Source organism: Reyranella sp. (assembly GCF_965249915.1).
GTDB lineage: Bacteria > Pseudomonadota > Alphaproteobacteria > Reyranellales > Reyranellaceae > Reyranella.
In genome coordinates this window covers 2056064-2113531 of the sequence record NZ_OZ252257.1, presented here as the reverse complement: position 1 = coordinate 2113531, position 57468 = coordinate 2056064, and the positions used below count along the sequence as shown (strand labels likewise).

The following is a 57468-nucleotide window of genomic DNA, read 5'->3' as shown; positions in this document are numbered from 1 at the left end:
GATGGCGTGGCTGGCATGAACATCGGCGTGCTCGAGGGGCAGGGCATTGCGACGACGGGCATCACCAATATGCTCATTTCAAACCCGAAGGACATATTCGCCCCGTGGAGCATGAAGGGCGGGCAGCGAATCCTGACCGTGGACGAAACCCGGGAACTCCTAGCACTGCTGGAGGAGAGCCGCGCCTTTGGTCCTCCGCGGGACGGAATGCGCCTGCCCGACAACGACTTCTGGTGGACAGTCGCCTCGTGCCGGAATGGCGTGTGGGGCTTCCAGGCCTATCACTATCCGACGGACGGCTTCGCAAACGTGAAATTCGCGGCCAGGCTGTTCTCATGGGACAAGGTGCCGATACCGGTCAATCCGCCCCGCAAGCTCGAGCCTGCGGAACTGCGGCGCGACTGGAACGCTCCGCTCGACCGCGCCCGCGCCGATCGCTGGATGCTGGTGGTCGGAAAGGATGGTCTGCGGCCGAGGTAGCGGAATCCGTAACGCTACCTATATAATTCAGGAGCGTCTTGGTTTGGGAGCGTGACGACTACGATGGACTTTCCGCGAAACGCAGGCGAATGGCGGCTCGGCGGGGCGGGCGAACCCCCTCAGCAGCCGCCGGGTGGGCCGCCTGAGCAGCCACCGCGCCGGGACGATGGCGAAGGTGGCGACGACGGCCGCACCGGCGCGCTTACGCTCACGCGGACGCGGACCAAGAAGCCGTCGATGTACAAGGTTCTGATGCTGAACGACGACTACACGCCGATGGAGTTCGTGGTCGACGTTCTGCAGAACATCTTCCAGAAGAATCGCGAAGAGGCGACCGAGGTTATGTTGCACGTCCATCAAAAGGGCGTGGGGATATGCGGGGTCTACACTTATGAGATCGCCGAGACCAAGGTGACCCAAACGGTCGACTATGCCCGCAAGAATCAGCACCCTCTCCAGTGCACATTGGAGAAAGAGTAACGACGACCAAGAGTAGTTCGTTTTTCCAGTCGAGGTGGTTCGATGTCCATGCTGTCCAAGAACCTCGAGAAGTCCCTGCATCGCGCCTTCGGGCTTGCAGGCGAGCGCCGCCATGAATATGCGACGCTCGAGCATCTGCTCCTGTCCATGACGGAGGACGAGGACGCGGTGCCCGTTCTCAAAGCCTGCGGGGTCGACATCGACCGGTTGAGGCACGATCTCGAAACCTTCGTCGACAATCGGCTCAAGGGCATCATCACCCAAAGTGCCAGCGAGCCTCTGCCGACCGCGGGTTTCCAGCGCGTCGTCCAGCGTGCGGCCGTACACGTGCAGTCGTCGGGCCGGAACGAGGTGACGGGCGCCAACGTGCTGGTCGCCTTGTTCTCGGAGCGCGACAGCCACGCCGTCTCGTTCCTCGAGAACCAGGGCATGACGCGCCTCGACGCGGTCGACTACATCAGCCACGGCAAGGCCAAGGTGCCGGGGCGCACGCGTACGCGTCGCGTCAGCGGCTCCGAGGAGGAGGCCGGCGGCGAGGCCGCGGCCAAGCAGGGCAACGAGGCGCTCGCGACCTATTGCGTCGATCTCAACCAGAAGGCCAGGGAAGGCCGTGTCGATCCGCTGATCGGCCGCGAGCACGAGGTCGAGCGCACCATCCAGGTCCTGTGCCGTCGCACCAAGAACAACCCGCTCTATGTCGGCGAGCCCGGCGTCGGAAAGACGGCGATCGCCGAAGGCCTCGCCCGCAAGATCGTCGATGGTGAGGTGCCGGAGGTCCTGAAGGAAGCGGTCATCTATTCGCTCGACATGGGCGCCCTCCTGGCCGGCACGCGCTATCGGGGCGACTTCGAGGAACGGCTGAAGGCTGTCCTGACCGAGCTCAAGAAGAAGCCGCACTCCGTCCTCTTCATCGACGAGATCCACACGATCATCGGCGCCGGCGCGACGTCGGGCGGCTCGATGGATGCGTCGAACCTGCTGAAGCCCTCTCTGCAGTCGGGAGAGCTGCGCTGCATCGGCTCGACGACCTACAAGGAGTACCGCAACTACTTCGAGAAGGACCGCGCGCTGGTGCGCCGCTTCCAGAAGATCGACGTGCCGGAGCCTACGATCAGCGATGCCGTCGAGATCATGCGCGGCCTCAAGCCCGTCTACGAGAAGCACCATCACGTGAGCTTCACCGACGACGCGATCAAAGCCGCTGTCGAGCTGTCGGCGCGCTACATCCACGACCGCAAGCTGCCCGACAAGGCGATCGACGTGATCGACGAGGTCGGCGCGGCCCAGATGCTGCGTGCGCCGGGGGACCGCAAGACGGTCATCGAAGTGGCGGACATCGAGGACGTCGTGGCCAAGATCGCGCGTATTCCGCCGAAGTCGGTCTCCAAGGACGACACCGAGATGCTGCGTACCATCGACCGCGACCTGAAGACGGTGGTGTTCGGGCAGGATCATGCGATCGATCAGCTCGCCGCCTCGATCAAGCTCGCGCGCGCGGGCCTGCGGTCGCCGGAGAAGCCGATCGGCAGCTACCTGCTGGCTGGCCCCACCGGCGTCGGCAAGACCGAGGTGACGCGCCAGCTTGCGCGCCTGCTCGGCCTCGAGGTCATTCGCTTCGACATGTCGGAATACATGGAGCGGCACAGCGTCTCGCGCCTGATCGGCGCTCCGCCGGGCTATGTCGGCTTCGATCAGGGCGGACTGCTCACCGACAAGGTGAACCAGCATCCCCATTGCGTCGTGCTGTTCGACGAGATCGAGAAGGCCCATCCGGACGTGTTCAATGTCCTGCTGCAGGTCATGGATTACGGCAAGCTCACCGACCATAACGGCCGGACGGTGGATTTCCGCAACGTCATCCTGTGCATGACGACCAATGCGGGCGCGGCCGACATCGCCAAGCCCGCGCTGGGCTTCGGCCGCGAGCAGAGGCACGACGAGGACAACGAGGCGATCAATCGCATGTTCGCACCGGAGTTCCGGAACCGCCTCGATGCGATCATCAAGTTTGCCAACCTCGGCCCGGAGTCGATGGGCAAGGTGGTGGACAAGTTCGTGGCCGAACTCGAGGTCCAGCTCGCCGACCGCAAGGTCTTCATCGAACTGACCGACGGCGCCCGCCGCTGGTTGGCCGAGAAGGGCTACGACAGGCTGTTCGGGGCCCGCCCACTCGGCCGGGTGATCCAGGAATACGTGAAGAAGCCGCTGGCCGAGGAGGTGCTGTTCGGCAAGCTCTCCGACGGCGGTACGGTGCGTGTCGACGTCGATGCGCCGGGCGAGGCGGGCAAGCTCGTCTTCACCTTCCTGCCACCTGAGCGCGGGGCATTGCCGCCCGCGAGCCAGGAACCGGTTCTCGCCGAATAGTGAGTGCGTTCAAGCCTCTCTGGATCGCCTTTCGCGCCGCGGTGCTCGCCACCGCGGTGTTCTGGGTGGTCCTGTTCATCATCGACAAGATCGGCTGGCAGGCGCCGCTGGGACTGACCGAGCAGCTCGTCTTCTTCGTCGTTTTCTTCTTCGGGGTCCTGATGGCCAAGTAGGCCCTCAGGCCTCGTTCTCTTTCCGGAACGGCGAATACTGCATCAGGCCTTCGATCTCCTGCTGTACCGCGGGCCGCTCGCGCTTCAGGTAATCGTCCACGGCACGGCGAAAGCTGGGATCGACGATCCAGTGCGCGGAGTAGGTCGGCACCGGCAGATAGCCGCGCTGGATCTTGTGGTCGCCCTGCGCCCCGGCCTCCACTCTCGCCAGCCCATGGGCGATCGCATAGTCGATGGCCTGGTAGTAGCAGGCCTCGAAATGCAGGAAGGCGTGGCTTTCCAAGCATCCCCAGTAGCGGCCATAGAGCGTGTCGTCGCCCCTGAGATTGAGGGCGCCGCCGACGGGACGGCCGTCGGCCTCGGCCAGTACCAGCACGACCTTGTCGGCCATGGTCGCGCCCAGGATGTCGAAAAAGGCGCGCGTGAGATAGGGCGTGCCCCATTTGCGGCCGCCGGTATCCATGTAGAAGGCGAAGAAGGCGTCCCAGTGCTCGGACCGGATGTCGTCGCCGGTCAGCGCATGGATGACGAGGCCCTCGCGCCGCACGGCCTCGCGCTCCTTGCGGATCGCCTTGCGCTTGCGCGAGGACAGTGCGCCGAGGAAGTCGTCGAAGGTCCGGTAGCCGTCGTTGCTCCAGTGATATTGCTGGCCGAGGCGCAACAGCCAGCCGCGCGCGCCGAAGCGCTTCCATTCCTCTTCGGTGCAGAAGGTGGCGTGGACCGAGCTGATGTTGTTGTCGCCGGCGATCTTGGCCAGCATGTCGATCAAGGCATCGCGGACGGCGTCGGCCATCGGGCCGGGGCGGGCGAACAGGCGCGGGCCGGGCACCGGCGTGAACGGCACGGCGACCTGGAGTTTTGGATAGTAGCGGCCGCCGGCCCGTTCCAGGGCCTGGGCCCAGCCATGGTCGAACACGTACTCGCCCTGGGAATGGCTCTTCATGTAGAGCGGCGCGGCGCCCTGGAGCGTCCCGTCGTCCGACTCCGCCAGCAGATATTGCGGTTGCCAGCCGGTGCGCCGTCCGACCGATTTCGAGTCTTCCAGCGCCTTCAGGAAGCCATGGCTGAGGAACGGGTTGCCCACCGCGCCCGGGGCGAGCGCGCAGGCATCCCACTGGGCGGCGTCGACTGCGCTGAGCGAGTCGACGATGCGCAGGCCGACGGTCGGGGCATCATCCGGCATGAGGGCAGCATAGCGCGAATCGTGCCAGCACGATGGCCATTCCTTGCGGCTGTTTCTACTCGGCGGGCTTGTGTTCGCGGGCCATCTGGTCCGCCGAGCGGCTGAATCTGCGGCTCGCCCACAGGCTGATCCGGTCGATATAGACCAGCACCACGGGGACGACGACCAGGGTCAGGAGTGTCGAGCTGATCAGGCCGCCGATCACGGCGTGCGCCATCGGCGCGCGTTGTGTGGCGCCTTCGCCCAGCCCCAGCGCCAGCGGGAGCATGCCGAACACCATGGCGAGCGTGGTCATCAGGATGGGGCGCAACCGGATCGTGCCGGCCTCGAGCAGGGCCTCGTTGACCGGCGTTCCGCGCTCCCGGGCCTGATTGAAGAAGTCGACCAGCAGGATGGCGTTCTTGGTGACGAGGCCCATCAGCATGATGAAGCCGATCGCCGAGAAAATGTTGAGCGTGGTGCCGGCGACCAACAGGCCGAGGAACACGCCGATCAGCGACATCGGCAACGACATCATGATGGCGATCGGCTGCAGGAAGCTGCCGAACTGCGACGCGAGGATCAGGTAGATCAGGATGACCGCCATCAGCAGCGCCTGGCCGGCATAGGCGGCGCTCTCGGCCATGTCCTTGGTCGAACCGCCGAACACGAAACGATAGCCGGGCGGCAGCTTGATCTCTGTCAGGATTTTCTGCAGGTCGCTCGAAACCTCGCCGGCCGAGCGGCCGTAGACGTTGGCCGTGATCTGGACCTCGCGGTTGAGGTCACGGCGGTTGATCTGCGAAGCGCCGACATCGGTCACGACGTCGGCGATCTGCGCGATATGGACCATGCGGGGCAGACCGTTCGGTTCGGTGCCGGCGGTGAACCAGACACGGTGCAGGTCGGCAATGCCGGTGCGGTCGTCGGTCGGCAGGCGGACCATGACCATGTAGTTCTCGCCGTCCGGCGCCCGCCACAGGCTGGTTTCGTCACCGGCGAAGAGGGGGCGCAGCGACTGCGCGACGGCGGCCGATCCCAGGCCGAGGTCGGAGGCGGCGTCGCGGCGCAGGCGGACCGACAGGATCGGCTTGGCGGCTTTGAGGTTGCGGTCGAGATCGACCAGGCCGCGGATCCCGGCGGCGCGCTTCATCACGTCCTGCGAGATCGCATCGAGTACGTTGGTGTCCGGCCCCTGCAGCGAGAGCTGGAGCTGCTTCTGGACGCCGCCGCCCGGCCCGCCGGGAATGTTGATCGAGACCAGGATGCCCGGAATGCTGGCGAGCCGCTCGCGGATCGGCTGGGCGAGCTGCTCGGGCGAACGCGTGCGCTGCTTCAGCGGCTTGAGCTTGAGATACAGGCTCGCCTGGTTCTTGCCGTTGGCATAGCCGGTATTGACCGTACCGTAGGTATAGTCGACCTCCGGAAACTCGCGGATCGCCGCGTCGACCTGGCGCAGCTTGGCTTCGGTATATTCCAGCGACGACCCGACCGGCGTTTCGATGCTGACGACCTGCTCGCCGAGGTCGGCTTGCGGGACGAACTCGAAGCCGATGTATTTCGGCAGCGCGAAGCTGCCGACGAATGTCGCGAGCGCGATCAGCAGGGTGAGTTTCGGCCAGCGCAGCGCCCAGGCGAGCACCACGCGATAGACGCCGTTGGCCTTTTCCTGCGCGCCATTGACGATGCGGGCAAAGCGGCCGTTGGCATGGGCCTGAGGGTCATACCAGACCGACGACAGCATCGGGTCGAGGGTGAAGGACACGAACAGGGAGATCAGCACGGCGGCGGAGACCATGACGCCGAACTGGAAGAAGAAGCGGCCGATGATGCCGCCCATGAAAGCGACCGGCAGGAACACCGCCACGATGCAGAAGGTGGTGGCGAGCACGGCCAACCCAATCTCGTTGGTGCCGTCGATGGCGGCCTGACGATGGGTCTTGCCGAAGCCGATGTGGCGCATGATGTTCTCGCGCACCACGATCGCATCGTCGATCAGGATGCCGATGGCGAGGCTGAGCGCCATCAGGGTCAGCACGTTCAGGGTGAATCCGAAGGCGGCCATCACCATGAAGGCGCCGAATACCGAGATCGGCAGGGCGAGGCCCGTGATCACGGTGCTGCGCCAGGAATGCAGGAACAGGAAGACGATGGCGATGGTCAGCAGGCCACCTTCGATCATTGTCTGCTGAACATTGTCGACCGAATTCTGGATGCCGCGCGAGCTGTCGCGCACGATCTCGAGCTTCACGTCGGAGGGCAGGGAGGCCTGCAACTCCGCGACGGCGCGACGGACGCCGCGCGCCACCTCGATCGTATTGGAGCCCTGGGTCTTCACCACATCGATGGCGAGCGCCCGCTCGCCGTTCAGCATGGCGACGTTCTCGAGCTCCTGCTGGCCGTCGACCACGTTGGCCACTTGCCGGAGATAGACGGGTGCCTGGCCGCGGCGGGCCACGATCAGGTCGGCGAAGTCGCCGGGCTCGACGACACGGCCCGTGACCTCGATCACGCGATCGTCGTTGCCGCGCTGGACGTTGCCGGCGGGAAAGTTCTGATTCTCGTCCCTGATCGCCCGCATGATGTCGTTCACGCCGACGCGGAGCGCATGCATGCGGCCAGGATCGAGCTCGATGTTGATCTGGCGCTTCAGCCCGCCGGCGATGGTGGCGCGACCGACGTCGCGAACGGTCTGCAGGCGCTTGATGATGATCTGGTCGGCGAGCGTCGTGAGGTCCCGCACCGAGCGGACGTCCGATCGAACGGCGATCGAGACGATGGGCTGGTCGTCGGGGTTGAAGCGCTGGATCAGCGGCTCCTTGATCTCCGGCCGGAAGGACGCCCGGACCATCTGGACCTTCTCGCGGACGTCCTGCATGGCCACGGCGGAAGGGACCGACAGTTCGAACTCGGCGATGACGATCGACTTGCCCTCGAGCGAGCGCGAGGTGAGCGTCTTGAGGCCGGCGATGGCGTTGACCGATTCCTCGATCTTGCGGCTGATCTCGCTCTCGACCGTCTCCGGTGACGCGCCGGGATAGTCCGTGGTGACCACGACGATGGGGAAGTCGACGTTGGGGAACTGGTCGATACCGAGCTGGCGATAGGAGAAGAGGCCCATCACCAGCAACGCCACCATCATCATGGTGGCGAAGACCGGATTGTCGACCGCGATCTGGGTGAGCTTCACGGCCGATCTCCTAGCGTGTCTCGACGATCTTGACCTTCTGTCCGGCGTGCAGGCCGGGCAGGGGGGCCGAGACCACCGTCATGCCCGACTCCAGGCCTTTCACCTCGACCAACTCGCCGCGCGACCAGGTACGGACGGCGCCCACCGGCTTACGCACCAGGGTGCCGTCCTCGACGATCAGCACGTACTCGCCCTGATCGTCCTTGCGCATCGCCGAGGCCGGCACGGCCAGGGCGTGGCCCTTCTCCTGCACGGTGACGCTGCCGGTGCCGAACAGGCCGCCGCGCAGCGCCTCGTGACGATCCGTGATCTCGACGTAGACGGGGATCGAGCGGGAGCCCGCCTGCGTGGTCGGGCTGATGCGGGTGATCTTGCCGTTGAAGACGCGATCGCCGAACCCTTCGAGCGTGACCTGGGCAGTCTGCCCCACCTTCATGCGGATGACGTCGGCGGCCGGCATCTGGGCGGATATCTCGACGTGGCTGGTGTCCAGAAGGGCCAGGATCTTGCCGTCGATCGGCAGCGATTCGCCCTGGTTGGCGATGCGCTCGCCGACAACGCCGTCGAAGGGCGCCTTGACCTCGGCGTCGGCCAGGTTCTTGCGGGCCACATCGAGCTGGGCTTCGGCGACGGCCACCATGGAAGCGCGGTTGTCGGCTGTCGCGCGCGCCTGGTCGGCCGCCGATTGCGAGACGATGTTGCGGTTGGCGAGCGTCTCCTTGTCGGACCGGTCGCGCGCCGTCCAGCGCGCGTCGGCACGGGCGGCTTCGAGCGCGGACTGCCGCTCGTTCATCTTGGCCTGCAACTCTGTCGTCTCGAAGCGCGCCAGCACCTGGCCTTCGGTGACCCGGTCACCCTCGCGGACCAGCACCTCGGCCAGCCGACCGGCAACGCGACCCTTCACGATGGTCTGGTCGATCGGCTGCGTGGTGCCGGTGAAGCGGACCACATCGACCAGGCCGCGCGGCTTGATGGTGTGGACCTCGGCCGGGATCAGTTCAAGGGGGCGGTCCGCAGCTTTGGCGACAGCCGGACCACCGCCTGCCGGCGTCGTGCCCTTGCCGTTCTTCCACGCAAAGGCACCGCCTCCCAATATGACGGCGGCGCCGACGATGGCGATGATGATCTTGGCGCTGGTCTTCATGGCCGTAGCCCTTTGAGAACGAAATCGAGGTAGGCGGTGTAAAATCGGTCGCCGTCGACCTTGCTGGGGTCGAAAGGAGCGAGCGAGCGCTTCCAGACCGAGAACATGGCGAGCGGCTGCAGGATGACGATTGCCGTGGCTTCGAGGTCGGCGAGGGGACGGAACTCGCCGCTTGCTACGCCACGGCGCAGCGTTCGGATGAACAGGTCGCGGCCACGTACATCGAAGTCGGTGCAGTAGAAGTCGGCGACGTCGGGGAAGTTACCGGCCTCGGCCAGGATCAGCTTCACGACCCCGCCGGCAGGCGTCTCTTCGAAAGCGCGGAACCCGGCGACCAGGGTGCGGAGGAGCTCCTCGCTGGTTCCTTCGAAGCGCTCGACCACGTCATTCGCCCGCGCCAGCGGACCGGAAATGGCCTCGGCGATGACCGCTTTGAAGAGTTCTTCCTTGCTCTTGAAGTAGAGGTAGGGGAGTCCCTTGCTGACCGCCGCCGCCCTGGCGACGTCGTCGAGCTTGGTGGCGGCGAAGCCTCGGGTAACGAAGAGTTCGAGGGCGGCGCGGGCGATCTCGGAGGCGCGATCTTCCGGTCGCCGTACGCGGGGCGCCTTGGCAGACTCTGTATTGACTGACTGGTCAGTACCCATGCAGCGCCATGTAAGGGCAAAGCGGGCAGGGTTCAAGCCGGAAAGAAAAAAGTCCGGCAGACCGAGGTCGCCGGACGCTTTGGCTAGTTTCGCCTTTCCACGCCCGCGAGCGGGAGTGTCGGATCGGCTTTATGCTGGTCTTCTGTTTAGGGGGCTTCCGGTGGGGCCCTGAGAGTGGGCGCCCACGCGGAAGCCTAAAGGCGTTGTTAGAGGGGCCAAAGTAACCTTTGACCTCCGCCCTTTCCTAATTACTGCTTCTTCTTCTTAGCAGCCTTCTTCTTCGCAACCTTTTTCTTAGCAGCCATAACTGTCTCCTATGGTTAGCTATGGGTTCCCCAACCGTGAGGCCCCCGGGGTACGCTGGTACGCTACGCCACGCATGCTCAACTGCAGCCGGTGGTGCCGCCGCAGGTCGTGCACTTGAGGCACGTCCCGTTGCGGACCATGGTGAAGTTGCCGCATTCCGGACAGGCATCCCCTTCAAATCCCTTGAGCCTAGCCTCGAGGGCCAGACCCAGGGGCGAGGAGGATGTTTCTCCAAGCGCGACGCTGACGACGGCCGCCTTGGCGATGTGCGCCGAAGCGACGGCTGGTCCGTCGGTCAGTCCGGTGGGCAGGGCGGCGCCGACAATCGCCGTAGAGGCGATCGCGACATTGCCGGCAGTCCTGCCATTCAATGCGGTGAGATTGCTGCGCAGATAACCGACACTTGCGATGCGGCTGACCGCAGCGGCGGCGGCCTCGGCGGCGTTGGTGCCGGGCGGGGGCAGTTCGCCCTGGACCTCACCGCGTCCGACACCGTCGGGCCGGAGGTCCGCCTGCTCGACGTGGCTGAGGTCGTTGCGTCCCAGGTAGGAGATCGCGAGCTCGCGGAAGATGTAGTCGAGAACCGACGTCGACATCTTGATCGCGTCGTTGCCCTCGACGAGACCTGAAGGTTCGAACCGCGTGAAGGTGTAGGCCTCCACGAACTCCTCGAGCGGCACGCCGTACTGCAGGCCGATCGAGATCGCGATGGCGAAGTTGTTCATGAGGCTGCGGAACGCCGCGCCTTCCTTGTGCATGTCGACGAAGATCTCTCCGACGCGGCCATCCTCGTATTCGCCGGTCCGGAGATAGACCTTGTGGCCCCCGACGATGGCCTTCTGCGTATAGCCCTTGCGACGCTGGGGCAGGCGCTCGCGGCCGGCCCGGACTTCGCGCTCGACTATGCGTTCCACGATCCGTTCGGCGATGATCGGCGCCCGTGCCGCAGGCGACAGCTCGGAAAGATCGTCGTTGGCGGCCATGTCGTCGCCCAGCGCCATTGCAGAAAGCGGCTGCGACAGCTTGGAACCGTCACGATAGAGGGCGTTCGCTTTCAATCCGAGCTTCCAAGAGATTTCATAGGCCTTGCGGCAGTCCTCGACCGTTGCCGCGTTCGGCATGTTGATGGTCTTGGAGATGGCGCCCGATACGAAGGGTTGTGCTGCAGCCATCATGCGTATGTGACTCTCTGCAGACAAGAAGCGTGTGCCATCTCGTCCACAGGGATTCGCACAATCGAACACAGAAAGATGTTCACTCTTGAGATCGGGTGCGCCTTCTACGCTCATCGTCCCGCAGGCATGGATGTTCGCGGCGGCGACGTCGCTGCGCGAGAAGCCAAGTCGCGACAGGATGTCGAGCTTCGGATCGGCGAGTGCTTCGTCATCGAGGCCAAGCGCTTCGCGGCAGAAGGCTTCGCCCAGCGTGTACCGCGAGAAGGCCAGGCGGATGTCGAAGGCCGTGGTGATCGCCTGGTCGATCCGCTGCAGCGTGGCGGCATCGAAGCCGCGTGCCGACAGGCTTTCGTGATTGATGGAAGGTGCCGATGCGAGGGAACCGTGGCCCACGGCATGGCTCACGATGCGGCTGATCGCGGCCGCTTCGTACCCCAGGGTACGAAGTGCCAGCGGGACGGTCTGGTTGATGATCTTGAAGTAGCCACCGCCGGCCAGCTTCTTGAACTTGACCAGGGAGAAGTCGGGCTCGATCCCGGTCGTGTCGCAATCCATCACGAGCCCGATCGTGCCGGTTGGCGCGATGACGGAGACCTGCGCGTTGCGGAAGCCGTGGCGCTCACCCAGTTCCAGCGCACGATCCCAGGCGTTGCGGGCGGCGGCGACGAGCCGGGCGTCGGTGCAGTTGCCCGCGTCGAGCGACTGCGGCGCGATCGACAGGCCTTCATAGGCCCGGTCTGCGCCATGCGCCGCGCGGCGATGGTTGCGGATGACGCGTAGCATCGGCTCGCGGTTGGCCGCGAAGCCGGGGAAGGCGCCCATCAGGCCCGCCATCTCCGCTGACGTCGCATAGGCGGTGCCGGTCATGATCGCGGTGAGGGCGCCGGCAATGGCGCGACCTCGGGCGCTGTCGTAGCCCAGGCCCGAGGCCATGAGCAGGGCGCCGAGATTGGCGTAACCCAGACCCAGCGTGCGGTACCGGTAGGAAAGCTCGGCGATGCGGCGCGACGGGTACTGCGCCATCATCACGGAGATCTCGAGAACGACCGTCCAGAGGCGGCTCGCATGCTCCAGGGCTCCGATATCGATCGAGCCATCGTCGCGTCGGAACCGCATCAGGTTCAACGAGGCGAGATTGCACGCCGTGTCGTCGAGGAACATGTATTCCGAGCACGGGTTGGAGGCGTTGATGCGCCCCGACTCCGGGCAGGTGTGCCAGTCGTTGATCGTGGTGTCGTACTGGACGCCCGGATCGGCCGAATGCCAGGCCGCTTCGGCGACCTGGTCCCAGAGGAGGCGTGCGCCGACCACCTTGGAGACCTTGCCGGTCGTGCGTTCGGTCAGCGCCCACTGCCGGTCTTCTTCCACCGCGCGCAGGAACGCGTCGGTGACGCGCACCGAGTTGTTGGCATTCTGTCCAGAAACAGAGGCATAGGCGGCCGATTCCCAATCCGTGTCGAAGGCCGGGAAGTCGATGTGGCGATAGCCCTGGCGCGCGAACTGGATGACGCGCTGGATGTAGTTTTCGGGAATCTCGGCGCGCCGGGCCGCCACGATCTCGCGACGAAGCGTCGAGTTCCGCCGCGGGTCGAACGCCGCGTCGCCCTGCTGGTCCTCGAGACAGGCCTGCATGATGGCGTTGAGGTGACGGTTGGCGAGGCGGGAGCCGGCCACCAGCGCGGCGACCTTCTGCTCCTCGAGCATCTTCCAGGAGATGAAGTCCTCGATGTCGGGATGGTCGATGTCGACCGTCACCATCTTGGCCGCGCGACGTGTCGTGCCGCCGGACTTGATGGCGCCGGCCGCGCGGTCGCCGATCTTGAGGAACGACATCAGGCCCGACGATTGGCCGCCGCCGGAGAGTTTCTCGCCCTCGCCGCGGACGCGGGAGAAGTTGGAGCCGGTGCCGGAGCCGTACTTGAAGAGACGGGCCTCGCGGATCCACAGATCCATGATGCCGCCTTCGTTCACCAGATCGTCCGAGACGCTCTGGATGAAACAGGCATGGGGTTGCGGCCGCTCATAGGCCGATGCCGACGGATAGGCCTCGCCATCGAGATGATCGACGAACCAGTGGCCCTGGCCCGGGCCGTCGATGCCGTAGGCCCAGTGCAGACCGGTGTTGAACCACTGCGGCGAGTTGGGCGCACAGATCTGTGCCGCGAGCATGAAGCAGTGCTCGTCGTAGAAGGAGCGGGCGTCCTCCTCGCTGTCGAAGTAGCCACCTTTCCAGCCCCAGTAGGTCCAGGCGCCGGCCATGCGGTGAAAGACCTGGCGCGCGCTGGTCTCGCCGCCGAAGCGCTCGGATTCCGGTAGCGCAACGAGGACGGCCTCGTCGGGTACCGATCGCCACAGCCACTCGGGCATGTCCGCTTCGGTGACCCGGATCATCCGCGCCGGCACGCCGGCGCGACGGAAATACTTCTGGGCGAGGACGTCCGACGCGACCTGAGACCACTCGGCCGGCACGTCGATGTTCTTCAACTGGAAGACGATCGAGCCGTCGGGATTGCGAATCTCGGAATTGGCAACGCGAAAAGCCATTCCAGCGAATGGCGATTTTCCTGCCTCTGTATACCGACGCTCGAAGCGCATCGACTATCCCCCGTGCCCGATCCCGCCAATCTGGTTCCCTGTCGCGGGGGGTGTTCGATCTAATTCGAACACGCACATATAGGCACGGAGTAATAGTAAATTACAAAATCTTGTGGGCGCAACTATATTTTGTAGCGTGTGCTGTTGATGGTACTAGATGATGCAAGTGCGCAACAGTCGGCGAAACGCCTCATTGTATGTCTTCAATCGAACTCAATGACGCGTCGTTCACGTCGCGTTGCACACAATCAAGCGCCCGCGTACAAGCGCGCATCACCTACGAAGTGGTTGGTTCATGATCATCGGCACCTGGCTCTTCACGAAGATGCGCGGCGAACTGGTCGGCACGGATGCCGAAGGCAATCGTTACTTCCAGGACAAGCGAATCGTTCCCGGGATGCGGCGCAAGCGTTGGGTCATGTACAACGGTGTTGCGGAAGCCTCGCGCGTTCCGCCGGAATGGCATGGCTGGCTTCATCACACGCTGGCCGAGCCGCCCCCCGCCGGTGGCCCGCCGCGCAAGGCATGGCAGAAGGAACACCAGCCCAACCTCACGGGGACCGATCACGCCTACCGTCCGCCCGGACATACGCTGTCCGCAGGCGACAAGCCGAAGCCCCCTTATGAGGCATGGCGTCCCGGCTGAGACCGGCAAGCGCGAGGGAATGAGCGTGGGCCGTAATATTGTCGAGACGATCGTGGGCGCGCTGGTGCTGGTGGTGGCCGGCGTCTTCGTGTTCTACGCCTTTTCGAAATCCGATCGGGCCGGACCCGAAGGGTATGAACTCGTGGCGCGCTTCGGGCGCATCGATGGGTTGAAGCGCGGTGCCGACGTGACGCTGAGTGGGGTCAAGGTCGGGAGCGTGACCGGCTTCAGTCTCGATCCCAAGACCTATCAGGCCGTCGTGCGCCTCGGATTGTCGTCCAACGTCAACCTGCCGCTCGATACGCATGCCAAGATCGTGGGCGAATCGCTGCTGGGCGGCATGGTCGTCGTCCTCGAGCCGGGCGGCGACAACCAGATGCTCAAGAACGGCGGCGAGATCGAGCATACACAGGACGCAATTCCCCTGACGGAGCTGATCGCCAAGTTCATGTTCGGCAGCACGGGAAGCAAGTGATGGGCGCTCAGTCCCCGAAGGAGCCGCCGGTCTGGCGGCAGCCGGACGGAAAGCCGGTGTCATGCCTCGAAAAGATCAAAGTCCTGAACCAGAACATCCAGGAGATCGAAACCCTCTGTGCCGATGCGCTGGAGGACGGAGTTCTGATGGGATGCGACGCCACGCAGATAAAGCAGGCGCTTCACGAACTGATCGACGGGTTGACGCCCCCCCACGCCAAGGGGTGACGATGCGCGGGTTGATCGCGCTCGCCGTACTTGCGGCGGGCCTCGGTGCGGCGTCTGCGCAGACGCCGCTAGCGCCACCACAGCAACAACAACAACCGCCGCCACGTCCGGGCAACGCCAACCTCCGGCCGGTGCCCGACGGGCCTGGTATCCGGTCGGCCGAACTGCAGGGACTGGACAAGGTGACGGCCCGTACCCAGCGCTTCTATGCGCCGGTCGGGAAGTCGACACGGTTCGGCACGCTGGAGATCACGGTGGGCGATTGCCTCGTGAACGTGCCGGAGGCGCCGCCCGAGTCGGTGGCCTATCTCACCATCATCGACCACAAGCCGGGCCAGGCGGAAGAGAAGCTGTTCGCCGGCTGGATGTTCGCTTCGACGCCATCTTTGTCCGCACTGGACCACGGCGTCTACGACCTGCGCGTGCTCTCCTGCACGATGGCGCAGGGATCGTCGCCGCCCAGCTCACGCTGAAAGGTCGCCGGCCGGTCGATCGCGTTGGCCAGCAACGCCTTGAAATCGTCTCTCGCGATCTCGACCGCGCCGAAGCTGCGCAGATGCTCGGTCATGAACTGGCAGTCGAGCAGCGCGAATCCCCCCCTGATCAGCCGGGCCACGAGATGCACCAGCGCAACCTTCGAGGCGTCGCGCTCGCGGCTGAACATGCTTTCGCCGAAGAAGGCGGCGCCCACCGAGACGCCGTACAGGCCGCCGACCAGCCTGCCGCCGACGCGGCACTCGACGCTATGGGCGTGGCCGCGCGCGTGGAGCTCCGTATAGAGAGCGACGATCGGTTCGTTAATCCAGCTCTCGGGATGGCCCGGTCGCGGCTCGGCGCAGGCGCGCACCGTCTCGGCGAAGGCGGTGTCGGCGCTCACCTCGAAATGGCCGCTGCGGACCGTGCGCGCCAGACGGTGCGACAGGTGAAAGGCGTCGAGCGGCAGCACCGCGCGCATCCGCGGATCGAGCCAGTAAAGCTTGGGGTCGTCGCGGCTTTCACCCATGGGAAAGACGCCGATGCGATAGGCTTGAAGCAGGAGGTCGGGGGTGATCTCCAGCATGCCGACACTACTTCTTGAGGCCGACCAGCTTCTCCAGCCAGTGGATGTCGTAGTCGCCGTCGATGAATTCCTGCTCGCCGATGATGCGGCGGTGCAGCGGCACCGTGGTGTCGATGCCGCCGATCACGAACTCCTCGAGCGAGCGGCGCAGCCGCATCAGGCATTCGTTGCGGCTGCTGCCGTTGACGATCAGCTTGGCCACCATCGAGTCGTAGTAGGGCGGGATCGAATAGCCGGCGTAGAGGCCCGAATCGACACGCACGCCCAGCCCGCCGGGCGCGTGATAGTCGGTCACGAGGCCGGGGCAGGGCACGAAGGTCTCGGGATTCTCGGCATTGATCCGGCACTCGATCGCATGCCCCTGGATCACGATGTCCTTCTGCGTGAGCGTCAACGGCGAGCCGGAGGCGATGCGGATCTGCTCGCGCACCAGGTCGATGCCGGTCACCGCCTCGGTGATCGGATGCTCGACCTGCAGGCGGGTGTTCATCTCGATGAAGTAGAACTCTCCATCCTGGAACAGGAACTCCATCGTCCCCGCGCCGCGATACTTGAGCTTGCGGACGGCATCGGCGGCCAGTTCGCCGATCCTGTTGCGCTGCTCGGCATTGAGCGCCGGCGAGGGCGCCTCCTCGAGCACCTTCTGGTGCCGGCGCTGCAGCGAGCAGTCGCGCTCGCCCAGATGAATGCCGGCGCCCAGCCCGTCGCCCAGCACCTGGATCTCGATGTGGCGCGGTCGCGGAAGATACTTCTCGAGATAGACCGCGTCATTGCTGAAGGCAGCCTTGGCCTCGGCACGGGCGAGCGAAAAGGCCTCTGCGGCGGCCTCGGCGTTGACCACGACCTTCATGCCGCGTCCACCGCCCCCTGCCACCGCCTTGATCAGGACGGGCCAGCCGATCTTCGTTCCGAGTTCGATGACTTCCTCGATCGACTCGACCGGACCGGGCGAGCCCGGCACCAGCGGCAGGCCGAGTTCCTTGGCGGTCTGCTTGGCGACGATCTTGTCGCCCATCATGGAGATATGCTGCGGCGTCGGACCGATGAAGGTGAAGCCGTGGGCCTCGACCGCCTCGGCGAACCTGGCGTTCTCGGACAGAAAACCATAGCCCGGGTGGATCGCATCGGCTCCGGCGATCGTCGCGGCCGAGAGGATCGCCGGGATGTTTAGGTAGCTGTCGCGGGCGGGGGGCGGCCCGATGCACACCGACTCGTCGGCCAGACGCACATGCATGGCATCGCTGTCGGCGGTGGAATGGACAGCGACGGTCTGGATCCCCATCTCGCGGCAGGCGCGATGGATGCGAAGCGCGATCTCGCCGCGATTGGCGATCAGGACCTTGTCGAACATCGGCACGGGCGGCCCTTACTCGACGATCATCAGGGGCTCGGCGAATTCCACCGGGTGGGCATTCTCGATCAGGATCTGCGTGACCGTGCCGGCCTTGGGGGCCTTGATCGGGTTGAAGGTCTTCATCGCCTCGATGATCAGCAGGGTCTGGCCGGCGGTCACCTTGTCGCCGACGGCGACGAAGTTGGGCTTGCCGGGTTCCGGGGCGAGATAGGCGGTGCCGACCATCGGCGACTTCACGACGCCGGGATGCTTGGAGAGGTCCGCGACGGCGGGCGCCGCTGCGGATGCGGCTACGGTAACGGAAGCGGCGGCAGGCGCCGCGGCCATCATGACCGGCGCCGCCTGTGCGACCGGTGCGGTCGGGCGGGCAACCCGGATGCGCCGCTCGCCATCCGTCAGCTCGATCTCGCCGAGTTTGGTTTCCTCGAGGATCGCCGCCAGCTTGCGGACGAACTCGGTATCCAGCTCGAATTTTGACATGGAGAAACGCTCCCGATGTTGGTCAGCGTGCCAGTAGGCGCGCCAGCGCCTGGAGGGCAAGGAGATAGCCTTGAGTGCCGAGACCCGCGATCACGCCGACCGCAGCCGGGCTGATGTACGAATGATGGCGGAAGCGCTCACGCTTGTAGATGTTTGAAAGATGAACCTCGACGGCCGGCAGCTCGGCGGCGTTCAGCGCGTCGAGCAGGGCCACCGACGTATGGGTGTAGGCGCCGGCATTGATGACGATTGCCGAATTGCCCTCGCGCGCGGCCTGGATGCGGTCGACCAGCACGCCCTCATGATTGCTCTGGGCGAATTCGACGCCAAGGCCCAGGCGCGCAGCCTCGGCGCGGCACGCCGTCTCGACGTCCGCCAGCGTCTCATGGCCGTAGATCTCCGGCTGACGCTTGCCCAGCATGTTGAGGTTCGGCCCGTTCAGAACCAGCACCGGCTTCAATACCGGCGGGTGTTGGGCGGCCTTCGCGGCCAATCCTGCCTCCCAGAGTGATACGAGGCGGGCGTTATAGCATGGGGAGTCGGGGCGACAAGGCGCCCTCAGGGGCGGTTTCTCAACAGCTTGGCGTGTGCGAACAGCCGATCACACAAGCCGTTGAGGGTCGCGCGCTCCTCTGTGGACAGGGCCTCATAGAGTTCCGACTCGTACTTCAGCGCCAGGGGCACGATTTTGTCATGCATCGTGCGCCCTTGGGCCGTAAGCCTCAGAGGCTCGCGCCGGCGGTCTTCCAGATCGGTCGCCCGCTCCACCAGGCCGCGCTTCATCAGGCCGGCCACGGCCCGGCTGACCGCCACCTTGTCCATGACGATCCGCTGGCCCACATCGGAGGCGGTGAGCGGTGCGAACCGTCCGAGCGCCGCCATCACCCGCCACTGGGTGACGCTCAGTCCGAACGGCTCGGCATAGAGATCGTGCAACGAGTCACTCACGAGTTGAGCGAGGACGGACAGCCGGTAGGGGAGAAAATTCTCCAGTTCGAGGGCTTGCGCTGCGGTCGGCATAATAGTTACATTTGAAACTAATTCAGCCGGGAGGTCAAACATGGCGAGTGTCAGCGAAGCCAAGATCCTGGAGATCGACGACGTAAACCCGATGGGTACGGACGGGTTCGAGTTCGTCGAATACACAGCCCCCGATCCGGCGGCGCTCGGCGCCCTGTTCGAGAGCATGGGCTTCACCAGGGTGGCGAAGCATCGCTCCAAGGACGTCTCGCTGTTTCGCCAGGGCGACGTGAACTTCATCGTCAACGCGGAGAAGGAGAGCTTCGCCCAGGGCTTCGCACGCGTGCACGGGCCCAGCGTCTGCGCCATCGCGCTGCGGGTGAAGAATGCCGGCGCGGCCTACAAGCGGGCCCTGTCGCTCGGCGCCTGGGGAGTCGAAGGGAAGGTCGGCCCGATGGAGCTGAACATTCCTGCCATCAAGGGTATCGGCGATTCGCTGCTCTATCTCGTGGATCGCTATGGCGACCGCGGCTCGATCTATGACGTCGACTTCGAGTATCTGCCGGGCGTCGACCGCAATCCCAAAGGGGTGGGTCTCACCTATATCGACCACCTGACCCATAACGTGCATCGCGGCCGGATGGCGGAGTGGGCCGACTTCTACGAGCGACTCTTCAATTTCCGCGAGATCCGCTACTTCGACATCGAGGGCAAGCTCACCGGCCTCAAGTCCAAGGCGATGACCAGCCCGTGCGGCAAGATCCGCATCCCGATCAACGAGAGCACCGACGACAAGTCGCAGATTCAGGAATACCTGTCGGCCTATCACGGCGAAGGCATCCAGCACATCGCGCTCGGTACCGGTGACATCTACGAGACGGTGGAGACCCTGAAGGCCAAGGGCGTGCCGTTCCAGACCGTGCCGGACACCTACTACGAGCAGGTCGACGAGCGCCTGCCCGGCCATGGCGAGGACCTGGCGCGACTGGCGGCCGATCGCATCCTGATCGACGGCGCACCCACCAAGGGCGGCGGCCTGTTGCTGCAGATCTTCACCCAGACCGTGATCGGTCCGATCTTCTTCGAGATCATCCAGCGCCGCGGCAACGAGGGCTTCGGCGAGGGCAATTTCCGCGCCCTGTTCGAATCGATCGAACTCGACCAGATCCGGCGCGGCGTGTTGAAGGCTTAGAAAACGAAATAAACGAAACGAGAGAGGGAAGGAGGAAACCATGGCCAAGAACTGGATTCCGCTGCGCCAGATCGAGGGCACGGCCTCACGCCAGGCCCATGTCCGCCTGCCGGAGGGCACCTACGAGCGCGAGATCAGCAAGGAGGGCTTCTTCGGCCCCTCCGCGCAGTTCCACCACAAGCACAAGCCCACGGACTGGGTCGAATTCGACGGCCCGATCCGGCCGCGTGCGCTCGATCTCAACAAGCTGGCGAGGGCGCGGACCAATCCCTGGGAATCCCAGCTCGTCATGGACAACAGCCACCTGCAGATGCGGTTCTGGCGTCTCGAAGGGCCGATGCCCGAGCTTGCCCGCAACAGCGACGGCGATCAGCTCCTGTTCATCCACGAGGGCAACGGCGCGCTGTTCTGCGACTACGGGCATCTCGACTATGCGGAAGGCGACTATCTCGTCATCCCGCGCGGCACGATGTGGCGCCTTGAGCCGGCGAAGCCCACCGTGTCGCTGATGATCGAGGCGACCAACGATCACTTTACCCTGCCGGAGAAGGGGCTGGTCGGCCGGCACGCGATCTTCGATCCGGCGATGCTCGACACGCCGCGCATCGACGAGGCCTTCCGCGCCCAGCAGGACGAGCGCACGTGGAAGGTCTCGGTGAAACGGCGCAACACGCTGTCGACAGTGACCTATCCTTTCAATCCGTTGGACGCGGTGGGCTGGCATGGCGATCTCAGTGTCGTGCGCATCAACTGGCGCGACCTGCGCCCGCTGATGAGCCACCGCGCACACCTGCCTCCCTCGGCCCACACGACGTGGGCCACCGGCCGGTTCGTCGTCTGCACCTTCGTGCCGAGGCCCTTCGAGAGCGATCCGGAGGCGCTGCGCCTGCCGTTCTTCCACAATAACGACGATTTCGAGGAAGTGATCTTCTATCACAAGGGCAGCTTCTTCAGCCGCGACAACATCCATCCGGGCATGATGACGGTGCATCCGAGCGGCTTCACGCACGGGCCGCATCCCAAGGCGTTCAATGCGGCGACCAAGGGCGGCAAGACCGAGACCGACGAAGTGGCGGTGATGATCGACACGAGAGACGCGATCGATGTCGCGGCGATGCCGGCCGGCGTCGAGTTCGAGGGGTATGTGAAGTCCTGGCGGCCGTCCGACATGAAGCAGGCCGCGGAATAGGGAAGACGCCACAATGAAACTGGGATCTCTCAAGGAAGGCGGCCGCGACGGCACGCTGATCGTGGTGAACCGCGACCTCACGCGCGGCGTCCGGGCCACCAGCGTGGCGCCGACGATGCAGAAGGCATTCGACGACTGGGCCACGATCGCGCCCAGACTGCGGGCACTGGCCGAGCAACTCGAGGACGACAAGGCCGTGGGTTCGTTCGAGCTCGACACGACCGCTTTGGCGGCGCCGCTGCCGCGTGCCTATCAATGGGCCGACGGCTCGGCCTATGTCGTGCATGTCGAACTGGTGCGCAAGGCGCGCGGCGTCGAGATGCCGCCGTCCTTCTGGACCGATCCCCTGATGTATCAGGGCGGCTCGGACTCCTTCATCGGTCCCAACGACGAGATCGAGATGGCCGACGAGGCCTGGGGCATCGATTTCGAGGGCGAGATCGGCGTGATGGTCGACGACGTGCCGATGGGCATCTCGCCGGAGGCCGCCCGCAAGCACATCAAGCTGGTGACGATGCTAAACGACGTCTCGCTGCGCAACGTCATCGTGGGCGAACTCGCCAAGGGCTTCGGCTTCTTCCACGGCAAGCCCGCGACCGCTTTCGCGCCGGTGGCGGTGACGCCGGACGAGCTGGGCGACGACTGGAACGGGGCACGGCTCGACCGGCCTCTGATCTCGACGCTCAACGGCAAGGAATTCGGCCATCCGAACGCCGCAACGGACCTCACTTTCGATTTCGGCCAGCTGATCGCGCATGCCGCGCGCACGCGGCATCTGGAAGCGGGCACGATCGTCGGCTCGGGTACGGTCGCGAACCGCGACGCGGCCGTCGGCTGCTCCTGCATCGCCGAACGTCGCGTGCGCGAGACGATCGATGGCGGCAAGCCGGTGACGCCGTTCATGAGCTTCGGCGATCGTATCCGGATCGAAATGTTCGATCGTGCGGGCAAGTCGATTTTCGGGGCGATCGACCAGAAGGTCGTGCGCTACACGCCGCCCGCCTGAGCCGTGCTACAGTGGCCGCGGAGGCGGTCATGAAGCTCATCGGCTATTTTCGCTCGTCGGCGGCGTACCGCGTGCGCATCGCCCTGAATTACAAGGGCATCGCGGTCGAGCACGCGTCGCGACATCTGCGCAAGGGCGAACAGTTTTCGACGGATTACACCTCGCTTAACCCGCAGAAGTTGGTGCCGTCGCTCGTGGTCGACGATGGGGCGGTGCTGACCCAGTCGCTGGCGATCATCGAATACCTCGAGGAGACGCAGCCTGAGCCGCCGCTGCTACCCAGGGATCCGGTCGGTCGGGCCCATGTGCGGGCGCTGTCGTTGATCGTGAGTGCGGACATTCATCCGATCCAGAACCTGCGCGTGATGGCCTATCTGCGCCAGAAGTTCGATCAGACGGAGGAGAGCGCCTTCACCTGGTCGCGCCATTGGATCGAAACGGGCTTCGACGCCTACGAGGCGATGCTGACGCGTGAAGCCGGAGTGGGAGCCTTCAGTCACGGCGACCGGCCCACCATGGCCGACATGTGCCTGGTGCCGCAGGTCTTCAACGCCACGCGGTTCAAGGTCGACATGAAGCGCTATCCGACGATCCAGCGCATCTACGATTCCTGCATGAAGCTTCCCGCGTTCGACGCGGCCCAGCCCTCCAAGCAGCCGGACGCCGAACCGTGAGAAAGTCCGTTCTCGTTCTCGGCGCCGTCCTGGCGCTGGTCGGTATTGGCGCCGCGGCCGTGCCGTTTGCCGAGGATTTCGCCGCCTCCCGCCTGAAATCGGACCTCGCGCAGAATGGCGTTCAGGTCGAGATGGTGAAGGTGGGGCTGTTCGCTCGCAGCGTCTCGTTGCGCAACTTGGCGGGCGGTCCGAACGGCGAACTGAAGATCGATGAGTGGGAAGCCTCGGGGCTGGCTTGGCCGCTGAACGAGCTGCTGAAGGGACGGCTGCCGTTCCGCGGGCTCGACTGGGGCGATCCCCTTCATGTGGCACGCCTGCATATGCGCAATTTCCGGCTGGCCGAACCGGATGCGAGCAATTCCTGGGCGATCGGCGAGCTGACCGGCACCAACATCGACCTGCCGCGCTACGATTCGACCTATGAAGGGCCCTTCCGCAACCAGGTGATGGTGGCCCGCCTGCTGGGCGCACTGTCCGTGGAGCGGCTGGAGCAGAGCGATCTGATCTACGTCTCGCTCGAGCAGATGAGCCAAAGCGCGGCGCGGCTTTCTCTCACGGGCTACGCCCACGGCCTGATCGACGCGCTGGAGATGAAGGATTTTCAGGTGAAGCCGGCCGACGCGCGGATGGCCGGCCTAACGGTCGCCGACACGACGGCCCGCGGCGTCGATCTACGCCGGCCGATCGCCATCGCCTCGTCGATCGATTGGGAACCCGGCACACCGATCGGCCGCGTCCCCGTGGCCGAGGGGCGTATGTCTGGCTTCGCCGGCGATCTCATGACGCGCTACGGCCTGTCGCTGGGCAGCATCTCCGCCGAGACGGCGCGGGAAGGGGAGTTCAGCCGGTCGCGGGTGCGGATCGACGATTTCGTGCTGGCGCCGTCCCTGCGCAGCGTCGAAGCGGTCGGCATTTTTCTCGCGCTCCAGTCCATGAACCTCAAGGAGGTGAGGCTGGCCTTCGAGTGCAGCACGCTGGAAGATCGTGCCCGTCACGCCCTCAAGGTCGAAGGCTGCAAGCTGAGCGGCCATGACCTCGCCGAGATTTCGCTGACCGCCCAGGTGATCGATACCGATGACGAGTTCTGGCGGGCCATCGACGAGGCCGATCTCTTCGGCCTGCTGGGCACCAAAGCGGCTCTTTCCTCGGCAAAGTTGGTGATTGCCGACAAGAGTCTCCTGCAGCGCAGTCTGCAGGCCAAAGCGCGGCTGAGCGGCCAGCCGGCCGCTGCCGAACGGGCGGCACTCGCGGCCGAAATCCGGCGCTTTCAGCCGGCGGGCGTGCTGATCACGCAGGACATGTCGAAGGTGTTCGACGCGGTCGCCCGGTTCGTCGAGCAGGGCGGCACGCTCACCCTCGACGCCTTGCCGCAACCTGCTCTGGGCCTGGAGAAGATCGACTACCTCCTCAAGCCGGGCGCCGATCTCGTGAACGCGCTCGGCCTGACGGCAACGGTATCGCGCTAGCTCTTGCGGGCGTCGGCGATCAGCGCCTTCAACGAGTCGGCATCGACCGCTCCCGGCACGAACTGCTTGCCGATGACGAAGGCCGGCGTGCCGCGCACGCCGAGGGCGCCGGCAAGCGCCATGTTGCGGTCGATCATCTGCTTCAGCTTGGGGTCTTCCATGTCCTTTTCGAGCTGGGCGACGTCGATGCCGACCGAAGCCGCCGTCTCGAGGATCTTGGCCCGGTCGAGCTTGCCGTTGAACTCCATCAGCGCGTTATGGAGGGGCTGGTGCTTGCCCTGCTTCATCGAGGCGAGGGCGGCGAGGGCCGCGATACGCGACGGCTCGCCCAGGATCGGCAGGTCCTTGTAGATGATCTTCACCTTGCCGTCGGCGGCGGTGACCGACTTCACCGCCTGGTAGGCGCGCTTGCAATAGGGGCACTGGTAGTCGTTGAACTCGACGATGGTGACGTCGCCCGACGGATTGCCGGCGGTGGGGCTGTCGGCGTCGCGGAACAGCTCCGCCTCGTTCTGGCTGATCGCCTTGATCGCCACGGCATCGCGCTGCGTGTCCTGCTTGCGCTCGAGTTCCTGCATGGCGTCGACGAGCACCTCGGGGTTTGCCATCAGGTACGCCCGGATGCTGTTGCCGAGGTCGGCCGGCACGGAGGGCGTGCTGTTGGCGGGAGCAGCCGCAGACACGGTCGCGGCGTCGGGCACGCTGGTGCGGGTCGCCGCAAGGGCGCCGACGACGATCAGTCCGGCCACTCCGGCCATCAGAAGGGAACGCATCGTTTGTTCTCCAGAGCCGGTTACTTGCGGGGCCGGCTGTTGATGTAGGCTTTCAGATCCTGCGCGCGCTGCCACGCAGGCGTCCCGGCGGTAAGCTGGCGCGACGCCGCTTCCGCATGGGACTGGGCTTCGGCACGCTGGCCTCGGAGGGTCGCCATCTCCGCCCGGGCGAGGGAGGTCATACCCTGATTGCCGAGCTTGGAGTAGCCCGATGCCATGAGGCGCCAGAGTTCGAAGTTGTCCGACTCCTGCTGCATGGCCAGGTCGAGGTTGCGCATCGCCTCGCGGTCGTTGTCGGGACTGTTCACGTCGAGCAGCGCCCGCGCGAGGTCGATCTTCAGGATCGCCGCCGCCGGCGCGAGTTGCACGGCGCGGCGGTAGGAAGGAATCGACTCTGCCGCGCGCCCGTTCTCGTACAGCATCTGGGCGCGCACTTCATGGAAGTAGGGATCGTTGGGATACTCCTTGAGCAGCCCGTCGATCGTCAGCAGTGCCGAGCCCAGGGCCCCCTTCCGATAGAGTGCAATGGCGCGGGCGTAACGCGCCGGCAGCGACCGGTCGCCCTCGACATATCGCTGCAAGGCCACATCCGGCGCCACGAAGCCGTAGAGCTTGGCCACCATGCGCTGGTGAAGCAGGAGAAATTGCGGCGTGTCGGGCGTATTGGCGTAAGGGGAGCTGGCGGCAGCCTGCTCGAAGGCCGCGATCCGCTCGGGAGTCAGCGGATGCGTCGTCAGATAGGGGTCGCGGCGGTTGATCGCGAGCTTCTCCTCGCGCTGCAGGTAGCGGAGGAATTCGACGGTGCCTTTGGGCGACTGGCCTGTACGCTGCAGGAAAGTGATCGCCGCCTGGTCGGCCGCGCTTTCCTGCGTCTGGGTGTACTTGAGGAAAGACATCAGCGAACCCGGCACCATCGGCCGGCCGGTGCCGGCGCCATGCCCGCCACCGCTGCCGCCCGCCGCGGCACCGCCCGCCATTCCCCCGGCCATGGCGCCGCCGGCCAGGATGGTCTCGAGAATCTGCAAGGTGGACAGGTTGCGCAGTTCCTCCTGCATGCGGGCGAGATGACCGCCGGCGATGTGGCCGCTTTCATGCGCCATGACGCCGATCAGCTGATTCGGCCGTTCGGTCCGCATGATCAGGCCGGTATTGATGAAGATGCGCTGGCCGCCTGCGACGAAGGCGTTGAGCGAGCCATCCTGGACGAGCATGATCTCGACACCGTTGGGGTCGAGACCGGCAGCCTTCCAGATCGGAATCGTGAAGGTGCGGATCGTGCTCTCGATCTCGGCGTCACGGATCAGATTGAGGCGTTGACCTTGCTGAGCCGTCGCGGCACGAAACGGTGCCAGCGCGAACAGCGCCAGACATAAGAGGGTGGTGATGCGTTTCAACAAGGTCGACACGGGGCTCAGGCAAGCTAAGAACGGGCGGCGACCGCGTCAATTGCGCAACGCAGCCCTGATCGGCATTCTCTTGCTGGCCGGTTGTGGCTTTAGTGAGACGGACCGGGAAAGCGATCGAGCGGAAAATGCCGCCAATCCCGCCAATCAGCCGCTGAACAAGCGGGGCTATTCGGCGGTCAGCAAGGGCAGCAGCTTTGCGGCGACCACGGCCGAGGAAGGCCGGGCAGCCGAGGTCGGGCGCGAAATCCTGGAGGCCGGTGGGAATGCCACCGACGCCGCCGTCGCCATGTATTTCGCACTGGCTGTGACCCTGCCGTCCGCGGCATCGCTGGGCGCCTCCGGCGCCTGCATCGTCCACGACGACAAGACGAAGAAGGCTGAAGCCTTCGTGTTTGCCCCGGTCGCGGCGCCGGGTGCCGTGAAGGGGACGCCCTTCTCCGTGCCGACGGGCGTGCGCGCCATTACCTTGATGCATGTCCGCCACGGCCAGTTGCGCTGGGAACAGACGGTGTCGCCGGCCGAGCGCCTGGCCCGTTTCGGCTTCCAGGTATCGCGCGCCCTGTCGCGCGACATGCAGGCGGGAGGGGCTCTGCTCGGTGCAGACGCCGAGGCTCGGCGGATCTTCGGTAACGTCTCGGAGGGAGTGCTTCTCACCCAGCCGGACCTGGCCGGGGTGCTGGGCAGCATTCGTCAGCGCGGCGGGGCGGAGTTCTTCCAGGGCGCCCTGGCGCGCACCTTTTCCGAACAGGTCTCGCAGGCAGGCGGCAGCCTGCCCGTGGATACGCTGCGTGCGGCGGTTCCGATCGCGTCGGCCCCCCTGTCGGTCAGTCACTATCGCAGCCGCGTCTACGCGGCGCCGGCGCCGGCGGCAGGCGCTTCGGTTCTTGCGGGCTGGAACGGGCAGCAGCCGGCCGGCGGCTCGGCGGTCGATTCCGGCGGCTTCGCGGGCTTCGCCGCCGTCGACGGCAAGGGGGGGGCGGCTGCCTGTGCGGTCTCGATGGGACAGCTCTTCGGTGCGCGCGTCGTGGTGCCCGGCAGCGGTATCTTGCTCGGCTCGCCCAACCCCGAGGCGGCCTCCGTCAGTCCGATGATCATCGCCAATCCCGGCAATGGCGAATTCACCTTCGCCGCTGCGGGCGGCGGCGCTCCGACCGCGGCACAGGCCGTCGGCTACGTCGCCCGTGAAGTCGTCGACCAGGATCGCAACCTGGCGACGGTTCTCGCAAACCGTCGGGCACAGGGCGGCTTCGTAAATGCCATCGTCTGTCCCTCGGGACTGCGCGGCAAACCCGAAGCCTGCCGAACGGGAGCGGATCCTGCGGGCGCCGGCCTTTCGACCATCGCCGAATAGGCCACGACATGTCAGGCAAACTCTCGCGTCGTTCGGCTGGGGTCGATCCCTTCATCGTCATGGATGTGATGGCGGCCGCCGCCGAGAAGGAAGCGGCGGGCGACGTGGTCATCCATCTCGAGGTCGGACAGCCGAGTACGCCTGCTCCGAAGGGGGCGCTGGAGGCAGCCCACGCCGCCCTCGACGCGGACAGGATCGGATATGTCGCCGCGCTCGGGATGCCGGCACTTCGCGAGCGCATTGCCCGTCATTACCGGGAAACCTACGGCGCCGACGTTTCCTCGGAACGTGTGGTGGTGACGACGGGTTCTTCCGGCGGATTCCCGCTGGCCTTTCTCGCGAGCTTCGACTCCGGCGACAGGGTGGCACTCGCGGCGCCCGGCTACCCGGCGTACCGCAACATCCTGGCAGCGCTCAATCTCGAAGCGGTCGATCTGCCCACCTCGGCGGCCGACCGCTTCCAGCCGACGGTCGCGGCGCTGGAGAAAGCGGGGCCTCTCGACGGGCTGATCTTGGCGAGCCCGTCCAATCCCACCGGCACGATGGTGACGCGCGCCGAACTGAAGGCGCTGGCCGATTGGTGTAATGCCAACGGGGTGCGGCTGATCTCCGACGAGATCTATCACGGCATCGTCTACGAAGGTGAAACCCACTCTGCCGTGGAAGTGTCCGATACGGCGATCGTGGTGAACAGCTTCTCGAAGTATTTCTCCATGACCGGCTGGCGGGTGGGTTGGCTGGTCGTGCCCCCGGACATGGTGCGCCCGATCGAGCGGCTGACGCAGAACTTCTTCATTTCGGTGCCGACGCTCAGCCAGCATGCGGCGCTTGCGGCCTTCGAGTGCCGCGACGAACTCGATGGCCATGTGAAGCGCTATCGCACGAATCGCGACCTGCTGATGGCCGGCCTGCCGGCGGCCGGTCTCGACCGGCTGACGCCGGCCCAGGGCGCGTTCTATATCTACGCCGACGTCTCGCACCTCACCAACGACAGCCGCGACTTCTGCAGCCGCATGCTGCGGGAAGCCGGCGTGGCGACGACGCCCGGCATCGACTTCGACCGCGCGCGGGGAGCGGGCACCTTGCGTATTTCCTTCGCGGGCTCGACCGCGGAGATGGAGGAGGCGGTGCACCGCCTGAAGCAGTGGAGCCGCATGTGAGAGCTCTTGCGGTTGCGGCCCTGGTCGCACTCTCCCCGGTCGCCGCCCTGGCGCAAAGCGGGCCGAGCTTCGATTGCGCCAAGGCCTCCAACGGCGCGGAGCGGGCGATCTGCAAGGACGCAACCCTGACGAAAGCCGATCGCGAGCTGTCTGGGCTCTATGCGGCGCTGCTTGCGAAGCTGACCGGACCGGCCAAGGAAAGTCTCGAGAAGAGTCAGGTCCGCTGGATCGTCGGCCGCAACCGCGCCTGCGTGCCCAACGACGATCCGGACGTCATCCAGCGCTGCCTGAAGACACGCTATGCCGATCGGATCGCCGATCTCAAGGCTTCGGCCGCGGGCCCCTATCCCTTCATCGAAGACCAGTCGATCGAGAAGGCCGGGAAGGTCGGAAAGGTGACCTACGCGATCGACCTCCGCTATCCGCGGTTCGCCGGCACGACTGCAGACTTCACGTCCATCAATCGTATTTACTCCGAGGCGGCTGCGAAGGCTGCGCGCGAAACCACACCGACCGCGGATGCCGGCGTCGATCGCGAGCAGGAATGGCAGGCCGAACAAAGCTATTCGCTCTTTCGCCCCGATCCCAATGTCGTCACGGTGGCGCTGACCTTCTGGGCCTTCACCGGCGGAGCGCACGGCTATGGCAGCACGAGCTGCACGCTGGTGGACCTGCGGACCGGCAAGGTCGTTCCGCCCGAGGGTGTGTTCGCACCCGGCTCGTCGTGGCTCAAGGAGGTCGTCGCGATCGTCGGCGCCGATCTCAAGAAGCAGTTCGTCGACAATCCCGGCTTCGAGGATGCGCTGCAGCCCATCAAGCTCACCAAGACCGTCAACACCAGCGGTCACTTCTGCTGGCAGGCCGACAAGCTGCAGATTTACTTCAACCAGTACGAGGTCGGCCCTTACTCGGCCGGCCCTTATACGGTCGACATACCCTATGCCCGGCTGAAGCCGCTGCTGCGCACCGGCGGTCCCATCTCCCGCTAGTGAAGCTTGCGCCGGTCTCGCGCCGGGGGCGGTGAGGCGGGTGTCGCGCGCCCGGTGGCGACCGGCGGCACCGGGCCGGAATGGTGGCTCGTCATGTGCCATCCGTCGGTCATGCGCACATACAGATTGCTCGCCATGAGCTGGCCGTTGGGCAGCACTTCCCGGCAGATGACGAGCGCAAGGCCGGGGCGACCGACCACCCATTCCTCTGTGCAGCGCACGCGCGGCGCCTCGGGGTGCTTCATGATCGCACGCCAGCTCGCCATGATTTCCGCACGCTCGTAGAGGGCGGCCTGCCCCGGATGCAGGCAGATCACCGAGCCGGTAGGGGCCCAGATCTGGTCCATGGCGGCGGCATCGCGATCGTTGAAGGCCTTGTAGAAGGCGCGGTTCGCGGCCAGGACGGCGTCGCGTTCTTCATCGTCGAATTCCGCCAAGAGCGGCGGCAGGCGTGGTGGACGGCGGGGCATTCGACCCTCGAAACTCCCGGGTTGCGCGGCACAGGATTAGCCGACAGAGATGATGCATCCAACTGTCGAGATGATGATGTCCATTCCCAAGCTCGAATTCCCGCCATTCCATCTGCCCCCCGAGGCCGAAGCCTTGCGGGGCGAAGTCCGCGCGTTCCTCAAGGAAACGCTGCCCAAGATCAAATCCGAGGATCGCTTCGCGAGCTGGAACACGCCGTCTCCTGAGTTCAGCAAGGCGCTGGGCGCAAAGGGCTGGCTCGGCATTACCTGGCCGAAGCAGTATGGCGGCGCGGAACGTACCTTTCTCGACCGCCTGGTGGTGACCGAGGAGCTTCTCGGCAACAGCGCGCCGGCCGGGTCCCATTGGGTCGCCGACCGTCAGTCGGGCCCGCTGCTGCTGAAGTTCGGAACGGAACAGCAGCGCCAGGCCATCCTGCCGCGCATCGTGCGCGGCGAATGTTACTTCAGCATCGGCATGAGCGAGCCTGATTCCGGCTCCGACCTCGCCTCCGTGCGCACGCGCGCCGAACCGGTACCTGGCGGCTTCCGCGTCAACGGCACCAAGGTGTGGACCTCGGGCGCGCATCGCAACCACTACTGCATCACGCTGGTGCGCACCTCCGGGCAGCATGGCGACCGCCACAAGGGGCTGAGCCAGCTCCTGGTCGACCTCAAGACGCCGGGCGTGACCATTCGTCCGATCATCAATCTCGCCGGCCGGCACGACTGGAACGAGGTGACCTTCTCCGACGCCTTCATCCCCGAGGATTGCCTGATCGGCAACGAGGGCGACGGCTGGCTGCAGGTCACGAGCGAGCTGGCCTTCGAGCGCTCGGGCCCCGAACGCTTCATGCAGAACGTCTACGTGCTGCGCGAACTGGTGCGCGTGCTCGGCCGCCAGCCGGCCAAGGGCGCGAGCGCCATCCTCGGCCGCCTGATCGCGCGGCTGTGGACCCTGCGGCAGATGTCGACCGCGGTCGCCGGCATGATGCAGGGCGGCAAGTCGCCCGCCATCGAAGCGTCGCTGGTGAAGGATCTCGGCACGATCTACCAGCAGGACCTGCCGGAGATCGCGCGCACGCTGGCGGAATCCGATGCCACGACCGAGGACGATCTCGCCGACTTCCTCGACGTCGCGCAATACGCTTCGATGATGGCCCCGAGCTACACCATCCAGGGCGGCACCACCCAGGTCCTGCGCGGCATAGTCGCCCGCGGCCTCGGCCTGCGCTGAAGGAGACAGATCATGGACCGCGATACCCGTGACATGCTGCTGGAGACCGCCAGCCGCTTCTTCGCCGAGCGCGCCGGCAAGGACGTCGTGAACGGCGTGGAGAAGGGCGTGTGGCCCGCCGATCTCTGGAAGGAGATCGAGGAGATGGGGCTGCCGCTGATCGCCGTGGCCGAGGAGCAGGAAGGCGTCGGCGGCAGCGTGGCCGACCTGATGGCGATGCTGCGCGTCGCCGGCGAGCATGCCGTGCCGGTGCCGGTCGCCGAGACCGCGCTGGCCAACCTGCTGATTGCGGCCGCGGGCGGCAAGCCGGCCAGCGGACCGTCGACGGTGGCGCTGGGTGAGTTGTCGCTCCAGGGCAATCGCGTCTCCGGCAAGGTCGCGCGCGTGCCGTTTGCGGGCGTCGCCGAGCGCTTCGCCTCGATCGTCACGGCCGGCGGCAAGTCGACGCTCGTCGTCGTGCCGCGGGACGCCGTCGAGATCGAGGATACGCCGAGCCACGCCGGCGAGCCCTACGGCACCGTGACGTTCGACGGGGCCACGCCCGAGTTTTCGGCACCTTCGGCGATCAGCGCCGACCGTGCGCTCGAACTGGCGGCACTCGCCCGCGCCATGCAGATGGCGGGCGCCGCCGACAAGGTGCTGGTGACCGCGACGGAGTATTGCAAGCAGCGTGTGCAGTTCGGTCGTCCCATCTCCACGTTCCAGGCCATCCAGCATATGCTGGCCGAGCTGGCGAGCTACGTGGCGGCGACGATCGCCTCGGCGGAAGCCGCGTCGCGCGACGCCGACGAGGGCGGACTGGAGACGGGGGGCAGCTTCTCGATTGCTGCCGCCAAGACCCAGTGCTCGGACTTTGCGCATCGCATCGCCGCCATCTCGCACCAATCGATGGGCGCGATGGGCTTCACCCACGAGCACATCCTGCATCACTACACGCGCAGGCTCTGGGTGTGGCGCCGCGACTTCGGCAGCGAGAGCTTCTGGGGCGCGAAGATCGGCGAGTCCTTCGCCAAGGCCGGCAAGGACGAGCTGTGGCCGGCGCTCACCGAAAGCCGCTACGCGGCCTGACCCAGCAGGCCCGTCCACCGAAGAGCGGCGGGGACGGGCCTTTTAGCCCTCTCGGGCATGCGCCGAGCGACGGCTTCATCACGCGTCGCCGACCTCGAAGTCGCCGGGCTGCGGCGGCGCCAGCGGCTGGAATAGCGTTCGATCGGGCTTGACGTCGAGCAGGGGCGTGCCGTCCACGCAGTCCATGCCGCGCACGAGCAGGACCGGTCCCTCGATCTTCACGAGCCGCACGATCGACGTGCCGATGGGATTGGGACGGACGGGCGTGCGCAGCGAGAAGACGCCGCGAGCCTCGCCATCGTTGCGCGGGCTCTGGTGGACGAGATCGCGCCGCGATTCGTGCAGCCAGTACAGGACCTCCAGCCGCTCGAACTCGTCGATGCCGCGCAGGCCGTCGGCCCAAGGGGCGTCGAACTCGATACGACAGGTGGGACCGTCAAGCCGGCCCTGCCGCGGCGTCTCCAGCCGCGACGTCCACGGCGTGCGGATACGCCCGATGAAATAGAGTGAGGCGTCGAAGCGGTCCGGCACTTCGACCGCCCTCTCGCCCTGGCGGATCTCGTTGAGCCGGACCATGGCGGCTTAGTTGTCGAGGCCGACCATGACGTCCGAGGCCTTGACGATGGCGTAGGCCTCCTGGCCGGCCTTCAGGCCCAGTTCGTCGACCGCCTCGTTGGTGATGGCCGCCGTGACTATGTTGCCCTTCACGTCGATCCGGACATGAGCGGTCGTCTGACCCTTCTTGACCTCGACGATCGTGCCCTTCAACCGGTTCCTCGCGCTGATACGCATATGTCCTCCTGATTGACGGCCGAACGATAGAGCGCGCCGTCCCTTATATCCATTCGACCATATCGAATCCATCCTGTGCAGACCAACGGCGAATCTGGTGGATCAGCGATATGTTAAATGAGATATATCGGTCGTCGTTCGAACTGGAGGTTTGCATGCTGGGTACCCGTCGGGCTTTCACGTCTGCCCTCGGCGCGGCCGCCTTCGTCGTTTCGGCGGGTGGCCTCGCGCACCGGGCTGCCGCGCAGGGCAAGGATGTCGTTGTTCTCGCCGCTGCCAGCCTGAAGAACGCGCTCGACGAAGCCTCGGCCACCTGGGCCAAGCAGACCGGCAAAAGCACGAAGATCTCTTATGCCGCCAGCTCGGCGCTGGCCAAGCAGATCGAGAGCGGCATTCCCGCCGACATCTTCATCTCGGCCGACGTGCCGTGGATGGACTATGTCGCGGCGCGCAAGCTCATCAAGCCGGCCAGCCGATCGGACTATCTGGGCAATCAGATTGTTCTGATCACCGCCAGGGATTCCAGGATCGACCTGAAGATCGACAAGGGCTTCGACCTGCGCGGCGCTCTGGGCAAGGACGGCCGCCTGGCGATGGGCAGCGTCGACGCCGTGCCGGCCGGCAAGTATGGCAAGGCGGCGCTGGAATATCTTGGCGTCTGGCCGTCGGTCTCCGATCGCGTGGCCCAGGCCGAGAACGTCCGGATGGCGCTGACCCTGGTCTCGCGCGGCGAGGCGCCGCTGGGCATCGTCTACAAGACCGACGCGGCTTCCGATCCGGCCGTGCGCATCGTCGGTGCTTTTCCGGCCGATTCGCACCCGGCCATCATCTACCCGATGGCGCTGCTGGCGAGCTCCGCCAACCCGGATGCGCAGGCCTTCGTCGACTACCTCAAGACGCCGGCGGCAAAGCCGTTCTTCGAGAAGCAGGGCTTCACTGTATTGAAGTAGCCTCGGCGTCGCTGCCGGCGAGGAGCAGGGACCGTCCCAGCTTCTCGGCGGCGGAGGCGGGCATCGAGAAGCCGACCGTGGCGGGACCGACCGCCACGGCGAGCAGCGTTTCGCCGCCGGGTAGACCGCCGACGCTCAGCGAATCCGTCGGCACGAGCGAGAGGTTTGAATCGGACGGCTCATGCTGCGGCAGGGCGCGGCCCAGCAGGAGCAGGAGCGGCACCAGCCGCTGCAGGTCCGCGGCCGGGATGGTGAGGGTGGAACGCCTGCCATCATGGCCGAGCACGGTGATCAGCACGGCATTGTCCTGCAAGAGCAACTCTCCGCTGACCTCGGCGGCCTCGCCGAAATCGATCCGCTGCTCTTCCGCCCTCATTACCTGAGGGCTTCTAGTTGAAGGTCGCGCGCGGCTGAGCCAGGTCGATCCCGACCAGCGAGGTGGCGAGTCCGCCGGCATCCTCCGGCGTCAGGGCGAAGGACACCTTGAACCCGTCGGGCGTGTTCATCGTCAGGATGGTGCTGGTGCTGCCGGCGGCAGCCTCGAGCGAGAAGCCGCCCATCGGATAGACGACCTTCAGCGTATCGTCCTTGTAGCGGGCCTTGAGCGCCTTCTCGATCACGTGCGGCAGGGTCATCAGGAGCGCGCGCAGGCAATCGACCGGCAGGATCACCGAGGCCGGCTGGCCGTCGACGCCTTCGAAGCCGAGGCGGAACGAGACGCCTGTCGGGTCCACCTGACAGTCCGTCAAACCCTTGCCGACGATCTCCATGACCGACCTCTCGCTGCCGTGAATGGCGATATATCCAGTAAGATATAACGAGAAGAGGCGCAAGCCGCATGTCGGGCCGCCGGTGCCGGGAAGGCTAGTGGAGCTTGGCGTCGGGAGGGGTGAGCAGGCGGGCCAGCGAGCGGATTTCGGGCGACGAGGCGCCGTAGGCCCGCCGCTCCATCTCGCGGTAGAGGCGGACGATGTCGTTGCCGGTCTCCGTCACCGACGTGCCGCCGCCGCCGCCGCCGCCGGTCTGGGCGGTCACCACCGGTTCGCGGAACATCTGGTTCATTTCGTCGACCAGCAGCCACGCCTGGCGGTAGGACATGGCCAGCGCACGGCCTGCGGCGGAGATCGATCCGGTTTCGTTGATGAGTTCGAGCAGGCGGACCTTGCCGGGGCCGATCGAGCGGTCGCCGCCGAAATCGATCCGAAGGTGCAAGGAGGTCTTGTCGGCGGGTTTGGCGGCGGCTTTGGCTGGTCGGCGTCCCATTCGGGAATTATGCGGCCGGAGCATGGACAAGGCCAGATGGCTGTTGCAGAGCGGCGATCAGCCCGTTGGCGACGTCCGCCGCCTGCAGGCGGATGTCCGGGATCGCCACGATCTCGGTGTAGCGGCCGCGGGTCGGCGGGCCGAGGACGAAGAGCCTGTCCGACGGCGTTCCATCCCGCCCGATCAGTGCCTCGTCGGGCGCGACATCGAGGCCCTGGTTGAGCGGATCGGGCCGCAGCTTTCCGTCCTTCACCAGTTGCGCATGCAATGGCACGTGCACGTCGACCTCGTTGCGGGGGCCACGGCAATCGACCACGCGATCGAAGTGCCGATGTTCGCGAACATCGGAGCCGCGGCGGGTGATCGTCACTTCGACCTTTTCTTCCGTCGTGCGGCCGATCTCGATCCGCCCCGAGACGATCGAGAGCTGACCGCTGGCCCGGGCGGCATCGATCTGTTCGCCAATGTGCGGCGCGACGCGATGGCGATGGATGTCCCACCAGGGCCTCAGGTGACGCAGGAAGCGCTTGCGCTGATCGAGGTCGAGCCCGTGCCACAGCTCGTTGTTGTGCGGTCGCAGGAGCTGCATGAGGCCCGGCCAGCCGAGACCGGCCCGCAGCATGGCGCGGAAGCGGGCGGTGCGCTGCGACAGGCTGCCGACAAAGAGATCGCTCGTATCGGCCTCGGGCGTGGGGATCGGTGCCGGCGGATGGCGATTCGGGACCAGCCCGCGGCGGGAGAGGGCGACGATCGGGCCTTTGTGGCCGTGCTCCAGCAGCGAAACGAGCACGTCGATCATCGTCAGGCTGGTGCCGATCAGCAGCACGGAAGCGTCGGATGCGAGGCCGGCGATGGCCTCGTCGCGCCAGGGATTGCCATGATAGGCGCCGGCATCCTTCGAGGGTGGACGATGCCCGGTCGCCAGGACGGCCTTGCGGGCTCGGAGCGGGGGATGATCCTCGATGTCGAGTTCGACACCGTCCCTCTCGTGTCGGATGGCGACGACGTTGCCCCTGATCACCTGCAGGCGGCCATCGGAACGCTGGACGGCATCGGCCAGCAGGTCCTGCAGGTACTGGCCGTAAATGGCGCGAGGAACGAAATCCGTCGGTCCGAAGCCGCGGCCGTCGCGCGCCAGCCATCGAACGAAGTGGTCGGGTTCGTCCACCAGGGCCGTCATGTCGCTGGCGCGGACATTGAGGAGGTGGCCGAGGCAGTGCGTCGAATAGGCGACCCCCAGGCCCGGATGGGCGTCCCGCTCGATCAGGGCGACGCGCAGGTGGGACTTGCGGACGAGCTGCGCGGCGAGCAGCACGCCGCTGGCACCGCCCCCGACGATGGCAATGTCGACGGGCGAAGGAAACGATTCGGAATGCTGCATCGCCGAATTATGGCAGATGCTCCACCGCGAAGGCCAGCAACCGAGCTGCGACCGCTCGGCGCTGGCTCGACGGTGATGTTCAGGCTGCCTTGTAGCCGATGACGGCCTTGGTCTCGAGGAACTCCTCGAGGCCCCACTTGCCGTATTCGCGGCCGTTGCCCGACTGCTTGTAGCCGCCGAACGGCGCGGCGGTGTCGCCCATCGGATAGTTCACATGGACGTTGCCGGCGCGCATCTGCGCGGCGACCTTGCGGGCGTGCTCGAGATCGGCGCCCTGCACGTAGGCGGCGAGGCCGTAGATCGTGTCGTTGGCGAGACGGATGACCTCTTCCTCGTCCTTGTAGGGGAGGATGCAGATGACCGGCCCGAAGATCTCCTCGCGCGCGATCGTCATGTCGTTGGTGACGCCGGCGAACACGGTCGGCCGCACATAGTAGCCGCGGTTCAGGTTCTCCGGACGGCCGACGCCACCGGTCACCAGTTCCGCGCCTTCGTCGATGCCCTTTTGGATCAGGCCCTGGATCTTGTTGAACTGGGCCTCGTTGACCACGGGACCGAGCCTGGTGGCCGGGTCCTGCGGATTGCCGACCACGAACTTCTCCGCCGCGGCCTTGGCGATCCGCTTCACCTCGTCGTGACGGTCCCGCGGCACGAACATGCGGCTGGGCGCCGTGCACGATTGGCCCGAATTCACCATCATGCTGTTGATGCCCTTGGTGACGGCCATCTGGAAGTCGACGTCGGGCAGCAGGATGTTGGCCGACTTGCCGCCGAGTTCCTGCGCTACTCGCTTGACCGTGACGGCGGCGGCCTGGGCCACGCGGATGCCGGCACGGGTCGAGCCGGTGAACGACATCATGTCGATGTCGGGATGGCTCGACATCGCCTCACCAACGATCGAGCCGGAGCCCTGCACCAGGTTGTAGACGCCCTTGGGCGTGCCGGCGGCGTGCATGATTTCGGTCCAGACAAGAGCGTCGATCGGCGCTTCTTCCGACGGCTTCAGCACCATGGTGCAGCCCGCGGCCAGCGCCGGCAGGACCTTGCAGGCGATCTGGTTGGTCGGCCAGTTCCACGGCGTGATGAGGCCGCAGACGCCGATCGGCTCGCGCGCAATCAGCGTGGTGCCTTCCACCGTCTCAAACGGATAGGTCTCGAGCACCGAGATCATGCGCTCGAGATGCGCCGTGCCACGTCCGGCCTGGATGGTGCGTGCGAACTCGAGCGGCGCGCCCATCTCGCGCGAGATGGCGTCGCCCACGTCGTTCCGGCGCTTGTTGTATTCGGCCAGGATGGCGCGCAGCAGATCGAGGCGCTCCTTGCGGCTGGTGCGGGAGAAAGCGGGGAAAGCGGCCTTGGCGGCGGCCACGGCGCGATCGACGTCGGCGGCGCTGCCGACGGAGATCTGGACATAGGCCTCCTCGGTCGACGGGTCGATGACGTCGAGCAGGGCAGGCTTGATCGGGTCGACCCACTCGCCGTCGATATAGAAGTGTCTCGCGTGCTGCATGGTTCGATCCTCTGGCCTGTCCTTGGGAAAGTGCTCGCCGGCTGGCGATCATCGATATATATAACTAAATATAACGAGGGCCAAGGACGGAAGGCGGCAGTGCCGGCCGTATGTCACTCAGGCTCGATGCCGGCGACCTTCATCATCTCGCGATAGAGTTCGATCTCGGCGACCATGATCCGGCGCATCTCGTCGGGGGAGCAGGGCGCGATCTCGGAGCCGCCCTGCGCCTGGCGCTCGACATAGGCGGGGTCGGTGATGGATGCGAGCATGGCCTCGCGGAGCCTCGCCATCACGGGCTGCGGCACGCCGCGCGGCATGAGGATGCCGGTCCAGGTCATCAGTTCGAAGTCCGGAATGCCCTGCTCGATCAGGGTCGGGATGTCTGGAGTGAGCTTGTAGCGCCCACGGCTGCCGACGCCGAGGCAGCGCACGGTACCCGCCTTGACCTGGGGCAGGCTGGTCACCGGGTCGGCGAAGCACAACTGGACATGGCCGGCCATCGTGTCCTGCAGGGCCGCCGGTGTGCTCTTGTAGGGCACATGGAGCATGTCGATGCCGGCCTTGGCCTTGAGCAGCTCGCCCGAGATTCGCGTCGAGGCACTGCCCGAGCCGAAGTTGATCCGGCCCGGCTGGCGCTTGCACAGGGCCACGAACTCGGCAGCCGTATTTGCCTCGACCTTGGGATTGACGATCATGAATACCGGCGCGCGGCCGATGATCGTGACCGGTTCGAAGTCCTTCAGCGGATCGTAGGGCAGGGACTTCATCAGCGCGACGTTGGACGCCGCCGCGGTGTTGGAGCAGACGAAGATCGTCTGGCCATCCGGCTTGGCCTTGGCCGCCACTTCGGCCGCGATCGCCCCGTTGGCGCCCGGCTTGTTCTCGACGACGGCCGGGACACCGAAAGCCTTGTTGAGGCCTTCGGCGATATTGCGGGCGCTCTGATCGGTCGCCGACCCTGGGCCGAACGGCACGATGATACGAATCGGGCCGTTCGGGAAAGTATCTGCCTTCGCCGCGCCTCCGAGAGACAGCGCGGCTGCGCCGACGATCAGGGAGCGGCGACGCAAGGTGTGCCTCCTGCCTAGCGGCGCCACCAGCCGCGCTTGGGCTTCTCCGGCGGCGCATCGATCACGGGGACCGGCGGCGGAGCCGGCGCGGGGGCGGGTTCCGGTTCGGCGATGGCGATCGGCTGGGGAGCCGAGGCAACCACGGGTTCGGGCGCCGGCGGAGGCGGCGGCGCCGCTTCGACGTTCACCGGCGGGCCGGGATCGTAGGGCGCGCGTTCCACCGGCATGTGCTCGACCGGCATGCTTTCCATGGGAGCCGTCAGCGCGGGGGGCGCCTCGTGGCTGCCGTTTTGTTCGTCGGTGTCGTGGCCGTTCTCGGCACGTCCCTCATCCTGGGAGTCGGCGTAGGCTTCGCTGCCGGACGCCTGGCCTTCGCCCTGCATCGGCTCGCCTTCACCGTTCTCGCGGCGCCGGCGGCGGCCACCACGGCGACCACGGCGGCGGCGGCTGCCGTTTGCGCCCTGATCGCCATTGCGCTCGCCGTCGGGGCGCTCGCCCTCGGCGCTGCCCTCGTCAGCGCTTACGCCATCGGCATCGCCGTTGGGCGCATTGTCCTCGGCGTCATAGTCGTCTGCGCCGTTGTCGCGCGGCTCATGGGAGCGTGGCTCGTCGCCCTCACGGACTTCGGTCGTCGCAGCCTGCGGATGGGAGGCGCTCTCGCCGTCTTCACGGCCGTTGCCGCCCGTCCCGTTGCTGCCCGTGGCGCTGCTGCCGCCACGGCGACGACGGCGGCTCCGGCTCCGGCTGCGGCTGCGCGGGCGGCCTTCGCCGTCCTCGCCACCGCCGCGCTCCTCGTCGCGTTCGCCGCGCTCTTCACCCTCTCGTTCTTCGACGCCGTCGGCCTCGTGGTCCGCGGCCTCGTCGCCGGACGCTTCCTCATAGGTGGCGCGCGCCAGTTCGGGGGCCGGCCGGTCGGCGCTGCGATGATCGTCGCGGCGCGAACGCACGCGTTCGATCTCGCAATCGGCAGCATGAAGCTCGTCGTCGGCCTCGATGATCACGGTGAAGCCGTAGCGGTGCTCGATCTCCGACAGCGAATGGCGCTTCTGGTTGAGCAGGTAGAGCGCGACGTTGGGCGGCACGCTGACGGCGATCTCGCTGGACCGGCGGCGCACGCCTTCCTCCTCGATCGCGCGCAGCGCGTGGAGCGCGGCGGACTCGAGCGAGCGGATGCGGCCGCTGCCCGCACAGTGCGGGCAAACCTCGGTCGAATGCTCCAGCAGGCTGGGGCGCAGTCGCTGCCGCGACATCTCGAGCAGGCCGAACGCCGAGATGCGTCCGATCTGGATGCGTGCGCGGTCGGTGCGCATCGAATCCTTCACCTTGTGCTCGACCTGGCGCTGGTGGCGCGTCTCCTCCATGTCGATGAAGTCGATCACGATCAGGCCGGCGAGGTCGCGCAGGCGGACCTGGCGGGCGATTTCCTCGGCCGCCTCGAGGTTGGTGCGCAGCGCCGTCTCCTCGATGTTCCGTTCCTTGGTCGAACGGCCCGAGTTGACGTCGATGGCGACCAGCGCCTCGGTCGGATTGATGACGATATAGCCGCCGGAGCGGAGCTGGACCGTCGGCGAATGCATCGCATCGAACTGGGCTTCCACCTGGTAGCGGTGGAAGAGGGGGATCGGCTCCCGGTAGAGTTCGACCTTGTTGGCCTGATGCGGCACGAGCTGGCGCATGAACTCGGCGGCGCCCTGGAAGCCCGCCTCGCCCTCGACCAGGACCTGGGCGATGTCGGTGTCGTAGATGTCGCGCAGCGACCGCTTGATCAGATCGCCTTCCTCGTAGATCAGCGCCGGCGCCGTCGAGCGCATCGTGATCTCGCGGATCGAATCCCAGAGGCGCGACAGGTATTCGTAGTCGCGCTTGATGTCGATGTTGGAGCGCTCGAGGCCCGCGGTGCGCAGGATCACGCCCATGCCCTGCGGCACGTCGAGGTCGCTCAGGATTTCCTTCATCCGCTTGCGATCGGACGGATTGGAGATCTTGCGCGAAATGCCGCCGCCACGACCGGCGTTGGGCATCAGCACGCAGTAGCGACCGGCCAGCGACAGGTAGGTGGTGAGGGCGGCGCCCTTGTTGCCGCGCTCTTCCTTGACGACCTGCACCAGCAGGATCTGCCGGCGCTTGATGACCTCCTGGATCTTGTACTGGCGGATCGGGTTGCGGCGGCGGCGCTCGCGCGTCTCGCGCTCCTCGACCACCACCTCGTCGCCGCCCAGCGTCTCGACCGTGACGTCGGGTTGCGGCGCCTCGGACGGATCGGCCGCTTCGGATGCGGCGGCCTCGCCGTTTTGCTCGACCGGCGGCACGGATGCCGGCTCGTCGCCCGCGGGAGCGGCGGATGTCTCACCGTCGGCCGCAGCTTCGCTCGCCGGTTCGGCGGCCGGAGCTTCGGCGGTCTCGACATGGACCGGGCCGTCGAGACGCTCCACGGGGATTTCCGCAGCCTGGGTCTGCGGCTCGGGCTCGCGGACCGGTGCTTCCTCGGACGCAACGGCTTCGGCAGGAGCCCCCTCGGGGGCGGGTGCCTCGGCCGCGACGGCTTCCGTCTCGGTGGTCGGTGCAGCCTCGGGGGCGGGCTCGTTCTCCGCGGCCTCACTCGTGGCTTCGCCAGCAAGGGGCTGTTCGACGACGATCGCGGCCTCGCGCGCCTCGGCGCGGGCCTCGTCGATGTCGGTTCGATCGACCCGGTTGCTGCGGCGCGGTTCGTCTTCCTCGGCCTCGTCGTGCAGGCGATGCTGCTCGGCGATCAGCCGTTCGCGATCGGCGACGGGGATCTGATAGTAGTCGGGATGTATTTCCGAGAAGGCCAGAAAGCCGTGTCGGTTGCCGCCATATTCGACGAAGGCCGCCTGCAGCGACGGCTCTATGCGAATGACCTTCGCGAGGTAGATGTTGCCCTTGAGGGGCTTGCGGCTCGCGGTTTCGAAGTCGAATTCTTCAAGTCTCGTTCCATCGACCACAACGACCCGGGTTTCTTCGGGGTGAGTTGCATCGATGAGCATACGCCTTGCCATGGGCTCGCTCCGAGGCGTCCGATCCCAACCGGTGCGAGCGACCGGCGGCCATGCCGCCTCCGTCGTGCGAGGGGAGCGCCGCGTCATCGACCCGTCGAACGGCCAACTCCGGCCAAGACGGGGAAGCTTCGCGCCGCCGGACCACGACAGGGTCCTGCCAACCTCGAGTTTCCTGATAGCCACCGCCTGCCTGACAGTCTCTCCGCAGACCGGCCGCGCCCCCATTGTCTTTGCAAGGGCGCGAGCCCAGCCTGGCTCGGAAACTGCCGTCGGAGCGCGACCCTAAGGCGCGCTACGAACGACGGCGACTGCTCGCGCACGCAACATACGGGGTTGCAAACGGGCCGACAATCAAAAGATTGTGTCTCTTGAATTGGTCCTTTTAAGTTATTGAAACAATTTGATATTATGGGGCTTCTTCTGGTATCGCTTTAACAATATTCAAATTAATTTCATCCCTTTCTGCATTGGCGTTTGCCATGTCCGACTTCCGTCGTCGCCATCTGCTCGCCGTTCTGGCCGGCGTGAGCGTGCTTGGAATGGGCTCGCGCGGCGCCCTGGCCGCTCCGTCCAAGAGGCGTACCAAGTCTGTAGGAAAGCCGACGCCGCCCGTCCCGATGGACAAGCCGAAGCTGGTCTTCCTCGACCCCGGCCATGGCGGGCGCGATCCGGGCGCTCTGGGCGGTCGCGGTACGCAGGAAAAGAGTGTGGTTCTCGCCATCGCCCGGGATCTTCAGCGTGAGCTGTTGGCCGGTAACCGTTATCGAGTCCTGCTTTCGCGCAACACCGACAGCTATGTGGCTTTGCGCGAGCGTGTCGCGCGGGCCCAAGCAGCCAAGGCCGACCTGTTCCTGTCGCTCCATGCCGATGCCCATAGCGACCACGATGTACGCGGCGCGTCGGTCTACACGCTCTCGGAGGAGGCAACCGATCGCGAGGCGGCGGCCCTGGCCGCCCGCGAGAACCGCGCCGGGACAGTCGTTTCGGGCATGAGGCTGTCGGACCAGCCGGACAACGTCGCGCAAACCCTCGTCGCCATGAGCCAGCGCGGGACGGTCAACGATTCGCGGCGGCTGGCCGACACCGTCGTCGCCACCTTTGCCCGCAACGGCGTGCGTCTGCTGCCACGGACGCACCGGCAGGCCGGCTTTGCCGTGCTGACTTCGCCCGATATCCCGGCAGCGCTGGTCGAGTTGGGGTATCTCTCGAATTCGCAGGACGAAAAACTGCTGACCGTGCGGCAGCACCAGATGGCGCTGGCCCGGGCGCTTCGGGCCTCGGTGGATGCCTATTTTGGGGTGGGCGCCATAAGAAAGGCATAAGTCTTGGCCATCCTGCGACATTGAAGGCCCTCTGGGCGCCGCGTAGAAAGTGACCGTGCTCAACTTCATCAAGATCTGTCTGGCTTTCGCCACCGCCGCCCTCATCGTCGGCACCGGCACCGTCGCAGGCCTGTTCTGGCATTTCAGCCATGGGCTGCCCGACCACAAGCAACTCGCCGATTACCAGCCGGCGACCCTGACCCGGCTCTACGCCGCGGACGGCAAGCTCCTGGCCGAATATGCGCGCGAGAAGCGCATCTTCGTGCCGGTCGCCGCCATGCCCAAGCGCGTGCTCGAAGCCTTCGTCGCAGCCGAGGACCAGCGCTTCTTCACCCATCCCGGCATCGATTTCATCGGCGTCGTGCGCGCCATGGTCGCCAATGTCGCCAATCCGGGCAAACGGCCGGAGGGCGCGTCGGGGCTCACGCAGCAGGTCGCCAAGAACTTCCTGCTCACCAACCAGGCGACGCTCTCGCGCAAGATCCGGGAGGCCATCCTCGCTTTCCGCATCGAGGAGACCTACTCCAAGGAGCGCATCCTCGAGCTCTATCTGAACGAGATCTATCTCGGCTCCGGCAATTACGGCGTAGCCCAGGCCGCGCTCAATTACTTCGACCGGTCGCTCGACGAGCTGTCGCTGTCGGAGATCGCCTATCTCGCGGCGCTGCCGAAGGCGCCGAACCGCTACAACATCGTGCGCAACGAGAAGGAAGCCTACGCCCGCCGCGACTACGTCCTCCATCGCATGGCCGAGGACGGCTACATCACCGCCGCCGAGGCGCAGGCTGCCAAGGCCGAGAAGTTGCAGTATCGCCGCCGCAGCACGACCGAGGTCGCGCAGGCCGACTTCTTCGCCGAGGAAGTGCGCCGCAATCTGATGGCGGCCTATGGCGAGAAGGGCCTCTACGAGGGCGGTCTCACCGTCAGCACGACCCTCGATCCGGCTATCCAGGCCGTCGCAGACAATGCTTTGCGCGAGGGGCTGATCGCCTATGACCGCCGGCACGGCTGGCGCGGACCCTACGCCAAGATTCCCGACATGACCGTCTGGGAAGAAGAGTTTGCCCGCCTCGTTCAGCGGCGGCCGCTGGCCGGCCCGCCGGCCTGGCAGCTCGCGGTCGTCAGCAAGGTCGACGCGCAGTCGGTCCAGCTCGTCGGACTTCCGGACGGCGGCGAGGGCACCGTGCCGTTTGCCGAGATGACCTGGGCCAGGCCGACCCTGCAGAACCAGACGCTGGGCGCCGCGCCGCGCGGCCCGCGCGACGTCGTCTCGGTGGGCGACGTCATCGTCGTCGAGAAGGTCGAGAAGCCGGCAGGCACGGGCGCCAAGCCGTACCCGCCCAAGACCTATGCGCTGCGTCAGGTGCCGAACGTCGAGGGTGGCGTCGTGGTGATGGACACCCAGGCCGGCCGCGTGCTGGCCATGTCGGGCGGTTGGTCCTACGGGCGCAGCCAGTTCAACCGCGCCGTCCAGGCCGCCCGCCAGCCGGGTTCGGCCTTCAAGCCGTTCGTGTACCTCGCGGCGATGGATGCAGGGTTCACCCCGGCTTCGATCGTGCTCGATGCCCCGTTCGTCTACGACCCGGGCTACGGCCAGCCGCTGTGGACGCCGAAGAACTACGGCGGCGACATGCTGGGGCCGACGACCGTCCGCCGGGGCCTCGAACTGTCGCGCAACCTGATGACGGTGCGCATGGCGCAGCAGATCGGCATGAAGCGCGTCGTCGACGTCGCCAAGGAGTTCGGCGTCACCGATCACATGGGCGCCTACCTGCCGATGGCGCTGGGCGCCGGCGAGACGACGCTGCTGCGCATGACGATGGCCTACGCGATGCTGGCCAACGGCGCGCTCGAGATCACGCCCTCGCTGGTCGATCGCGTGCAGGATCGCAACGGCAAGACGGTCTATCGCCACGAACCGCGGACCTGCCGTGGCTGCGGCGAGACCGAAGGCAGGACCACACCGGCGGCGCCGGAACTGGTCGATTCGCGCAAGCCATTCCATGATCCGGCGTCGGTCTACCAGGTCGTCAGCATGATGCAGGGCGTGACGACCCGTGGCACCGCCGGTCGTCTGGCCGCACTCGGCCGTCCAATCGCCGGCAAGACCGGCACGACGAACGACGCGCACGACAACTGGTTCCTGGGCTCGACGCCGGACATCACCATCGGTGTCTATATCGGCTTCGACGAGCCGCGGACGCTGGGCTCGCAGGAGACCGGCGGCGGCAACTCCGTGCCAATCTACGAGGCGATCGCCAAGGAGATCTTCAAGGGCAAGCCGCCGACACCGTTCCGCGTGCCGCCGGGCCTGCGCATGGTCCGCTTCAGCTACGAGGGCGGGACGATCGACGAAGTCTTCAAGCCGGGCACCGAGCCGGGTTCGGAAGGCTATATGGTCACACCGCTTGACGGATCGGCCCCATATTCCGCTATAGACCCCACGCAGGGCCCGCAGCAGGCGGGCAGCCCCCGGCGTCCGGGTCTCTCGGGCACCGGCGAGACGTATTAGTCAGTTCGAAACGGATCCGTAATGCGCGCCGAAGCCCAAGCGATGGTGAACGAGATCGAGGAGTCGCTCGAACTCCTCAGGAGGCGTCTTTGACTACGACCGTGCGGTCGTACGTCTCGACGAACTGAACGCGCGCGCCGAGGATCCGGCGCTGTGGAACGATCCGAAGGAAGCCGAGAAGGTGATGCGCGAGCGCACCAAGCTCGAATCCTCGATCGGTGCGATCAAGCGCCTGCGCGCGGCGGTCGACGACAATGTCGGTCTGATCGAGATGGCCGAAGCCGAGAAGGACGAGGCCACCATTGCCGAGTGCGAGAGAGCGCTGCGTGAGGCCACGGGCGAGGCCAAGGCGGCGCGTCTGGAGACGCTTCTCTCGGGCGAGGCCGACGCCAACAACGCCTATATCGAGATCAACGCCGGTGCCGGCGGCACCGAGGCGCAGGACTGGGCCGAGATGCTGGCCCGCATGTACACGCGCTGGGCCGAGCGCCGCGGCTACAAGGTGAGCTGGCTCGAGGAGAGCGCGGGCGAAGAGGCGGGCATCAAGTCGTGCGCCTACAAGGTCGAAGGTCCCAATGCCTATGGCTGGCTGAAGACCGAGAGCGGCGTGCACCGGCTGGTGCGCATCTCGCCGTTCGACGGCAATGCCCGGCGCCAGACTTCGTTCGCCTCGGTCTGGGTCTATCCCGAGGTCGACGACAACATCGAAATCGAGCTGGTCGACAAGGACCTCCGGGTCGACACCTATCGCGCCTCGGGCGCGGGCGGCCAGCACGTCAACAAGACCGACTCCGCGGTGCGCATCACCCATCTGCCGACCGGCATCGCCGTGGCCGTGCAGCAGGAGCGCTCGCAGCACCAGAACCGCGCCAAGGCGATCCAGATGCTGAAGGCGCGCCTCTATGAGGTCGAGCTGCAGAAGCGCGAAGCCGAGCGCCTGGAGGCCGAAGCCAGCAAGACCGACATCGGCTGGGGTCACCAGATCCGCTCCTACGTGCTGCAGCCCTACCAGATGGTGAAGGACCTGCGCACCAACGTGGAGCGGTCGGACCCGCAGAAGGTGCTCGACGGCGACCTCGACGAGTTCATGGCCGCTTCGCTCGCCGCCCGGGTGGGCGAGGGCAAGGACAAGGAAGCCGCGTAAAGACCAGGAGCCGAGTATGCCGGGTATGTGGTTCGTTTTCGAAGCCGAATATGAGATCGAGGACCGCCGCGCCAACTGGAACAAGCCGGTGCCGGAGACGATCGCCTGGCACGGTCCCTACGCGACGGAGAAGGAAGCCGACGACGTGGCTCTCGCCCGCATGTGGTCCAAGATCGACCTGTACGCCCACAAGGCGCGCACCGTCGACATGACCGTCAAGGTCTGACGCTTCATCGGAGCGCGCCACTCCAGTGGCGCTCATAATCTTGCCAGGTCGAGGAAGCTTGAGCGCAACTGGAGTTGTGCGCTCCAGTTCTATCTCACTGCGTCGAAGCTAGCTGGTCCGTCGATTGCATCTCCGCCGGGATAGAAGGCGGAGGAAATTCTTGGCGGCGTCGCGGTTCCATCTCGGCTGGTTTCTCGGCAACAGTTTCGGCGTGCACGGCTGGAACCAGCCCTGGTCGGGCATCGACGCGCGCGACTGGGCGCAGCCTGATCTCCACATAGAACTGGCCAAGGCGCTGGAGCGCGCCTGTTTCGACTGCCTGCTGCTCGAGGACTCGGTCTTCGTCCCGGACAACTACGGCTGCTCGATGGATTTCTATCTCAGGCGGGCTCTGCGCGCGCCGAAGAACGATCCGCTGCCGCTGGTGCCGCTGATCGCGCAGGCGACGCGACATCTCGGCATCGTGCCGACCATTTCCACCAGCTTCTATCCGCCCTTCCTGCTGGCGCGCCTGATCGCGACGCTCGACCTGATGTCGAAGGGGCGGGTCGGCTGCAACTTCGTGACCTCGACCGCCGAGCGCGCGGCGCAGAATTTCGGCCTGGACGCGCATCTCGAACACGACCTGCGCTACGAGATGGCCGACGAGTTCGTCGAGCTGGCGACGAAGCTCTGGTCGTCGTGGGACGCCGATGCCGTGGTGATGGACGAGACGGGCGGCACGTTCGTCGATCCGGCAAAGGTTCGTGCCATCGATTTCAAGGGACGCTTCTTCTCCTCGCGCGGGCCGCTCAATACGGCGCAGCCGCCGCAGGGCCGGCCGGTGCTGGTTCAGGCCGGCGGCTCGCCGCAGGGCAAGGCCTTCGCCGCCCGGCACATGGACATCGTGATCGCGGCCCTCGGCACGGTCGCGGAGATGAAGGCGTTTCGCGACGACATGCGGCAGCGTCTCATGGCACTGGGCCGCGATCCCGACAGCTGCAAGGTGCTGTTCGTCGTTGCCCCGACCTTGGGCGAGACCGACGAGGAGGCGCAGGATCGCGTGCGACGTCGGCAGGCCCAGCGCGAGGCCGCGCCCGAGGTGACGCTCGCGATGATGGGCAGCCTGACCGACATCGACTTTTCGACCTTCGATCTCGATGCGCCGCTGGCCGAGCTCACGACCAACGGGCAGCAGGGCACCTTGAAGCGCTTCCTCGCGCAGGGGAGTACGCTGCGCGAGGTTGCGAGCAACTACAGCTTCGGCTTCGAGCATCCGGTGGTCGGAACGGTTCGGCGCGTCGCCGATGTGATGGAGGAGGCGATGGAGCAGGTGGGCGGCGACGGCTTCATGTTCAGTGGCCCGCTCAGCCGTCGTTACGTTGCGGAGATTACGGACGGGCTGGTGCCGGAACTGCAGCGGCGCGGCCTGGTTCGCACAGCGTACGCGCACGCGCATTTCCGCGACAATCTGTTTGCTTTCTGAAGGCGGGGCGGCACTCTCGAACGGAGCATCGCCGGAGCCACCTCATCGCCAGCCCTCTCTACGTCGCGCTCGGCGCCATGACGGTGCAGCAGACCTTCGCCACCCTGGGCCGGTCGACGGGCCACAAGGGCCGGCATCCCGAGGACGCGCTGGCCGGCATCGCGGAGACGATCCCGCCGCTGGGCGCGCTGAAGGACCTCTATCTGGCGCAGGCGCCGGGCCCGCGCCAGAGGGCCATCTTCGAATCGCTGATCAACAGCCGTCTCTACCACGCCGGGGCGGCCTCCGCCGGATCATTGCGGCGATGCCGCCGCCGACCGCCAGAATGGAGACCTACCGAGCGCTCGGCCAGGCCGCGGTACTGCATGCGTTGAGCGCCACGCTCGACGGCCCACGAGAACGGCTCGCCGGTCTCGTCATTAGCGCGCCCTTCGCGGGTCGCCTGTTCGAGGTTCTGCCGCGCTGCGGCTACACCGAAACCGCCGAATTTTTTCAAGGCCTTATCAAACGACCCGCTTGCAAGTTCAAAGTCCGGCTCATCAGTAACTCGAGGGCTCGCTTCTCACAGGAGAGATGTCTTTGGGAACATTTGACGCCCCTGGCGATGACACTGCCTATCCCTCGTCGTCGTCGGCCCTCTTGCCGCATGCCTTGTCGCGGCCATTGAGCACCGATCAGCCGGAGGGCTGACCCCACGGCGTAACTGCAGACCGTCGCATCGACCGGGTCGAACGCGCCGAAATCACCAGAACCAACGAGCACGCTGACCGGGGCTGTCCGGGCGTCGGAGCCGCTTTCGTCTGCGAGGCGGCACGCGACGGCAGGAGCGCCCTCCAGGCCCCGATCGGCGCTGAACGGAGACGAACATGGCAAGCATCATGACAGATGGGCTGCTCTCGGCAGCGCCTGCCGCGGACCCATGGCCGCGTCACGAGCTAGGCGACGACAGCGCACTCGGCCTCCAGGCCGACGAGATGTTCGCGCGCCAGCTCGACACCCGGTTCGCGGGCGAGGTGCGCGGTCTGGTGACCGATCCGGCGACCGGTCTGGCGAGCAAGGACCCGGAGGAGGCGCTGGCCGGGATCGGCGAGACCACCCGGCTTCTCGGCGCGCTGAAGGAAACCTATCTGGCGCAGGCGATCGGCCCGCGCCAGAAGGCGCTGCTCGAACCGGTGATCGACCGGCGTCTCGAGCGCGCCGGCGGCGACCTCGGGCGGATCGTGGAGCAGGCTGCGTCGGCGCTGGACGACCGCATCGTTGCCGAGCGCCTCGCCGACCTGGCGCGTGACGCGACGCTGTCCTGGCAGGACCCGACCCATCTGCGCACGCTGGGCCGCGCCGCGGTGGGCGAGCTGCGTTACCAGGGCGAACGAAAGGGCTGGGACGCGGGCCGGACCGACACGGCGGTGCGCACCGGCCTGAGCGATCTCTATGCGGGCGCGGTCGAAGCCGCGATCGGCCAGGACCCCGAGCGCGCGGCGAAGCTCTATGACCACGCGCGCGACGTGATCCAGCCGGAGCGGCAGGCCGCGGTCGAGCGCAAGATCGAACGGGCGCGCGAAGAGCGGCGTGTGACGGAGATCGTCGGCGGTCTGGCCGACACGCCGGACGATCCAACGCGCCGCCCGGACCTCGACGACTACCAGGCGCGTGCCGCCGAACTGACACCGCCGGACGCCTCGCCCGAGGTGTGGGCGCAGGTCGCCCGGATGGCGCGGATCGAACAGGCGCGCGCCGACCGGGCGTGGCAGGCGACGCGGGGCCGCGCGGCCGCAAGCGCGCTCGACTGGCTGGGAGAGAATCCCGCCGCACCGCTGATGGCGATGCCTGCGGAGCTGCGCGACGGGTTGAGCCAGGAGCAGATGGAAGCGCTCGACCGGACCGCCATGAACGACGGCCGCGTCGTCACGGACCGCGACCTTTACGACAGGCTCGATGACCTGGCCGTGCGCACCCCGGAAGACTTTGCCGGCCTCGACCTCACGCAACACCGGCTGTCGCTCGGCGACAGCGACTACAACCGACTGACCAAACTCCAGCAGGCTCTCGCCGAAGGCAAATCCGATCCCACCTTCAAGCGCCACCGTCTCGGCCGCCTGTTCCTTGCGGAAGGATTACGCAAAGCCAACATTGATCCCGCCGGGCCAGAGGTCCGGCACATGCGGCAACGGCTCGACACGCTTTTAGGTGCCTTCGAGGTGGTCGAAGGTAGACCGCCGACGATGGCCGACATTCGCGGCCTCGTGAGCGACGTGCTGCCGCGCGCGGAAGGCGATCCGGCTGAGGCGCCTCCGCTGGAGGCCGTCGATGCCGCATCGCCACCCCAACCCAGCAACGAAGCGGTGGCCGCAGAATCGACAGGCACCGACCCGATAGAAGCAATACCCCCGACGCCCCCAGAGCCCGAGGTCACGCAGTTTGACGACGGCACCAGGCTGGTCACGCGCCGTGGCGTAGATACCGAACGTGGCAAGGCCGATGTCACGGAAGCCTACGACGAGCAGCACCGCATCATCTCGACCGATGCCACCTTCGCCGATGGCTATCGTGTGGAAAGCCGGCGGTCTTATCCCGTCGAAGGCCACTGGTCGCAAGTAGATACCGTACGCGACTCCGACGGCAACACGCTGGGCACGATCACCACGACGTTCGACGGTGAGTGCGCGACGCGCACTGTCGAGCCGACGGACGGAGCGCCACAGACCGACATCCGGGACAAGGACGGTCCCGTGGCGACGGCGCAGAACGTCTCGCCCGCGTTGGCCATCCCCTTCCTGCTGGAGTTCGCGGCGATCGGGGCAGCGATTATCGGAAAGGCGATAGGCGACACGATCGCCCGCCAGGGCACGGCCGGCGTTTTCAGCGGCAGCGAAATGGCTGGCCCAACCAACGGGAAGCCGGGCACAGGCCACAACGGCCCACCGGAGCCGATCGACGAGGAGCAGCCGGTCGACAAGGGCAAATCCTCGCCTTGGCCGCCTTTTGGGGCACCGGTGCCGCCAAATACTCTCAGAGAAGACGAGCACAAAGCTCCCGCTGTGGTCAGTCCGGGAATTCCGCCACCCGAAGGGCCCAACCACAAGAAACTCCACGCCATTGCTAGCTGGCTGGCCGATAAGCACCTCCAGGCCGGCACGGGCAAGTACCCGGGCGCCGACGGCATCGACACGGCCATCGGAGTCCGACTTGATCCCCGCGTCGGCGAACCGGCGGCAGGGCGCGATTACCTGCCGGACCACCCGAGCCATCGCAAGGGATTGGAGGGAGAGTACGGGCTGGCTAACGACATCGCGCGGCATTTCCCAGACCACACGGTGATCGATTTCGGCAGGAAGGCGGGCCAGCGAGGGCCGGACGTGATCTCGGTCGACCGCGACGGCGAGATTCACTTCTGGGATTCCAAATGGCGTAGCTCGGACATCTCGATTAGCCCGAGCGGGCGGGCGCATCAGACAAAGCAGTCATTCGAGGGTGCTCGAGAGCATGCGGAATGCAGCATACAAGCTGCGATGACGAGCGGACACTTGTTGCCCGAAGCCGGTGCCAAGGCGCTGAAGAATTTGAAAAGCGGGAACATGACCATCGTCACGGTGGGTACTGGAAGCGCGCGCAAGGGCGTGGTTGAACAAATCGTGGGCGGCGAACGCGCCGTTGTCTATCCAGAGCGGAGGCCCTGATGCCGAGAGTTTTCGAACCTGAAAAAAGGCGCCAATTCTATCTGGATTTCCTTCTGCAGATTGCGATGGATTTCGAACCGGAAAAAACCGGCCCGTTCAATCGAGCAGGCTATATGGCAAGTACGCTAAATTACCTGATTCAGGCTCACTTGCTAGGTCTGCGCGACCGGGTACTGTCGACGGCGCAGGCGCTCGTGGCCTGGATGGAGGTACAAACGGCGCCGCCAGAGGGCAAGGATACCGACGAATCCTTTGATACCTATCAATGGTGGCAGACGCTGGGCCTGTGCAAGTGGCTGATCGACGGCGATCCGGCGGTGGCCGAGTTCGGCCGCGCGAGCGAAGCTGATTGGCGGCAGTGGAATCAGTTCGACCGCCTCGAGCCGAACGGCGCGAAGCTGCTGATGCGGGAGGGACTCGAACTTGCGCTGCCGCTCAACCTGGCGGCGCGACGTTATGGCGTCGGCCTGAAGCTCTGTCAGGAAGCCGGACTCACCACCAAGCCTTCGTCGGCACCGGCCATCGTGCGGGCGGAACTGATGTACGGGCAATGGGCCTGCCGTCATCTCGCCGACGGTGGCAAGCCCGATGCGGCCTATGTCGCCAAGGGTGAGGAGATGCTGCGCAACGTCATGTCGGAACGCTTCATCGGGAACGGCTATTACACAAGGATGGCGATGTGGCTGAAGGCGATCTACCACGACAGCGGCGTCACGCGGACGCCGGAGGAGACCATCCTCAAGGCCTACGATACTATGACCGGTGTCGAGAAGCCTACGTTCGCAAAGATCTGACGTTGGGCGAGCAACTGTAGCAGTGGAGGACGATGACGGCGAGCCAGGCGATGGCAATCGGTGCCGCACTTTTTCAAGGCCTTTTCAAACGACTCACTTGCACTTTCAAAGTCCGGTTCACCAGTAACTCAAAGGCTCGCTTCTTATAGGAGAGACGCCTTGGGGATTATTTGATGGCAGTGGCGGTGGTGCCGCCTATTCGCAATGATATGCCAAGCGAGCCCTACGGCTTGGATCCGCGAGTCAAACGGTGGATCGAACGCGGCCATTCAGCGCGAAAAGTGGCGCCATCACTCCCGCCGTCCCCGACAATTTGTCCAACTCCAGTCGATCATGATGATGGTCGCGACAACGGCGACGGGCAGATAATGACACGCAAGCCCGGGAAGGCCACCCTTGACCACTGCAAGCATCCAATCTTCTGCAACGTCGTGCTCAAGCCCATCGATCTCGGCCGTTGAACTAGGCTAATCTGGTATGCGTTCGACATCTCTCCGGCCTGCACAACAGGGGGGGGGAGTCTAGATACGTGTTTTGAAATGCGTGTATCCTTGGGCAAGGTATCGTCGACCATGAACAACATTGCTTCCTTCGCCGCCGGTTACAGCGAGGCGCGCGACAAGTTTCTGGCGGCGGCCAGGCTCGCCGACGCCCGGACCTTTCGCTACGACAATCCGACCAAGGGCCCGAAGGGTGAGTCCCTGTCGACGGACGTCGCCTGGGTCGGGCCGGCGGATGCCTCGAAGGTGATGGTGACGATCTCGTCCACGCATGGCGTCGAGGGCTATTGCGGTTCGGGTTTCCAGGTCGACTGGCTGGCCTCGGTCGGCGCTTCGGGACTGCCCAAGGGAACCGCGGCGCTGTTCGTGCACGCGATCAATCCCTACGGCTTCGCCTGGACGCGGCGCGTGACCGAGGAGGGCAACGACCTCAACCGCAACTATGTCGACCATTCCAAGCCCTATCCGGTGAACGAGGGGTATCTGGAGATCGCCGATGATCTCGTGCCGGCGGATTTCAGCGACGCGGGGCGGGCGGCGGCCGATGCCCGGCTGGCGACGTATCGCCGGAAGGTGGGCGACGTGGAGTTCTTCCGCGCGGTCTCGGGCGGGCAGTACAGCCACGCCGACGGCATGTTCTTCGGCGGCGGCGGCGCCTCCTGGTCGAACCGCACCCTGCATGCCATCGTCGACCGCTATCTCAAGGGCCGCGAGGACGTGGCGGTGGTCGACTTCCATACCGGCCTCGGCCCCTACGGCTACGGCGAGCCGATCACGCATTACGACATCGGCACCGGCGGCTCGCGCCGGGTGCGCAATTTCTGGGGCGAGTCGGTCACCGAATCGAAACGAGGGCAGACGGCCTCGCAGGCGCGCGACGGGCTCGGCCATTACGGCCTGAACCGCGTGCTCAAGGAGCCTCAGACCCGGCTCACCATGTGCACGCTGGAATACGGCACCTTCGATCGCGAGAGCGGCCAGAAGGCGTTCCGCGCCGACCACTGGCTGCACAAATATGGCGATCCGCTGGGCAAGGAGGCCGAGGCCGTGCGCAAGGCGATGCGCCGCCAGTTCTATCCGGAGACCGACGACTGGAAGGAGGCCGTGCTGTTCCGTGGCCACCAGGTCGTGCGCCAGGCCATCGCCGGCCTTCAGCGCGGCCCGCTCTAGCTTTTGGGGACAAGCCCTCGAAAAGCCATACGCCCGCTCAGCGATCCTGCTACAAGCCTCCCCATGCGTGCACTCGTGGCGCTGCTGGCTTTCGCGGTCGTGGCGGCTCTCAATTTCCTGTGGTGGTGGGTTCCGAACCGGCCGGTGGATATCGCCGGCTGGAGCGCTGCGCCTCTCCAGAGCGTATCCTTCGCCCCCTACCGGCCGGGCCAGAGCCCGCTCACCCGAACCTTTCCCACACCGGACCAGATCGAATCGGATCTGAAGCGCCTGCAGGGCAAGGTGGGGGCGGTGCGCACCTATTCCTCGGGGGAGAACCTAGAGACGGTGCCGCAGCGCGCCGGCAAATACGGGCTCAAGGTCTGGCACGGCGCCTGGCTGAACAACAACGAGAAGGAAAATCTCGAGCAGATCAACCTGCTGATCGACCATGCCAACAAGTACAAGGACACGGTCGAGCGGGTGATCGTCGGCAACGAGGTGCTGCTGCGCAAGGATCTCACGGCCAACGAGCTGCGCCGCTACATCCGGCAGGTGAAGCAGCGCGTGACCCAGCCGGTGACCTACGCCGACGTCTGGGAATTCTGGCTGCGCAACCCGTCGCTGGCCGACGAGGTCGATTTCATCACCATCCACATCCTGCCGTACTGGGAGGACGAGCCGATCGGGCTCGACCGCCGCGAGGCCGACGGCCAGCTCTCGATCGAGAAGCACCTGGTCGACATTTACAAGAAGGTCCAGGCGCGCTTTCCCGGCAAGAAGATCGTCATCGGCGAGACCGGCTGGCCGAGCGACGGCCGCATGCGTTCCGACGCGCGGCCGGGCCGTGTCGAGCAGGTGAAGTACTTCTCGATCTTCCGCGGCGCCGCCGAGCGGGAAGGGTTCGACTACAACGTCATCGAGGCGTTCGACCAGTACTGGAAGGCCCGGCAGGAGGGCACCGTGGGTGCCGAATGGGGCCTGCTGGACGCCCAGCGGCACGACAAGTTCGAACTGGGCAAGCCGGTGAGGGCAGAGCCGCACTGGCAGATCCTGTTCACGATTTCGACGATCGCCGGCGCCCTGCTGGTGCTCGCCTATGTCAGCCGACGCAAGGGCGGCGACTGGAAGGGCATCTGCCTCTTCGCCTTCTTCGCCCAGCTCGTGGCGACCTGCTACGTGCAGGCGACATGGGTCGACCTGACCCGCAATTTCTACTTCGAGAAGACCCTCGGCATCGCCTTCTGGGCGATCCTGCTGGCCCTCTTCAGCTACGCCCTGCTGCGGGGCATCGCCGACAGCCTGACCGGACGAATGGCCGACCCGTCGCTCTACGGCGCGCGTGTTCGCGACTCCTGGCGGGCCTGGCGCGAGCTGCCGCGCTACCGCATCGTCCAGCGCGCCGACCTGATGGCGCAGATGCTCTATCTCGTCCTCACGCTGCTCTGCATCTTCTACCTGATCGTGATCAGCATCGACTGGTACGACGGGGTGATCCGCATCGGCGACTGGTTCCGCCAGATCGCGATCGACGGCCGCTACCGCGATTTCCCGATGTGGAGCTTCGTCATCCCGAGCATCGTGCTGATGCTGTGGAAGACGACCACCATCCTGCGCACCGATCCGGTCGTGCGCGATCATCGCGTCGCCAAGGCGCTCTCCTTCGGCCGCCTGCTGGGCTACGACGGCAGCCGCGGCTCCGTTCGGATGGACCGGCGGATGAGCCGGTTCGCGCCCGTACTCCCCGAGATCGTGCTGGCCTCGATGCTGGTCTTCTGGGCCGTCGTCCTGGTCATCACC

51 protein-coding genes (2 of these 51 only partly in view) are annotated in these 57468 nt (G+C 66.0%); 29 read left to right on the top strand and 22 right to left on the bottom strand.

The features are described from left to right. From ACP15H_RS10535 to ACP15H_RS10520, 4 genes are all read left to right on the top strand, one after another. Positions 1–480 carry the 3' portion of a hypothetical protein gene (locus ACP15H_RS10535; protein ID WP_425066136.1) on the top strand. 240 nt of this gene lie to the left of the window's left edge, so only the last 480 of its 720 coding nucleotides appear in the window; its start codon lies beyond the left edge, outside the window; the stop codon is at positions 478–480. A 63-nt stretch (positions 481–543) separates the two neighbouring features. Continuing rightward, complete coding sequence (clpS, locus tag ACP15H_RS10530) at positions 544–960, top strand: ATP-dependent Clp protease adapter ClpS (RefSeq protein WP_425066135.1); 417 nt, start codon at positions 544–546, stop codon at positions 958–960. A gap of 42 nt (positions 961–1002) precedes the next feature. After that, positions 1003–3324 (top strand): ATP-dependent Clp protease ATP-binding subunit ClpA, encoded by a 2322-nt coding sequence (clpA, locus tag ACP15H_RS10525; RefSeq protein WP_425066134.1) that lies wholly within the window; start codon positions 1003–1005, stop codon positions 3322–3324. Continuing rightward, positions 3324–3497: a hypothetical protein gene (locus ACP15H_RS10520; protein ID WP_422013184.1), complete on the top strand. Its 174-nt coding sequence runs from the start codon at positions 3324–3326 to the stop codon at positions 3495–3497. The genes clpA and ACP15H_RS10520 overlap by 1 nt, the downstream gene beginning before the upstream one ends. Before the next feature lie 4 nt (positions 3498–3501). On the opposite strand, the gene ACP15H_RS10515 is transcribed toward ACP15H_RS10520, so the two are convergent. The 5 genes from ACP15H_RS10515 to ACP15H_RS10495 all read right to left on the bottom strand — a co-directional run bounded on the left by ACP15H_RS10515 (position 3502) and on the right by ACP15H_RS10495 (position 13713). Beyond that, positions 3502–4680 carry a GNAT family N-acetyltransferase gene (locus tag ACP15H_RS10515; RefSeq protein ID WP_425066133.1) on the bottom strand — a complete coding sequence of 393 codons (1179 nt, stop codon included), beginning with the start codon at positions 4678–4680 and terminating at the stop codon, positions 3502–3504. 55 nt (positions 4681–4735) lie between these two features. Beyond that, a complete protein-coding gene (locus tag ACP15H_RS10510) occupies positions 4736–7849 on the bottom strand; it encodes an efflux RND transporter permease subunit (RefSeq protein WP_425066132.1) in 3114 nt (1037 codons plus the stop codon). 10 nt (positions 7850–7859) lie between these two features. Next, a complete protein-coding gene (locus ACP15H_RS10505) occupies positions 7860–8993 on the bottom strand; it encodes an efflux RND transporter periplasmic adaptor subunit (RefSeq protein WP_425066131.1) in 1134 nt (377 codons plus the stop codon). Continuing rightward, positions 8990–9673 (bottom strand): TetR/AcrR family transcriptional regulator, encoded by a 684-nt coding sequence (locus ACP15H_RS10500; protein ID WP_425066130.1) that lies wholly within the window; start codon positions 9671–9673, stop codon positions 8990–8992. The genes ACP15H_RS10505 and ACP15H_RS10500 overlap by 4 nt, the downstream gene beginning before the upstream one ends. Before the next feature lie 347 nt (positions 9674–10020). Next, positions 10021–13713, bottom strand: a complete 3693-nt coding sequence (locus tag ACP15H_RS10495; protein WP_425066129.1) for a vitamin B12-dependent ribonucleotide reductase — start codon at positions 13711–13713, stop codon at positions 10021–10023. A gap of 295 nt (positions 13714–14008) precedes the next feature. Here ACP15H_RS10495 and ACP15H_RS10490 point away from each other — a divergent pair, with 295 nt between their 5' ends. From ACP15H_RS10490 to ACP15H_RS10475, 4 genes are read left to right on the top strand one after another with little or no spacing between them, the layout of a single operon-like run. Beyond that, positions 14009–14359 carry an NADH:ubiquinone oxidoreductase subunit NDUFA12 gene (locus tag ACP15H_RS10490; protein WP_425066128.1) on the top strand — a complete coding sequence of 117 codons (351 nt, stop codon included), beginning with the start codon at positions 14009–14011 and terminating at the stop codon, positions 14357–14359. 25 nt (positions 14360–14384) lie between these two features. After that, positions 14385–14834 (top strand): outer membrane lipid asymmetry maintenance protein MlaD, encoded by a 450-nt coding sequence (mlaD, locus tag ACP15H_RS10485; protein ID WP_425066127.1) that lies wholly within the window; start codon positions 14385–14387, stop codon positions 14832–14834. Then, the gene (locus ACP15H_RS10480; RefSeq protein WP_425066126.1) at positions 14834–15061 is read left to right on the top strand and encodes a hypothetical protein; all 228 of its coding nucleotides are present in this window, start codon (positions 14834–14836) and stop codon (positions 15059–15061) included. The genes mlaD and ACP15H_RS10480 overlap by 1 nt, the downstream gene beginning before the upstream one ends. A gap of 2 nt (positions 15062–15063) precedes the next feature. Then, the gene (locus ACP15H_RS10475; RefSeq protein ID WP_425066125.1) at positions 15064–15534 is read left to right on the top strand and encodes a DUF2155 domain-containing protein; all 471 of its coding nucleotides are present in this window, start codon (positions 15064–15066) and stop codon (positions 15532–15534) included. Here the strand turns inward: ACP15H_RS10475 and aat are convergent. The 5 genes from aat to ACP15H_RS10450 all read right to left on the bottom strand — a co-directional run bounded on the left by aat (position 15471) and on the right by ACP15H_RS10450 (position 18975). Further along, entirely contained in the window at positions 15471–16121 is a 651-nt protein-coding gene (gene aat / locus ACP15H_RS10470; RefSeq protein WP_425066124.1) for a leucyl/phenylalanyl-tRNA--protein transferase, read from the bottom strand. The genes ACP15H_RS10475 and aat overlap by 64 nt on opposite strands. Before the next feature lie 7 nt (positions 16122–16128). Beyond that, positions 16129–17472, bottom strand: a complete 1344-nt coding sequence (accC, locus tag ACP15H_RS10465; RefSeq protein ID WP_425069883.1) for an acetyl-CoA carboxylase biotin carboxylase subunit — start codon at positions 17470–17472, stop codon at positions 16129–16131. Between the two features lie 15 nt (positions 17473–17487). Next, entirely contained in the window at positions 17488–17955 is a 468-nt protein-coding gene (gene accB / locus ACP15H_RS10460) for an acetyl-CoA carboxylase biotin carboxyl carrier protein (protein WP_425066123.1), read from the bottom strand. Positions 17956–17977: 22 nt separating this feature from the next. Next, positions 17978–18448, bottom strand: a complete 471-nt coding sequence (gene aroQ, locus ACP15H_RS10455; RefSeq protein WP_425066122.1) for a type II 3-dehydroquinate dehydratase — start codon at positions 18446–18448, stop codon at positions 17978–17980. Positions 18449–18513: 65 nt separating this feature from the next. Further along, a complete protein-coding gene (locus ACP15H_RS10450) occupies positions 18514–18975 on the bottom strand; it encodes a MarR family winged helix-turn-helix transcriptional regulator (protein WP_425066121.1) in 462 nt (153 codons plus the stop codon). 40 nt (positions 18976–19015) lie between these two features. Here ACP15H_RS10450 and hppD point away from each other — a divergent pair, with 40 nt between their 5' ends. From hppD to ACP15H_RS10425, 5 genes are read left to right on the top strand one after another with little or no spacing between them, the layout of a single operon-like run. After that, positions 19016–20107, top strand: coding sequence for a 4-hydroxyphenylpyruvate dioxygenase (gene hppD, locus ACP15H_RS10445; RefSeq protein ID WP_425066120.1), 1092 nt, complete (start codon positions 19016–19018; stop codon positions 20105–20107). Positions 20108–20147: 40 nt separating this feature from the next. Next, positions 20148–21296, top strand: coding sequence for a homogentisate 1,2-dioxygenase (locus tag ACP15H_RS10440; RefSeq protein WP_425066119.1), 1149 nt, complete (start codon positions 20148–20150; stop codon positions 21294–21296). Between the two features lie 13 nt (positions 21297–21309). After that, positions 21310–22302, top strand: coding sequence for a fumarylacetoacetate hydrolase family protein (locus ACP15H_RS10435; RefSeq protein WP_425066118.1), 993 nt, complete (start codon positions 21310–21312; stop codon positions 22300–22302). A 29-nt stretch (positions 22303–22331) separates the two neighbouring features. Beyond that, on the top strand, positions 22332–22976 hold the full coding sequence (maiA, locus tag ACP15H_RS10430; protein ID WP_425066117.1) for a maleylacetoacetate isomerase: 645 nt from the start codon (positions 22332–22334) through the stop codon (positions 22974–22976). After that, entirely contained in the window at positions 22973–24442 is a 1470-nt protein-coding gene (locus ACP15H_RS10425; RefSeq protein ID WP_425066116.1) for a hypothetical protein, read from the top strand. The genes maiA and ACP15H_RS10425 overlap by 4 nt, the downstream gene beginning before the upstream one ends. On the opposite strand, the gene ACP15H_RS10420 is transcribed toward ACP15H_RS10425, so the two are convergent. Together ACP15H_RS10420 and ACP15H_RS10415 are read right to left on the bottom strand one after the other, a co-directional pair. Further along, the gene (locus ACP15H_RS10420; protein WP_425066115.1) at positions 24439–25215 is read right to left on the bottom strand and encodes a DsbA family protein; all 777 of its coding nucleotides are present in this window, start codon (positions 25213–25215) and stop codon (positions 24439–24441) included. The genes ACP15H_RS10425 and ACP15H_RS10420 overlap by 4 nt on opposite strands. A gap of 20 nt (positions 25216–25235) precedes the next feature. Beyond that, on the bottom strand, positions 25236–26621 hold the full coding sequence (locus tag ACP15H_RS10415) for a M48 family metalloprotease (RefSeq protein ID WP_425066114.1): 1386 nt from the start codon (positions 26619–26621) through the stop codon (positions 25236–25238). Between ACP15H_RS10415 and ACP15H_RS10410 the strand changes: the two genes are divergently transcribed. From ACP15H_RS10410 to ACP15H_RS10400, 3 genes are read left to right on the top strand one after another with little or no spacing between them, the layout of a single operon-like run. After that, positions 26599–27972 (top strand): gamma-glutamyltransferase, encoded by a 1374-nt coding sequence (locus tag ACP15H_RS10410; protein WP_425066113.1) that lies wholly within the window; start codon positions 26599–26601, stop codon positions 27970–27972. The two genes, ACP15H_RS10415 and ACP15H_RS10410, sit on opposite strands and share 23 nt — an antisense overlap. A gap of 8 nt (positions 27973–27980) precedes the next feature. Next, positions 27981–29132: a pyridoxal phosphate-dependent aminotransferase gene (locus tag ACP15H_RS10405; protein WP_425066112.1), complete on the top strand. Its 1152-nt coding sequence runs from the start codon at positions 27981–27983 to the stop codon at positions 29130–29132. Continuing rightward, complete coding sequence (locus ACP15H_RS10400; protein WP_425066111.1) at positions 29129–30121, top strand: DUF3298 domain-containing protein; 993 nt, start codon at positions 29129–29131, stop codon at positions 30119–30121. Before ACP15H_RS10405 ends, ACP15H_RS10400 begins: the two co-directional genes overlap by 4 nt. On the opposite strand, the gene ACP15H_RS10395 is transcribed toward ACP15H_RS10400, so the two are convergent. Next, entirely contained in the window at positions 30118–30591 is a 474-nt protein-coding gene (locus tag ACP15H_RS10395) for a YybH family protein (RefSeq protein WP_425066110.1), read from the bottom strand. The two genes, ACP15H_RS10400 and ACP15H_RS10395, sit on opposite strands and share 4 nt — an antisense overlap. 52 nt (positions 30592–30643) lie before the next feature. On the opposite strand from ACP15H_RS10395, the gene ACP15H_RS10390 reads away from it, so the two are divergent. Then, on the top strand, positions 30644–31825 hold the full coding sequence (locus tag ACP15H_RS10390; protein ID WP_425069882.1) for an acyl-CoA dehydrogenase family protein: 1182 nt from the start codon (positions 30644–30646) through the stop codon (positions 31823–31825). Positions 31826–31837: 12 nt separating this feature from the next. Further along, on the top strand, positions 31838–32893 hold the full coding sequence (locus ACP15H_RS10385) for an acyl-CoA dehydrogenase family protein (protein ID WP_425066109.1): 1056 nt from the start codon (positions 31838–31840) through the stop codon (positions 32891–32893). Between the two features lie 78 nt (positions 32894–32971). Here the strand turns inward: ACP15H_RS10385 and tsaA are convergent, their stop codons facing one another. Together tsaA and ACP15H_RS10375 are read right to left on the bottom strand one after the other, a co-directional pair. Beyond that, complete coding sequence (gene tsaA / locus ACP15H_RS10380; RefSeq protein ID WP_425066108.1) at positions 32972–33469, bottom strand: tRNA (N6-threonylcarbamoyladenosine(37)-N6)-methyltransferase TrmO; 498 nt, start codon at positions 33467–33469, stop codon at positions 32972–32974. Positions 33470–33475: 6 nt separating this feature from the next. Next, positions 33476–33685, bottom strand: a complete 210-nt coding sequence (locus tag ACP15H_RS10375; protein ID WP_425066107.1) for a TOBE domain-containing protein — start codon at positions 33683–33685, stop codon at positions 33476–33478. Positions 33686–33840: 155 nt separating this feature from the next. Between ACP15H_RS10375 and modA the strand changes: the two genes are divergently transcribed. Continuing rightward, positions 33841–34635 (top strand): molybdate ABC transporter substrate-binding protein, encoded by a 795-nt coding sequence (gene modA / locus ACP15H_RS10370; RefSeq protein ID WP_425066106.1) that lies wholly within the window; start codon positions 33841–33843, stop codon positions 34633–34635. Here modA and ACP15H_RS10365 read toward each other — a convergent pair. The 7 genes from ACP15H_RS10365 to ACP15H_RS10335 all read right to left on the bottom strand — a co-directional run bounded on the left by ACP15H_RS10365 (position 34619) and on the right by ACP15H_RS10335 (position 42879). After that, positions 34619–35011: a hypothetical protein gene (locus tag ACP15H_RS10365; protein WP_425066105.1), complete on the bottom strand. Its 393-nt coding sequence runs from the start codon at positions 35009–35011 to the stop codon at positions 34619–34621. The genes modA and ACP15H_RS10365 overlap by 17 nt on opposite strands. 13 nt (positions 35012–35024) lie before the next feature. Beyond that, entirely contained in the window at positions 35025–35405 is a 381-nt protein-coding gene (locus ACP15H_RS10360; RefSeq protein ID WP_425066104.1) for a hypothetical protein, read from the bottom strand. Positions 35406–35499: 94 nt separating this feature from the next. Beyond that, positions 35500–35898: a winged helix-turn-helix domain-containing protein gene (locus ACP15H_RS10355; protein ID WP_422013246.1), complete on the bottom strand. Its 399-nt coding sequence runs from the start codon at positions 35896–35898 to the stop codon at positions 35500–35502. Positions 35899–35905: 7 nt separating this feature from the next. Beyond that, entirely contained in the window at positions 35906–37279 is a 1374-nt protein-coding gene (locus tag ACP15H_RS10350; protein WP_425066103.1) for an FAD/NAD(P)-binding protein, read from the bottom strand. 79 nt (positions 37280–37358) lie between these two features. Further along, positions 37359–38789, bottom strand: a complete 1431-nt coding sequence (locus ACP15H_RS10345) for an aldehyde dehydrogenase family protein (protein ID WP_425066102.1) — start codon at positions 38787–38789, stop codon at positions 37359–37361. A 113-nt stretch (positions 38790–38902) separates the two neighbouring features. Beyond that, positions 38903–39862 carry a Bug family tripartite tricarboxylate transporter substrate binding protein gene (locus tag ACP15H_RS10340; protein WP_425066101.1) on the bottom strand — a complete coding sequence of 320 codons (960 nt, stop codon included), beginning with the start codon at positions 39860–39862 and terminating at the stop codon, positions 38903–38905. A gap of 14 nt (positions 39863–39876) precedes the next feature. Then, a complete protein-coding gene (locus tag ACP15H_RS10335) occupies positions 39877–42879 on the bottom strand; it encodes an Rne/Rng family ribonuclease (RefSeq protein ID WP_425066100.1) in 3003 nt (1000 codons plus the stop codon). A 479-nt stretch (positions 42880–43358) separates the two neighbouring features. Here ACP15H_RS10335 and ACP15H_RS10330 point away from each other — a divergent pair, with 479 nt between their 5' ends. The 10 genes from ACP15H_RS10330 to ACP15H_RS10285 all read left to right on the top strand — a co-directional run. After that, positions 43359–44201 (top strand): N-acetylmuramoyl-L-alanine amidase family protein, encoded by an 843-nt coding sequence (locus tag ACP15H_RS10330; protein ID WP_425066099.1) that lies wholly within the window; start codon positions 43359–43361, stop codon positions 44199–44201. A 55-nt stretch (positions 44202–44256) separates the two neighbouring features. Continuing rightward, positions 44257–46713 (top strand): penicillin-binding protein 1A, encoded by a 2457-nt coding sequence (locus tag ACP15H_RS10325; protein WP_425066098.1) that lies wholly within the window; start codon positions 44257–44259, stop codon positions 46711–46713. Positions 46714–46734: 21 nt separating this feature from the next. Next, a protein-coding gene (gene prfB / locus ACP15H_RS10320) for a peptide chain release factor 2 (protein WP_425066097.1) occupies positions 46735–47857 on the top strand; the annotation gives its coding sequence in 2 pieces (ribosomal slippage) (positions 46735–46803 and positions 46805–47857; 1122 coding nt in all). A 25-nt stretch (positions 47858–47882) separates the two neighbouring features. Next, a complete protein-coding gene (locus tag ACP15H_RS10315; protein WP_425066096.1) occupies positions 47883–48083 on the top strand; it encodes a hypothetical protein in 201 nt (66 codons plus the stop codon). A gap of 160 nt (positions 48084–48243) precedes the next feature. Continuing rightward, positions 48244–49548: an NtaA/DmoA family FMN-dependent monooxygenase gene (locus ACP15H_RS10310; RefSeq protein ID WP_425066095.1), complete on the top strand. Its 1305-nt coding sequence runs from the start codon at positions 48244–48246 to the stop codon at positions 49546–49548. A 77-nt stretch (positions 49549–49625) separates the two neighbouring features. Beyond that, positions 49626–49922, top strand: coding sequence for a hypothetical protein (locus ACP15H_RS10305; protein ID WP_425066094.1), 297 nt, complete (start codon positions 49626–49628; stop codon positions 49920–49922). A gap of 492 nt (positions 49923–50414) precedes the next feature. Beyond that, positions 50415–53225, top strand: coding sequence for a hypothetical protein (locus ACP15H_RS10300; protein ID WP_425066093.1), 2811 nt, complete (start codon positions 50415–50417; stop codon positions 53223–53225). Then, positions 53225–54019: a hypothetical protein gene (locus ACP15H_RS10295; RefSeq protein ID WP_425066092.1), complete on the top strand. Its 795-nt coding sequence runs from the start codon at positions 53225–53227 to the stop codon at positions 54017–54019. The genes ACP15H_RS10300 and ACP15H_RS10295 overlap by 1 nt, the downstream gene beginning before the upstream one ends. A gap of 572 nt (positions 54020–54591) precedes the next feature. Continuing rightward, positions 54592–55689 carry a M14 family metallopeptidase gene (locus tag ACP15H_RS10290; protein WP_425066091.1) on the top strand — a complete coding sequence of 366 codons (1098 nt, stop codon included), beginning with the start codon at positions 54592–54594 and terminating at the stop codon, positions 55687–55689. A gap of 63 nt (positions 55690–55752) precedes the next feature. Further along, positions 55753–57468, top strand: the 5' portion of a protein-coding gene (locus tag ACP15H_RS10285; protein ID WP_425066090.1) for a hypothetical protein. It continues 216 nt past the right edge of the window; the window shows 1716 of its 1932 coding nt (coding positions 1–1716); it begins with the start codon at positions 55753–55755; its stop codon lies beyond the right edge, outside the window.

Excerpts from the sequence above, each read along its gene's own strand:
- clpS (WP_425066135.1), top strand. The coding sequence starts at position 544 with ATGGACTTTCCGCGAAACGCAGGCGAATGGCGGCTCGGCGGGGCGGGC.
- clpA (WP_425066134.1), top strand. The coding sequence starts at position 1,003 with ATGTCCATGCTGTCCAAGAACCTCGAGAAGTCCCTGCATCGCGCCTTC.
- ACP15H_RS10515 (WP_425066133.1), bottom strand. The coding sequence starts at position 4,680 with ATGCCGGATGATGCCCCGACCGTCGGCCTGCGCATCGTCGACTCGCTC.
- ACP15H_RS10505 (WP_425066131.1), bottom strand. The coding sequence starts at position 8,993 with ATGAAGACCAGCGCCAAGATCATCATCGCCATCGTCGGCGCCGCCGTC.
- ACP15H_RS10495 (WP_425066129.1), bottom strand. The coding sequence starts at position 13,713 with ATGCGCTTCGAGCGTCGGTATACAGAGGCAGGAAAATCGCCATTCGCT.
- ACP15H_RS10490 (WP_425066128.1), top strand. The coding sequence starts at position 14,009 with ATGATCATCGGCACCTGGCTCTTCACGAAGATGCGCGGCGAACTGGTC.
- ACP15H_RS10480 (WP_425066126.1), top strand. The coding sequence starts at position 14,834 with ATGGGCGCTCAGTCCCCGAAGGAGCCGCCGGTCTGGCGGCAGCCGGAC.
- ACP15H_RS10475 (WP_425066125.1), top strand. The coding sequence starts at position 15,064 with ATGCGCGGGTTGATCGCGCTCGCCGTACTTGCGGCGGGCCTCGGTGCG.
- aat (WP_425066124.1), bottom strand. The coding sequence starts at position 16,121 with ATGCTGGAGATCACCCCCGACCTCCTGCTTCAAGCCTATCGCATCGGC.
- accC (WP_425069883.1), bottom strand. The coding sequence starts at position 17,472 with ATGTTCGACAAGGTCCTGATCGCCAATCGCGGCGAGATCGCGCTTCGC.
- accB (WP_425066123.1), bottom strand. The coding sequence starts at position 17,955 with ATGTCAAAATTCGAGCTGGATACCGAGTTCGTCCGCAAGCTGGCGGCG.
- ACP15H_RS10450 (WP_425066121.1), bottom strand. The coding sequence starts at position 18,975 with ATGCCGACCGCAGCGCAAGCCCTCGAACTGGAGAATTTTCTCCCCTAC.
- hppD (WP_425066120.1), top strand. The coding sequence starts at position 19,016 with ATGGCGAGTGTCAGCGAAGCCAAGATCCTGGAGATCGACGACGTAAAC.
- ACP15H_RS10440 (WP_425066119.1), top strand. The coding sequence starts at position 20,148 with ATGGCCAAGAACTGGATTCCGCTGCGCCAGATCGAGGGCACGGCCTCA.
- ACP15H_RS10435 (WP_425066118.1), top strand. The coding sequence starts at position 21,310 with ATGAAACTGGGATCTCTCAAGGAAGGCGGCCGCGACGGCACGCTGATC.
- maiA (WP_425066117.1), top strand. The coding sequence starts at position 22,332 with ATGAAGCTCATCGGCTATTTTCGCTCGTCGGCGGCGTACCGCGTGCGC.
- ACP15H_RS10420 (WP_425066115.1), bottom strand. The coding sequence starts at position 25,215 with ATGCGTTCCCTTCTGATGGCCGGAGTGGCCGGACTGATCGTCGTCGGC.
- ACP15H_RS10410 (WP_425066113.1), top strand. The coding sequence starts at position 26,599 with ATGCGTTTCAACAAGGTCGACACGGGGCTCAGGCAAGCTAAGAACGGG.
- ACP15H_RS10405 (WP_425066112.1), top strand. The coding sequence starts at position 27,981 with ATGTCAGGCAAACTCTCGCGTCGTTCGGCTGGGGTCGATCCCTTCATC.
- ACP15H_RS10395 (WP_425066110.1), bottom strand. The coding sequence starts at position 30,591 with ATGCCCCGCCGTCCACCACGCCTGCCGCCGCTCTTGGCGGAATTCGAC.
- ACP15H_RS10390 (WP_425069882.1), top strand. The coding sequence starts at position 30,644 with ATGCATCCAACTGTCGAGATGATGATGTCCATTCCCAAGCTCGAATTC.
- ACP15H_RS10385 (WP_425066109.1), top strand. The coding sequence starts at position 31,838 with ATGGACCGCGATACCCGTGACATGCTGCTGGAGACCGCCAGCCGCTTC.
- tsaA (WP_425066108.1), bottom strand. The coding sequence starts at position 33,469 with ATGGTCCGGCTCAACGAGATCCGCCAGGGCGAGAGGGCGGTCGAAGTG.
- ACP15H_RS10375 (WP_425066107.1), bottom strand. The coding sequence starts at position 33,685 with ATGCGTATCAGCGCGAGGAACCGGTTGAAGGGCACGATCGTCGAGGTC.
- modA (WP_425066106.1), top strand. The coding sequence starts at position 33,841 with ATGCTGGGTACCCGTCGGGCTTTCACGTCTGCCCTCGGCGCGGCCGCC.
- ACP15H_RS10365 (WP_425066105.1), bottom strand. The coding sequence starts at position 35,011 with ATGAGGGCGGAAGAGCAGCGGATCGATTTCGGCGAGGCCGCCGAGGTC.
- ACP15H_RS10360 (WP_425066104.1), bottom strand. The coding sequence starts at position 35,405 with ATGGAGATCGTCGGCAAGGGTTTGACGGACTGTCAGGTGGACCCGACA.
- ACP15H_RS10355 (WP_422013246.1), bottom strand. The coding sequence starts at position 35,898 with ATGGGACGCCGACCAGCCAAAGCCGCCGCCAAACCCGCCGACAAGACC.
- ACP15H_RS10350 (WP_425066103.1), bottom strand. The coding sequence starts at position 37,279 with ATGCAGCATTCCGAATCGTTTCCTTCGCCCGTCGACATTGCCATCGTC.
- ACP15H_RS10345 (WP_425066102.1), bottom strand. The coding sequence starts at position 38,789 with ATGCAGCACGCGAGACACTTCTATATCGACGGCGAGTGGGTCGACCCG.
- ACP15H_RS10335 (WP_425066100.1), bottom strand. The coding sequence starts at position 42,879 with ATGGCAAGGCGTATGCTCATCGATGCAACTCACCCCGAAGAAACCCGG.
- ACP15H_RS10330 (WP_425066099.1), top strand. The coding sequence starts at position 43,359 with ATGTCCGACTTCCGTCGTCGCCATCTGCTCGCCGTTCTGGCCGGCGTG.
- ACP15H_RS10315 (WP_425066096.1), top strand. The coding sequence starts at position 47,883 with ATGTGGTTCGTTTTCGAAGCCGAATATGAGATCGAGGACCGCCGCGCC.
- ACP15H_RS10305 (WP_425066094.1), top strand. The coding sequence starts at position 49,626 with ATGACGGTGCAGCAGACCTTCGCCACCCTGGGCCGGTCGACGGGCCAC.
- ACP15H_RS10300 (WP_425066093.1), top strand. The coding sequence starts at position 50,415 with ATGGCAAGCATCATGACAGATGGGCTGCTCTCGGCAGCGCCTGCCGCG.
- ACP15H_RS10295 (WP_425066092.1), top strand. The coding sequence starts at position 53,225 with ATGCCGAGAGTTTTCGAACCTGAAAAAAGGCGCCAATTCTATCTGGAT.
- ACP15H_RS10290 (WP_425066091.1), top strand. The coding sequence starts at position 54,592 with ATGAACAACATTGCTTCCTTCGCCGCCGGTTACAGCGAGGCGCGCGAC.